General features: G+C 35.9%; 55 protein-coding genes, 1 tRNA gene and 1 pseudogene. 19 read left to right on the forward strand and 38 right to left on the reverse strand.

Features of this window, described 5'->3' with window-relative positions; genetic code table 11:
• Positions 1-615: 615 nt before the first annotated feature.
• The gene (locus H5968_RS15310; RefSeq protein ID WP_187040639.1) at positions 616-1203 is read left to right on the forward strand and encodes a Uma2 family endonuclease; all 588 of its coding nucleotides are present in this window, start codon (positions 616-618) and stop codon (positions 1201-1203) included.
• Here H5968_RS15310 and H5968_RS15315 read toward each other — a convergent pair.
• The gene (locus H5968_RS15315; RefSeq protein WP_187040640.1) at positions 1190-1642 is read right to left on the reverse strand and encodes an HNH endonuclease signature motif containing protein; all 453 of its coding nucleotides are present in this window, start codon (positions 1640-1642) and stop codon (positions 1190-1192) included. The two genes, H5968_RS15310 and H5968_RS15315, sit on opposite strands and share 14 nt — an antisense overlap.
• Positions 1639-2028 carry a hypothetical protein gene (locus H5968_RS15320; RefSeq protein ID WP_187040641.1) on the reverse strand — a complete coding sequence of 130 codons (390 nt, stop codon included), beginning with the start codon at positions 2026-2028 and terminating at the stop codon, positions 1639-1641. The genes H5968_RS15315 and H5968_RS15320 overlap by 4 nt, the downstream gene beginning before the upstream one ends.
• A gap of 450 nt (positions 2029-2478) precedes the next feature.
• Here H5968_RS15320 and H5968_RS15325 point away from each other — a divergent pair, with 450 nt between their 5' ends.
• Positions 2479-5553, forward strand: a complete 3075-nt coding sequence (locus H5968_RS15325) for a type ISP restriction/modification enzyme (protein ID WP_187040642.1) — start codon at positions 2479-2481, stop codon at positions 5551-5553.
• A 208-nt stretch (positions 5554-5761) separates the two neighbouring features.
• Positions 5762-6100 (forward strand): hypothetical protein, encoded by a 339-nt coding sequence (locus tag H5968_RS15330; protein WP_187040643.1) that lies wholly within the window; start codon positions 5762-5764, stop codon positions 6098-6100.
• On the opposite strand, the gene H5968_RS15335 is transcribed toward H5968_RS15330, so the two are convergent.
• Complete coding sequence (locus tag H5968_RS15335) at positions 6068-6301, reverse strand: 2-oxoisovalerate dehydrogenase E1 subunit beta (RefSeq protein ID WP_255427148.1); 234 nt, start codon at positions 6299-6301, stop codon at positions 6068-6070. The two genes, H5968_RS15330 and H5968_RS15335, sit on opposite strands and share 33 nt — an antisense overlap.
• Positions 6302-6399: 98 nt before the next feature.
• Between H5968_RS15335 and H5968_RS15340 the strand changes: the two genes are divergently transcribed.
• Both H5968_RS15340 and H5968_RS15345 read left to right on the forward strand, forming a co-directional pair.
• Positions 6400-6567: a hypothetical protein gene (locus H5968_RS15340; RefSeq protein ID WP_187040644.1), complete on the forward strand. Its 168-nt coding sequence runs from the start codon at positions 6400-6402 to the stop codon at positions 6565-6567.
• Between the two features lie 89 nt (positions 6568-6656).
• Positions 6657-7376: a TerC family protein gene (locus H5968_RS15345; protein WP_187040645.1), complete on the forward strand. Its 720-nt coding sequence runs from the start codon at positions 6657-6659 to the stop codon at positions 7374-7376.
• Between the two features lie 137 nt (positions 7377-7513).
• On the opposite strand, the gene ndk is transcribed toward H5968_RS15345, so the two are convergent.
• Positions 7514-7963 (reverse strand): nucleoside-diphosphate kinase, encoded by a 450-nt coding sequence (ndk, locus tag H5968_RS15350; protein WP_096572562.1) that lies wholly within the window; start codon positions 7961-7963, stop codon positions 7514-7516.
• 331 nt (positions 7964-8294) lie between these two features.
• Here ndk and speA point away from each other — a divergent pair, with 331 nt between their 5' ends.
• Complete coding sequence (speA, locus tag H5968_RS15355; RefSeq protein WP_096565637.1) at positions 8295-10328, forward strand: biosynthetic arginine decarboxylase; 2034 nt, start codon at positions 8295-8297, stop codon at positions 10326-10328.
• Between the two features lie 67 nt (positions 10329-10395).
• Here speA and H5968_RS15360 read toward each other — a convergent pair whose 3' ends face one another.
• The 3 genes from H5968_RS15360 to H5968_RS15370 all read right to left on the reverse strand — a co-directional run bounded on the left by H5968_RS15360 (position 10396) and on the right by H5968_RS15370 (position 13816).
• Positions 10396-11565: a sugar phosphate nucleotidyltransferase gene (locus H5968_RS15360; RefSeq protein ID WP_187040646.1), complete on the reverse strand. Its 1170-nt coding sequence runs from the start codon at positions 11563-11565 to the stop codon at positions 10396-10398.
• Positions 11566-11724: 159 nt separating this feature from the next.
• Complete coding sequence (locus H5968_RS15365; RefSeq protein WP_187040647.1) at positions 11725-12549, reverse strand: segregation/condensation protein A; 825 nt, start codon at positions 12547-12549, stop codon at positions 11725-11727.
• Positions 12550-12742: 193 nt separating this feature from the next.
• On the reverse strand, positions 12743-13816 hold the full coding sequence (locus tag H5968_RS15370; protein WP_187040648.1) for an AI-2E family transporter: 1074 nt from the start codon (positions 13814-13816) through the stop codon (positions 12743-12745).
• A gap of 124 nt (positions 13817-13940) precedes the next feature.
• Here H5968_RS15370 and pdxH point away from each other — a divergent pair, with 124 nt between their 5' ends.
• Positions 13941-14585, forward strand: a complete 645-nt coding sequence (gene pdxH / locus H5968_RS15375) for a pyridoxamine 5'-phosphate oxidase (protein ID WP_187040678.1) — start codon at positions 13941-13943, stop codon at positions 14583-14585.
• A gap of 35 nt (positions 14586-14620) precedes the next feature.
• Here pdxH and H5968_RS15380 read toward each other — a convergent pair whose 3' ends face one another.
• The 8 genes from H5968_RS15380 to H5968_RS15410 all read right to left on the reverse strand — a co-directional run bounded on the left by H5968_RS15380 (position 14621) and on the right by H5968_RS15410 (position 21799).
• Positions 14621-15388, reverse strand: coding sequence for a Uma2 family endonuclease (locus tag H5968_RS15380; RefSeq protein WP_187040649.1), 768 nt, complete (start codon positions 15386-15388; stop codon positions 14621-14623).
• 206 nt (positions 15389-15594) lie between these two features.
• Complete coding sequence (locus H5968_RS15385; protein ID WP_187040650.1) at positions 15595-16158, reverse strand: Uma2 family endonuclease; 564 nt, start codon at positions 16156-16158, stop codon at positions 15595-15597.
• Between the two features lie 74 nt (positions 16159-16232).
• Positions 16233-16355 carry a DUF3368 domain-containing protein gene (locus H5968_RS26155; RefSeq protein ID WP_370569776.1) on the reverse strand — a complete coding sequence of 41 codons (123 nt, stop codon included), beginning with the start codon at positions 16353-16355 and terminating at the stop codon, positions 16233-16235.
• 12 nt (positions 16356-16367) lie between these two features.
• Positions 16368-16688: a hypothetical protein gene (locus H5968_RS15390; RefSeq protein WP_201277627.1), complete on the reverse strand. Its 321-nt coding sequence runs from the start codon at positions 16686-16688 to the stop codon at positions 16368-16370.
• Positions 16681-16932 carry a UPF0175 family protein gene (locus tag H5968_RS15395; RefSeq protein WP_096565625.1) on the reverse strand — a complete coding sequence of 84 codons (252 nt, stop codon included), beginning with the start codon at positions 16930-16932 and terminating at the stop codon, positions 16681-16683. The genes H5968_RS15390 and H5968_RS15395 overlap by 8 nt, the downstream gene beginning before the upstream one ends.
• Positions 16933-17648: 716 nt before the next feature.
• Positions 17649-19565, reverse strand: a complete 1917-nt coding sequence (locus H5968_RS15400; RefSeq protein WP_187040651.1) for a serine/threonine-protein kinase — start codon at positions 19563-19565, stop codon at positions 17649-17651.
• Between the two features lie 785 nt (positions 19566-20350).
• Positions 20351-21211 carry a DUF3153 domain-containing protein gene (locus H5968_RS15405; protein WP_255427149.1) on the reverse strand — a complete coding sequence of 287 codons (861 nt, stop codon included), beginning with the start codon at positions 21209-21211 and terminating at the stop codon, positions 20351-20353.
• Positions 21212-21280: 69 nt separating this feature from the next.
• Entirely contained in the window at positions 21281-21799 is a 519-nt protein-coding gene (locus H5968_RS15410) for a tetratricopeptide repeat protein (protein ID WP_137668104.1), read from the reverse strand.
• Positions 21800-21917: 118 nt separating this feature from the next.
• Between H5968_RS15410 and H5968_RS15415 the strand changes: the two genes are divergently transcribed.
• Positions 21918-22073 (forward strand): hypothetical protein, encoded by a 156-nt coding sequence (locus tag H5968_RS15415; RefSeq protein ID WP_187040652.1) that lies wholly within the window; start codon positions 21918-21920, stop codon positions 22071-22073.
• Here H5968_RS15415 and argB read toward each other — a convergent pair.
• The 5 genes from argB to H5968_RS25780 form a co-directional block, all read right to left on the reverse strand.
• Positions 22061-22951, reverse strand: coding sequence for an acetylglutamate kinase (argB, locus tag H5968_RS15420; protein WP_096565617.1), 891 nt, complete (start codon positions 22949-22951; stop codon positions 22061-22063). The genes H5968_RS15415 and argB overlap by 13 nt on opposite strands.
• A 92-nt stretch (positions 22952-23043) precedes the next feature.
• The gene (locus H5968_RS15425) at positions 23044-23598 is read right to left on the reverse strand and encodes a shikimate kinase (protein WP_096565615.1); all 555 of its coding nucleotides are present in this window, start codon (positions 23596-23598) and stop codon (positions 23044-23046) included.
• A gap of 279 nt (positions 23599-23877) precedes the next feature.
• Positions 23878-23950: transfer RNA gene (locus H5968_RS15430), tRNA-Ala, on the reverse strand.
• Between the two features lie 123 nt (positions 23951-24073).
• Positions 24074-24334, reverse strand: coding sequence for a photosystem I reaction center subunit PsaK (gene psaK / locus H5968_RS15435; RefSeq protein ID WP_187040653.1), 261 nt, complete (start codon positions 24332-24334; stop codon positions 24074-24076).
• An 87-nt stretch (positions 24335-24421) separates the two neighbouring features.
• Complete coding sequence (locus tag H5968_RS25780) at positions 24422-24544, reverse strand: hypothetical protein (RefSeq protein WP_255427150.1); 123 nt, start codon at positions 24542-24544, stop codon at positions 24422-24424.
• A gap of 27 nt (positions 24545-24571) precedes the next feature.
• Here H5968_RS25780 and H5968_RS15440 point away from each other — a divergent pair, with 27 nt between their 5' ends.
• The 6 genes from H5968_RS15440 to H5968_RS15465 all read left to right on the forward strand — a co-directional run bounded on the left by H5968_RS15440 (position 24572) and on the right by H5968_RS15465 (position 29911).
• Complete coding sequence (locus H5968_RS15440; protein WP_187040654.1) at positions 24572-25000, forward strand: SufE family protein; 429 nt, start codon at positions 24572-24574, stop codon at positions 24998-25000.
• Between the two features lie 50 nt (positions 25001-25050).
• Entirely contained in the window at positions 25051-25950 is a 900-nt protein-coding gene (locus H5968_RS15445; RefSeq protein WP_187040655.1) for an alpha/beta fold hydrolase, read from the forward strand.
• A 165-nt stretch (positions 25951-26115) separates the two neighbouring features.
• Entirely contained in the window at positions 26116-27087 is a 972-nt protein-coding gene (locus H5968_RS15450; RefSeq protein WP_096565609.1) for a GTP-binding protein, read from the forward strand.
• Between the two features lie 123 nt (positions 27088-27210).
• A complete protein-coding gene (locus H5968_RS15455) occupies positions 27211-28263 on the forward strand; it encodes a WD40 repeat domain-containing protein (protein ID WP_187040656.1) in 1053 nt (350 codons plus the stop codon).
• Between the two features lie 47 nt (positions 28264-28310).
• Positions 28311-28598, forward strand: a complete 288-nt coding sequence (locus H5968_RS15460) for a hypothetical protein (protein WP_187040657.1) — start codon at positions 28311-28313, stop codon at positions 28596-28598.
• Between the two features lie 314 nt (positions 28599-28912).
• Positions 28913-29911 carry a metal ABC transporter solute-binding protein, Zn/Mn family gene (locus tag H5968_RS15465; protein WP_187040658.1) on the forward strand — a complete coding sequence of 333 codons (999 nt, stop codon included), beginning with the start codon at positions 28913-28915 and terminating at the stop codon, positions 29909-29911.
• A 471-nt stretch (positions 29912-30382) separates the two neighbouring features.
• On the opposite strand, the gene H5968_RS15475 is transcribed toward H5968_RS15465, so the two are convergent.
• The 6 genes from H5968_RS15475 to H5968_RS15500 all read right to left on the reverse strand — a co-directional run bounded on the left by H5968_RS15475 (position 30383) and on the right by H5968_RS15500 (position 34661).
• Entirely contained in the window at positions 30383-31747 is a 1365-nt protein-coding gene (locus H5968_RS15475; protein WP_187040660.1) for a cytochrome P450, read from the reverse strand.
• Between the two features lie 226 nt (positions 31748-31973).
• Positions 31974-33098, reverse strand: coding sequence for a saccharopine dehydrogenase family protein (locus tag H5968_RS15480; RefSeq protein ID WP_187040661.1), 1125 nt, complete (start codon positions 33096-33098; stop codon positions 31974-31976).
• A gap of 297 nt (positions 33099-33395) precedes the next feature.
• On the reverse strand, positions 33396-33797 hold the full coding sequence (locus H5968_RS15485) for a type II toxin-antitoxin system VapC family toxin (protein ID WP_187040662.1): 402 nt from the start codon (positions 33795-33797) through the stop codon (positions 33396-33398).
• Entirely contained in the window at positions 33794-34054 is a 261-nt protein-coding gene (locus tag H5968_RS15490) for a DUF2281 domain-containing protein (RefSeq protein ID WP_187040663.1), read from the reverse strand. The genes H5968_RS15485 and H5968_RS15490 overlap by 4 nt, the downstream gene beginning before the upstream one ends.
• Positions 34055-34223: 169 nt before the next feature.
• On the reverse strand, positions 34224-34442 hold the full coding sequence (locus H5968_RS15495) for a type II toxin-antitoxin system HicA family toxin (RefSeq protein WP_187040664.1): 219 nt from the start codon (positions 34440-34442) through the stop codon (positions 34224-34226).
• On the reverse strand, positions 34443-34661 hold the full coding sequence (locus H5968_RS15500; protein WP_137669294.1) for a type II toxin-antitoxin system HicB family antitoxin: 219 nt from the start codon (positions 34659-34661) through the stop codon (positions 34443-34445). It abuts the gene before it with no gap.
• A 52-nt stretch (positions 34662-34713) separates the two neighbouring features.
• On the opposite strand from H5968_RS15500, the gene H5968_RS15505 reads away from it, so the two are divergent.
• Complete coding sequence (locus tag H5968_RS15505; RefSeq protein WP_187040665.1) at positions 34714-34854, forward strand: hypothetical protein; 141 nt, start codon at positions 34714-34716, stop codon at positions 34852-34854.
• 9 nt (positions 34855-34863) lie between these two features.
• On the opposite strand, the gene H5968_RS15510 is transcribed toward H5968_RS15505, so the two are convergent.
• On the reverse strand, positions 34864-35334 hold the full coding sequence (locus H5968_RS15510; protein WP_187040666.1) for a transposase: 471 nt from the start codon (positions 35332-35334) through the stop codon (positions 34864-34866).
• A gap of 19 nt (positions 35335-35353) precedes the next feature.
• On the opposite strand from H5968_RS15510, the gene H5968_RS15515 reads away from it, so the two are divergent.
• Positions 35354-35695: a type II toxin-antitoxin system PemK/MazF family toxin gene (locus tag H5968_RS15515; RefSeq protein ID WP_187040667.1), complete on the forward strand. Its 342-nt coding sequence runs from the start codon at positions 35354-35356 to the stop codon at positions 35693-35695.
• A gap of 84 nt (positions 35696-35779) precedes the next feature.
• Here H5968_RS15515 and H5968_RS15520 read toward each other — a convergent pair whose 3' ends face one another.
• Entirely contained in the window at positions 35780-36373 is a 594-nt protein-coding gene (locus H5968_RS15520) for a Uma2 family endonuclease (RefSeq protein WP_187040668.1), read from the reverse strand.
• A gap of 197 nt (positions 36374-36570) precedes the next feature.
• Here H5968_RS15520 and H5968_RS15525 point away from each other — a divergent pair, with 197 nt between their 5' ends.
• Positions 36571-36837, forward strand: a complete 267-nt coding sequence (locus H5968_RS15525; RefSeq protein ID WP_187040669.1) for a prevent-host-death family protein — start codon at positions 36571-36573, stop codon at positions 36835-36837.
• Between the two features lie 103 nt (positions 36838-36940).
• On the opposite strand, the gene H5968_RS15530 is transcribed toward H5968_RS15525, so the two are convergent.
• From H5968_RS15530 to H5968_RS15550, 5 genes are all read right to left on the reverse strand, one after another.
• Entirely contained in the window at positions 36941-37288 is a 348-nt protein-coding gene (locus H5968_RS15530; protein ID WP_096565593.1) for a hypothetical protein, read from the reverse strand.
• A gap of 23 nt (positions 37289-37311) precedes the next feature.
• On the reverse strand, positions 37312-37680 hold the full coding sequence (locus H5968_RS15535) for a papain fold toxin domain-containing protein (RefSeq protein WP_137669290.1): 369 nt from the start codon (positions 37678-37680) through the stop codon (positions 37312-37314).
• A 569-nt stretch (positions 37681-38249) separates the two neighbouring features.
• Positions 38250-39011, reverse strand: coding sequence for a hypothetical protein (locus tag H5968_RS15540; RefSeq protein WP_187040670.1), 762 nt, complete (start codon positions 39009-39011; stop codon positions 38250-38252).
• A gap of 22 nt (positions 39012-39033) precedes the next feature.
• Positions 39034-39519 carry a hypothetical protein gene (locus tag H5968_RS15545; protein WP_187040671.1) on the reverse strand — a complete coding sequence of 162 codons (486 nt, stop codon included), beginning with the start codon at positions 39517-39519 and terminating at the stop codon, positions 39034-39036.
• Positions 39520-39873, reverse strand: a complete 354-nt coding sequence (locus H5968_RS15550) for a hypothetical protein (protein ID WP_187040672.1) — start codon at positions 39871-39873, stop codon at positions 39520-39522.
• A gap of 289 nt (positions 39874-40162) precedes the next feature.
• Between H5968_RS15550 and H5968_RS15555 the strand changes: the two genes are divergently transcribed.
• Positions 40163-40552 carry a hypothetical protein gene (locus H5968_RS15555; RefSeq protein WP_187040673.1) on the forward strand — a complete coding sequence of 130 codons (390 nt, stop codon included), beginning with the start codon at positions 40163-40165 and terminating at the stop codon, positions 40550-40552.
• Positions 40553-40572: 20 nt separating this feature from the next.
• On the opposite strand, the gene H5968_RS15560 is transcribed toward H5968_RS15555, so the two are convergent.
• The 5 genes and pseudogenes from H5968_RS15560 to H5968_RS15580 form a co-directional block, all read right to left on the reverse strand.
• Positions 40573-40881, reverse strand: coding sequence for a hypothetical protein (locus tag H5968_RS15560; RefSeq protein WP_187040674.1), 309 nt, complete (start codon positions 40879-40881; stop codon positions 40573-40575).
• Positions 40882-41116: 235 nt separating this feature from the next.
• Positions 41117-41254: pseudogene (locus H5968_RS15565) on the reverse strand (hypothetical protein); the annotation flags it as partial.
• 7 nt (positions 41255-41261) lie between these two features.
• Positions 41262-41609 (reverse strand): type II toxin-antitoxin system PemK/MazF family toxin, encoded by a 348-nt coding sequence (locus H5968_RS15570; RefSeq protein WP_187040675.1) that lies wholly within the window; start codon positions 41607-41609, stop codon positions 41262-41264.
• Positions 41588-41812 (reverse strand): ribbon-helix-helix domain-containing protein, encoded by a 225-nt coding sequence (locus H5968_RS15575; protein WP_137666340.1) that lies wholly within the window; start codon positions 41810-41812, stop codon positions 41588-41590. The genes H5968_RS15570 and H5968_RS15575 overlap by 22 nt, the downstream gene beginning before the upstream one ends.
• A 199-nt stretch (positions 41813-42011) precedes the next feature.
• Positions 42012-42164 carry a hypothetical protein gene (locus H5968_RS15580; RefSeq protein ID WP_162501835.1) on the reverse strand — a complete coding sequence of 51 codons (153 nt, stop codon included), beginning with the start codon at positions 42162-42164 and terminating at the stop codon, positions 42012-42014.
• A 144-nt stretch (positions 42165-42308) separates the two neighbouring features.
• Here H5968_RS15580 and H5968_RS15585 point away from each other — a divergent pair, with 144 nt between their 5' ends.
• A complete protein-coding gene (locus tag H5968_RS15585; protein WP_187040676.1) occupies positions 42309-42497 on the forward strand; it encodes a hypothetical protein in 189 nt (62 codons plus the stop codon).
• Positions 42498-42784: the final 287 nt, after the last annotated feature.

Genomic DNA, 42784 nt, shown 5'->3' on the forward strand with positions numbered 1-42784 from the left:
TAAGTTCCATAATATCTTTTCTGGAGATTGTCATTTTCCCAGAACATATTTTAACCGTAGGGGCGAAGCATTTGGGCGATAATGTAACGGAAAAATCAGACATCTAGATATCGCAAATGCTTCGCCCAGCCCCCATAAATAAGTTCCATAATATCTTTTCTGGAGATTGTCATTTTCCCAGAACATATTTTAACCGTAGGGGCGAAGCATTTGGGCGATAATTTAACGGAAAAATCAGACATCTAGATATCGCAAATGCTTCACCCTGCCCCCATAAATAAGTTCCATAATATCTTTTCTGGAGATTGTCATTTTCCCAGAACATATTTTAATCGTAGGGGCGAAGCATTTGGGCGATAATGTAACGGAAAAATCAGACATCTAGATATCGCAAATGCTTCGCCCTGCCCCCATAAATAAGTTCCATAATTTCTTTTCTGGAGATGTCTATTGATCTGCAATCTGCTTTATTGCTAGAGAGTAAGCTGTTACACAGCTAAATTGTATAATCCTAATATTCTGAACTATTGTTTAACAGGCAAGATGCCTGTTCCACTTATACAAATTAAATGCACAACAGCTTATAATTGATTAAAAATAATAGCGGTTTGTTCTATGACAGTTCCACTTTTAGAACAGGAAACAGAAAAACTGATAACTGTACCTGGTGTTTCTTGGCAACAGTTTAAAACTATTGAAGTCCAGTTAGAAGAAAATCATGCTGTAAAATTGGCATATTTAGCAGGAGTGCTGGAAATAATGTCTCCTATTGGTGATAAACATGAATATGTGAAAAAAACCCTTTCCTATTTATTAGAAGCATACATGAGATATCAGGGGATTCGGTTTTATGGTAGGGGTGGTTTTACTTTAGAAGCAGCGGGTTATGCTTCGGGAACACCAGATGAATCTTATTGTATTGCTACTAATAAAGAAGTTCCTGATATTGTGATTGAAATTATCGTTAGTAGTGGTTCAATTAATAGAACTGAATTATATAAACCTAAGGGAGTTCCTGAAGTTTGGTTTTGGAGAAATCATAAAATTCAAATTTTTAGTTTAAATGCTGTTTTGGAATATGAGGAAGTTAACCGCAGTCGGTTTTTTCCAGATTTGGATCAAGAGTTATTATTGCAGTTTTTAGCTATTCCTGATCAATATGATGCGGTATCGCAATTTATTGATTTTATTAATGAGAAATAATATCTTCCGTATCATTTTCAGGTGGATGCCAACCAGCAGAAACCCACGCTTGTCTAACGGTAACTGCATAAATATTATTGAGTTGTAAAGCTACAACTGTAACACGACCAAAGGCAGTTAATCCCATTATATGTGTACCATTGTTAGTCCAAGCAAAGTGATGTGACCATTTTTGTTGACGAGGATTAAATAGTTTAACTTTCTGGTTAGTAACTGGATCAAATCCCTCTGTTTGAGTACCTTTGTATCCGTTGCATAGTCTACAAGCTAACCATAAGTTTTCTTCATCATCAGTTCCACCTTTAGCTTTGGGGATAATATGATCTATCTCCAAAATTCCTAAAACATACTTTTGTAAACTACGACAATAACCACATTGATTATTTGCTTGGTTTCGTACTCTTGCCCGGACTTCTTCAGAAATTTGACTAGAACTCACGCATTTAACTCTTTTATTAATCCACGTTTTACAGCTTCACTTAATGCAGTAGCTTTTCTCAATAAACCTTCCTGATAAATTTGCATTAATGCTTGTAATTCAGGATGTTCTGATTCTGTGAGAATACCAGCTTGTTGTCTGTCTAGCAACTCAGTCAAACGGCTATCTTCTTCAGGTTTCATTTGTAATTCTGTCAACTCTAAAACTTGTTGATCAGAAAGTTTTGATACAGGTTCAAGGTTTGCTGCTTCTTGGCTAATAGGTGGGATAGAAAACTGGATAGTATCAACTAAGACGCTGGCTAAATCACGGTTTGCTAGACGTGCAAAGTGTTCAGCTTTTTGGTAAATTTCATCTGGTAGAGTAATTGTGATTTGGTTACTCATATTTTTAGATAGTTTTCCTTGATATTTTGATTATAAAGGATTTGACTTTAATTTATTATAAGCTGTTGTGCATTTAATTTGTATAAGTGGAACAGGCATCTTGCCTGTGAAACAAGAGTTCAGAATATTAGGATTATATAATTTAGCTGTGTAACAGCTTATGTAGGACTTACGGAAGATGTGACTGAAAACCTTATTCTTGCCTAGGGGTAATTCATTTAGCTTGCTTCCCGAAGGGTATTACCCCTACTTTCGTTCCATTTTGCGTAAGTCCTGATATCTTAACACTTTAGATTAACTAATATATTGTTTTTGCAATAATTCTTTACTTATTTTCTCTTGTCTTTGCATCAAAAATAACATATAATTATTATAATTAAAATTAAACGCAGATGAACGCCGATTAACGCAGATATAAAAACAGGTTAATTAGTCAGCTTTTAGTAATTTATGTCCAGATTATTAGTCACCCAATATCAAACAGAAGTCCAAAAAATCATCCAGTTTGGTGGTTCAAGAAAGGAAACTTCTATTCGTTTCGCTTTTCAAAATCTGTTAAATGAATATTGCAAACCTCGTGATTTTTTACTTATTCCTGAATTAGATTTTAAATTACCAAATGGTAAAGTCGTTTATCCCGATGGAACAGTTAAAGACGCTTTGCGGTTAGATTGGGGTTACTGGGAAGCTAAAGACGAATATGATAATTTAGATCAGGAAATTGAGAAGAAATTAAATAAAGGTTATCCTGATAGTAATATTTTATTTGAAGATTCCCAAACTGCCGTTTTAATTCAAAGTGGTACAGAAACAATGCGCGTATCTATGCAAGATGCAGACGCGCTAGATGGTATTATTAATAACTTTATAAATTTTGTCCGTCCTGAAGTCCGGGACTTTCGATCAGCGATAGAGATATTTAAACAGGATATTCCCATCATATTAGATTCTCTCAGAAAGTTGATTGATTGTCAAGAGGGGAATAATCAATCTTTTGAAACTGCAAGAAATAAGTTTTGGCAACTTTGTAAAAAGTCCATTAACCCGGAAATTACATTGTTAGATATTCGGGAAATGATGATTCAACATATTTTGACTGAGGATATTTTTATTAATATTTTCAGTGAGTCGCAGTTTCATCAAGAAAATAATGTTGCAAGGGAGTTACAAGGGGTAATTTCTACATTTTTTACTGGAAGTTTAAAGCGGAATACTTTGGGAAGTATTGAAAGATATTATGCGGTGATTAAAAGAACTGCTGCAAATATTGTCAATCATCAAGAAAAACAGAAGTTTCTCAAAGCATTATACGAGAATTTTTATAAAGCATATAATCCCAAAGCTGCGGATAGGTTGGGTATTGTCTATACCCCTAATGAAATAGTTAGGTTTATGATTGAAAGTGTAGATTTTTTAGTACATAAACATTTTGGTAAATTGTTAGCGGATAAAGATGTAGAAATTTTAGATCCTGCGACGGGTACGGGTACGTTTATTACAGAGTTAATTGATTATTTACCTCCCCATAGTTTACAGCATAAATATCAACATGAGATTCATTGTAATGAGGTAGCAATTTTACCTTATTATATAGCAAATTTGAATATTGAATATACTTATAAACAGAAGATGGGGGTTTATGAGGAGTTTGAAAATATTTGTTTTGTGGATACTTTGGATAATACGTTATTTGCAGGTAAGCAAATGGATTTGTTTGCGATGACTTTGGAGAATACGGAGAGGATTAAAAGACAGAATGATCGCACTATTTCGGTAATTATTGGAAATCCTCCTTATAATGCAAAGCAGGAAAATTTTAATGATAATAATGCAAATCGTAGTTATCAAAATATTGATAAGTTGATTAAGGAAAGTTATGTCAAATATAGCAAAGCGCAAAATAACATTGTTCTTTATGATATGTACACTAGATTTATTAGATGGGCTTCTGATAGACTAGGGAAAAATGGGATTATTGCATTTATTACAAATTCATCTTTTATTGATGGTAGAACTTTTGACGGTTTTAGAAAAGCGATAAGTGATGATTTTAATTATATTTATGTGGTTGACTTACATGGTGATGTGAGAAAAAATCCCAAACTTTCAGGAACTACACATAATGTTTTTGGGATTCAAACTGGTGTATCTATTATGTTTTTTGTTAAAAAGCAAAATAGTGATTTTAATAAATGTCAAATATTTTATATTCGTCGTCCAGAGTTTGATACAGCAAGTGAGAAATTAAAGTTTTTATCACAAACAAAATTTAATCAAATTCCTTTTCAACATATTACACCAGATAAGAATTTTAATTGGATAAATCAAGCTGATAATGATTTTGATGATCTTTTACCTTTGGTTGATAAAGATGTGAAAGCAGGAAAAGCAGAAGAAGCTGTTTTTAAGTTGTTTTCTAGGGGTGTAGCAACTCAAAGAGATGAATGGGTTTATGATTTATCAGAGGAATATTTAGCAGATAAAATGAGATTTTTTGTAGAAGTTTATCAAAATCAATTTAATAAAAAAGAAAATGAAGCACTTTCTCAACAAATAAAATGGGATGATGATTTAAAAAGTTATTTTAAAAGAGGAATAAAAAAACAGTTTGATAAATCAAGTATTAAGTCAAGTTGTTACAGACCATTTTACACCGAAAAACTTTATTTAGATAAGCATTTTAATGGTAGAACTTATCAATGGTTTGATATTTTAAATGAAACAGACACAGAAAATAAATATATAGCTTTTTCAGCTTTAGGAAATACTAAACCTTTTCATTGTTTAGGTACTAATTTAATAGTTGATTTACATTTAACAGGTGACTCTCAATGTCTCCCATTATATCGTTACGACAAAGAAGGAAACCGCATTGATAACATAACCGACTGGGGACTAAAACAAATTCAAACCCATTATCAAGATGAAACAATCACCAAAATAGACATCTTCCATTATACTTATGCAGTATTACATAATCCTGAATACCGCAAAAAATACGAACTAAATTTAAAACGAGAATTTCCCCGCTTACCCTATTATGAAAACTTCCAAAAATGGGTAAACTGGGGAAAACAACTGATGGAAATTCATATCAATTATGAAACTGTTACCCCTTATAAATTATCCCGTGTGGATATTCCCTTAAAAGACACCCCTTCGACTACTTCGACTTCGCTCAGTACAAGTTCGCTCACCCCTTCGACTTCGCTCAGGGACCGACAAAAAACCATCAAAGTAAAATTGAAAGCAGATAAAAATAAAAGTGTAATCATCTTAGATGATATTACCACATTAACAGGAGTTCCTGAAATAGCTTGGGAATATATGTTAGGAAATCGTACTGCATTAGAATGGATATTAGATCAATATAAAGAAAAGAAACCCAAAGATCCCACCATTGCGGAAAAGTTTAATACTTATCGGTTTGCAGACTATAAAGAACAGGTAATAGAATTGTTGATGAGAGTGTGTACCGTCAGTGTAGAGACAATGAAAATAATTAAAGAAATGGCAAATTTCTGAATCAGAAAATTACTGTAACCTGTAACCTGTCACCTGTCACCTGTCACCTGTAACCTGTCACCTAACTTTGTCTGAATCAGGATCACCAGGATTAAAAGATTTACAAGATGGAATAATTCGTAATTTTCAAACTTTTGTCACCTGTAACCTTATAATATATGGTATAATAAAATATGACTCACATTAATTTTTTAGTCAATCTAAAATTATGACTGAATCAGTACAATATATAACTAACACCCAAGGAGAAAGAATTGGTGTGTTGTTAAATATGGAAACTTACCAACAGTTAACCAATTTATCAACAGATTCAGAATTATTAATTGGTTTAACTGAGAATGAATTACAAGCGTTAGCAGAAACTTCCTTATCTGTGAAAAGTCAAACTGAATTGAATGATTTATTGATGAAAAATGCTGAAAATAAATTATCTGATGAAGAAATTGAAACTTTAGATAAATTAATAGCGCAGGTTGATCAATTGAATATCCTGAAAACTAGAGCAAGATATACGTTATTTTGTCTGAATCAGGATGTCCAAGATTAAAGGATATACAGGATGAAGTTTATCTTTTTCATCAGGATAATGACAATGAACAGCATCTTTAATTAATTCTCGTAGTTCTGGGAGACTATCAGCTTGAGTAAAAATTGATTGATTAATTGCTTTAGCAATATAACCACCTTCATCATCTTCTTCCACTAGAAAAATAATTTCTTTGATATTATTTTCAGGCATTATTGGCATAATGTGTAATTTTCAATCATGAAATTTTAGGTTATGATTATAATATCATAATTATTGGTATTTTTTCTCTGTGTTTCTGTGGTGCGAGAAAAAAAGAAATGTCTGAATCAGGATGTCCAGAATTAAAAGATTTACAAGATGGAATAATTCGTAATTTTAAAATTACTGTCACCTATCACCTGTCACCAGTCACCTATCACCTATCACCAGTCACCAGTCACCAATCACCAGTCACCAGTCACCTAATTCTGTCAGAATCATGGTAAACTAGAAAAAGTAGCAATTTATTACAGTAGCTATCGTAAAAATATATATTGCTGTTAATTTAAAATTTTCCGTTGTTTGAGAAATTGGAATGCTAGACCAAATATTTGATTACTTACACTTTCATATTAGTGTTGAAGCACTGATAGTATTACTGATCCTAGTTTTTTTAGAAGCGGTACTATCAGCAGATAACGCGATCGCCCTCGCTGCGATCGCCCAAGGACTAGAAAATCAAAAACTAGAACGTCAAGCATTAAACATTGGTTTAGTATTTGCTTATGTTTTAAGAATTACCCTACTGCTAACAGCTACCTGGGTACAAAAATTCTGGCAATTTGAATTATTGGGTGCTGCTTACCTGTTGTGGTTGGTATTCCAACACTTCACATCCCAGGAAGACGAAGATCATCATCATCACGGACCCAAATACAGTTCTTTATGGCAAGTTATACCAGTAATTGCCTTTACAGATTTAGCCTTTTCCTTAGATAGTGTGACAACAGCGATCGCCGTTTCCCAAGAAACCTGGTTAGTCCTCACCGGTACAACCATCGGTATCGTCACCCTGCGATTTATGGCCGGGTTATTTATTCGCTGGTTAGATGAATATGAAAATTTAGCAGACGCAGGTTATATCACTGTAGCGTTTGTGGGTTTACGTCTATTAATCAAAGTCATTAACGAAGCTTTAGTACCACCGCAATGGATCATGGTAAGTGCGATCGCCATAGTCTTAACCTGGGGTTTTTCCAAACGCACAGAAGTAGAAATCAAAACCCAAGAACCAGAAAAAACAGAAGTTAAATAGGGACTGGGGACTGGTGATTGGTGACTGGGGACTGGTGATTGGGGACTGGTGATTGGTGACTGGGGACTGGGGACTGGGGACTGGGTAAGAGTTTTTACCAATTACCCATTACCCATTACCCATTACCAATTACCAAACTATTCTTTCAACCAGGGAGCTAAATGAGGAGTCCAGCTAACCAACTCCTCATCCTTAAACCACAGTTTAATTTCCCGTTGTGCAGTTTCAATCGCATCAGAACCGTGGATCAAGTTCCGACCAATATTAATCCCAAAATCACCGCGAATAGTACCAGGTTCAGAGGTTAAAGGATTGGTAGCACCAATAATTTTTCTTGCAGAAGCAACCACACCTTCACCTTGCCAAACCATTGCCACCACGGGACCGGAGGTAATAAATTCTACTAACCCAGCAAAAAAAGGTCTTTCCCGGTGAACATCATAATGTTGTTCAGCCAACTCTTTACTGACATTAATCAACTTTAAGCCTACCAGGGTAAAGCCTTTAGTTTCAAAACGACGGATAATTTCACCCACCAACCCGCGTTGAACTCCATCAGGCTTGATTGCTAAAAAAGTGCGTTCCAAAGCTGTCTCCAAAAGCATAAAAAAGTTATCTGGGTTAATTGTCAATTGTATGTCCGTCTTTTGTCTAGTATTTACAGGAATAAATAAGAAGTCAGGAGATCAAGGAGTCAGGAGAATGGCTTCGCCACGCTTCGCGAACGAGGAGTCAGGAGTTCAGGAGTTCAGGAGTTCAGGAGTCAGAAGGTAAATATTTCTCCCCAGTCCCCAGTCCCCAATCACCATTCCCTTAACCGATTCTTAACCATAAAAAAATCTTTCTAGGTGCATATCTGTTATTAGACGAATGCGTTAAATTGTTAGTTCGTGGGTGATATACAGAGGTCAGGAAGAAATGGGTGTTGAGTCAACTACTGATGAGATGGTGAAAGTGCCTACCAATGGTCATAAATCAGATAAGTCAGATAAATCAGAAGTGAAAAACCAAAAGCACAAGAAACTGTTACCACCTAGCACCATGTCAGGGGATTTATCTCGGACTTGGAAAATTGAGGATAGTGAGGACTTATACCGCATTGAAGGTTGGGGTAAGCCTTATTTTTCCATTAATGCTGCTGGTCATGTGACAGTTTCTCCCAAGGGCGATCGCGGGGGTTCTCTAGATTTATTTGAATTAGTCAATGCTTTAAAACAACGAAATTTGGGACTGCCGTTGTTAATTCGCTTTTCTGATATTTTGGAAGATCGGATAGAGCGATTAAACGCTTGTTTTGCGAAAGCGATCGCTCGTTATAATTATCCCGGTGTTTATCGTGGTGTTTTCCCTGTCAAATGTAACCAGGAAAGGCACTTAATTGAAGATTTGGTCAGATTTGGCAAACCACACCAATTTGGGCTAGAAGCCGGTTCTAAACCGGAGTTAATGATTGCTCTCGCTATATTGGATACACCAGGAGCATTGTTAGTTTGCAACGGCTACAAAGACCGAGAATACATTGAAACGGCAATGTTAGCCCAAAAACTCGGACAAACACCGATTATCGTTTTAGAACAAATTGAAGAAGTAGATATAGCCATTGCAGCTAGTCATCAGTTAGGTATTAAACCGATTTTAGGTGTACGGGCAAAATTAAGCACCCAAGGCATGGGACGCTGGGGAACATCCACAGGCGATCGCGCTAAGTTTGGCTTAACCATCCCGGAAATTATGGAAGCAGTGGAAAAACTCAAAGAAGCCAATTTACTCGATTCTTTGCAGTTGTTACACTTCCATATCGGTTCGCAAATTTCCGCCATCAATGTGATTAAAGATGCCATTCAAGAAGCCAGTCGCATTTATGTAGAATTAGCGATGTTAGGCGCAGACATGAAATATCTCGATGTCGGTGGTGGTTTAGGTGTAGATTACGACGGTTCACAAACCAACTTCTACGCCTCCAAAAACTACAATATGCAAAACTATGCTAACGATATTGTAGCCGAATTAAAAGATACCTGTTCAGAACGGCAGATTCCCGTACCTACACTGATTAGTGAAAGTGGTAGAGCGATCGCGTCTCATCAGTCAGTTCTCATCTTTGATGTTCTTAGTACCAGTGATGTACCCCGCGATACCCCAGAAGAACCACAAGAAGGAGAATCACCAATTATTAGGTATTTGTGGGAAACCTATCAATCCATCAACAAAGAGAACTATCAAGAATTTTACCACGACGCAGCCCAATTCAAAGAAGAAGCCATCAGCCGTTTTAACTTGGGAATTTTAAGACTCAAAGAACGGGCTAAAGCCGAGCGTTTATACTGGGCTTGTTGCCACAAAATTCTGGAAATTACCAAACAACAAGAATACGTACCCGATGAACTGGAAGACCTAGAAAAAATCATGGCTTCCATCTACTATATCAATCTTTCCGTATTTCAATCAGCGCCTGATTGTTGGGCAATTGATCAACTATTCCCCATCATGCCCATACATAAGCTAGATAAAGAACCTACCCAAAGAGGAATTTTAGCGGACCTCACCTGTGACAGTGATGGTAAAATTGACCGATTTATTGATTTACGAGATGTCAAATCAGTTTTAGAACTGCATAAATTCAAACCTAACGAACCCTATTATCTGGGAATGTTCCTCAACGGCGCTTACCAAGAAATCATGGGTAACTTACATAACCTCTTTGGTGACACAAACGCCGTTCATATCCAACTCACACCCAAAGGCTACCAAATAGAACACGTTGTCAAGGGTGATACCATGAGAGAAGTCGTAAGTTACGTACAATACGACTCAGAAGACATGGTAGAAAACATCCGCCAGCGTTGTGAACAAGCCTTAGAAGAAAACCGCATTACCCTAGCCGAATCTCAAAGACTGCTACAAACTTACGAGCAAAGTCTCATGAGATATACTTACTTGAATAATAGTTAGGACTGGTGGTTGGTAATTGGTAATTGGTAATTGAAAAAACTTGTACCCATTACCTATTACCCATTACCTAAATTATACTTGTCCCTAACAATTCGGCGATCGCTTGGTGTTCTAAAGGAATTTCCGAAGGTGGAGTTTGACGTGCATCTGTAATTAACCAGTCTAAAGCGGCTGCTTGCACATCAATAGCTGCACCGGTCTTATCCACACAATAACGACCAAATACCAGCTTATCAACCAAACGGACTCCCGGACTCAAGCGCGACCATTCAAATATCACACTATTATCTACTGTTGCACCACTACAAATCCAGCAATTAGGCCCAATCATCGCCGGGCCAACAATTTTCGCACCATCTTCAATTCTTGTCATCCCACCAATGTAAACAGGTCCAGTAATATCCACCTTATCCCAATTCACAGCTACATTCAAACCAGTGTAAATACCAGGGGCGACTTCATAACCAGGAATCTGCACATTTTTAATTTCACCCAACAGCACACCGCGAATAGCTCGCCAATAATCAGGTACTTTACCAATATCTACCCATTCAAAATCCATCGGAATGGCATAAAAAGGCGCATTGATTTTTACAAGTTCCGGGAATAATTGACTACCAATATCATACTCAACCCCAGAAGGAATATATTTAAACACCTCTGGTTCAAAAATATAAATACCCGTGTTGATATTTGTGCTGAGTGCTTCCTCTATCGAAGGTTTTTCTTGGAAAGCCTTAATGCGGTTATCATCATCTGTGACAACCACACCATAACTAGAAACTTCTTCCCTGGGAACAGACTTAGTAATAATGGTAGCAATTGAACCTTTAGATTTATGCCACTTTACCGCCGCAGTTAAATCTAAATCAATTAAAGCATCACCACACAAGACCACAAACGTATCATCAAAAAAAGGCGAAAAGTCTTGGATACGGCGCATCCCCCCAGCCGAACCTATGGCTTCCCCGACCAGTTTACCATCATCATCAATTTTCCCTTCAAAAGAATAGGCAATCTGCACACCAAACCGCTGACCATCACGGAAATAATTTTCAATTTCCTCAGCTAAATGGCTAACATTCACCATAATCTCGTTAAAACCATGTTGACGCAATAGCTCTAGCAAAAATTCCATCACTGGCTTTTGCAAGATGGGAATCATTGGTTTGGGAATGGTATATGTAATAGGACGTACACGAGTGCCTTTACCCGCTGCGAGAATCATCGCTTTCATAATTTTTTTCCTTAACTATTCCTCAACTATTCCTCAACCACAAGCCAGTTTACTGTTTTTATCCCGTGATACTTAATCATCACTAAGTTATATTTATCAATGTACTAGGATTCTGGGTTTTGCTCACGAATATTTTAGTTTATAGTCGTTTATGGTCGTTTATGGGGTTGCACGGTTGGCTGAACTAGGTAAACGGATTGTGATCTCCTGATAAAATTCTTCCTGATATAGCTCTACTTTAGATTGTGCAGACAGCAGCAGTAAAGCCCAAAAAACGCTCACCATGTCGCCATTTTCTGATTCATGGTCAGAATCATTTGCATTTGCTGATTTTTTCCCTGCTTGCTTTGTCTGAGTCCACAAATTTAACAGTTGCTCTAGATTCCAACATTGTTCCTGTACATTTAACTCCCTTGCAGAAAGATGCAGCACCTGTTCTAGTTCTGAAGCTACTTCTGTTAAATTTTCTTGGTGAGCTAATTCTAATGCCTCCCGCATCGTTTTCATACTCGGCTGACGCTTAGGACGGATAGGTTTGCTGGTTTTCTCTACCCGTTTTAGCTGGTTAGCCATAATCTGCAATTGCTCAATTAGCTCTTGCAGAGTCACACGACGCTTTGGTGGTGGCATTGCTGCTGGACGACGACGCAACTGTCGCTCTAATTGCAAACGTTGAACATTGTATAATTCACCATCCGCAATATCCAGCATTGCATCATCAGACACATTATCTATAATATTATCTACGGTTGACAATTGCATTAAAGTATTAGCTTTAAATAGTACCAGCATGGATGCTGACAAAAAAGCCTGTCCCGATTGAGACAAATCAGTTTCATAACCTCTAGCGCTGGTTTGTGGTGACATTAGTTCTAGGTAACGGTCAATCACTTCTATCACCTGTACATCCCAAGGGTCTATTTCTCCCTTTTCGGCTTGTTCAATCAAGTGTGTAATCGTTTCTAATAGTTTTTGGGCATCCATTAATTTATCAGGAGTCAGGAGTCAGGAGTCAGGAGTTCAGGAGTTCAGGAGTCAGGAGTTCAGGAGTCAGGAGTCAGGAGTTCAGGAGGAAGAAGGTAAATATTTTTCCCCAGTCACCAGTCACCAGTCCCCAGTCACCAGTCACCAGTCACCAGTCCCCAGTCACCAGTCACCAGTCCCCAGTCCCCAATCACTAATCATCAACAACAGCATAACTATATACAGAATTTCCATTTTTGTTGTTTTTAATAGCGTCGAAAGTGCCTTTGATAGTACCAGCAATGGGTACAGCAACCAGTGTTCCCAACAAACCAGCAATTTCAAATCCCATCAAAATCGCTATAAAAATCCATAGGGGATTGAGTCCGATAAAGTTACCCAGTAACTTGGGAGATAGGATATTATCTTTGATTTGCTGCATGATAATTGCTGCCATTGCTACTGGAAATGCTAACCACCAAGTCTGTAAAAACACTAATAACGTTACCAACCCTATCCCTAATGTAGCGCCGATAAAGGGAATAAGCTCAGAAATACCGATGATAATGGCAAATAATAGGGCAAATGGTACTCTTAAAAATAAGAAAATCGGTGTCAGGGCTACCACCATAAACAGTGCCAGTAATAATTGGCTAAGGAAAAAGTTTTGGAAATTTAATTGTAAAGACCTGCTCAATGGGATGCCAATATAAGATGGCAGGAGATTAATTAAACCATACCACAGGCGATCGCCATATAGCAGCATATAAAAAGCTAGTACAATTACTAACACTATATTCAGCAATGCTGATAATAAAGTTCCCGCAAATCCCACCGCACCAGAAGCTATCTGTTGTAGAATATTCTGCACACCAGTATTAATTTGCTCAGTTACTAAACTTAGGTCAAGTTTTATACGTTTCTGACGTGCTAACATTTGCAAATTTTCCAGGTTGTCTTGACTGGAGGCTAACCAATCAGGAATTTTGTTTAAAAGTTGGATTGTTTGGTCAATTACCATCGGTACAAGGGTAAAACCCAAAATAATCAACAAAGCTAAAGTGAAGATTAAAACTATGATCACTGCTTGAGTCCGAGTAATCCTAGCTTTTTCTAATAATTTCACCGGGTAATTCAGCAAAAACGCCAAAATTGCCGCAATACTCAGAATAGTAATTGGATGCTGGAAATAACGAAACAGCAGAGACAGTAGCCAGACATTGAGAGCGATAATCGGGCCACTCAGACCATAAATTAGCAGAGTTTGTAAAGAGGCTGAACGGCGCATTTGATTTAATCTTAGGGAATAGGGAATAGGGAATAGGTAATAGGTAATAGGGAATGGGGAATAGGTTATAAAATGTATGATAATTACCAATTACCAATTACCCATTACCAATTACCCATTACCAATGGATAAAAATATTGCTGACCTTCGTAAAGACTACACTTTGCAAGATTTGAATGAAACAGAAGTTAACCCTAATCCTTTTATACAATTTAAATTATGGTTTGATCAGGCTCTAGAAGCAAAATTATTAGAACCTAACGCCATGACTCTTGCTACCTGTACCCCTGATGGTAAACCTTCAGCCAGAATGGTCTTATTAAAAGATTTTGATGAAAGGGGCTTTGTTTTATTTACCAACTACAACAGTCACAAAGGACAAGAAATAACTGCCAATCCTCAAGCTGCGTTAGTATTTTGGTGGGCAGAATTAGAACGACAAGTGAGAATTGTGGGATGTGTAGAAAAGATTTCTGCTGAAGAATCGGATGGATATTTTGAAGTACGTCCTCATAATAGTCGTTTGGGCGCGTGGGCTTCTAATCAAAGTGAAGTAATTGCTAGTCGGGAAGTTTTAGAAGTACAATTACAGGATTTCCAGCGTAAATATGAAAATCAGGAAGTTCCTAGACCACCTCACTGGGGAGGTTTTCGGGTAATTCCCCAAGAAATAGAGTTTTGGCAAGGACGTTCTAGCAGGTTACATGATCGGTTGCTGTATTCTCGGTGGGATGATGGAAGTTGGAAAATACAACGTTTGTCACCTTAATTTTTTGTAGCGGGCAAGATGCCCGTACCACAATTTCATGAGATAGTGTTAGGATCAATCCCTAGTTCTCGTAACTTAGCTGCTAATAATTCAGCCCGTTGACGTTCCTGTTCAGCCCGTTGACGTTCCTGTTCAGCCCGTTGATGTTCCTGTTCAGCTTGTTCACTACTCCACAGTAGCAAATTTCCCTCACTATCCCACCACCGCAACCAGTTCATGGTTTGACATAATCTTTCACCTGGCCAAATTCCTAAAAATAGTGAGAGTTCAGGAATCCAAAAACGTCCATTAGGGTCTGCTTTTTGTTTGTTGTATTCTCCATTTTGCAAACAGCGTACTTCTAAACTGGGTTCGTAGGGATCATAAGTGACATAAGTGGGAACTTGGAGAATGTGTTCGTAAAAATACAACTTCCCATAAGGTGGTGTGGAACGTAATGATAATTCTCCACCTTCGGTATCAGAAAGAAATTCCATCACCACAGCTACAGGTTCTCCTTCGAGGTTGGGTGTATAACTGCGACGTACTACATCAGTAGCTACAGGATGCACCTGTGGCACATAAAACCAGTCGGGGGCTTTGACGATGATTTTTTTGTTTAAGGCGGCTACAAGCCCAAAATTAGAGCCAATCAGCATTTGTGGGAGGATGCGTCCTGCTGCACCTAAAGCGTCAGTAAGTGCAGCTGCTAAAGGTGGTTGTTGAATATTTTCCACTGGGTCGTCAGGTAAAATAAAATCGGCGGGAAGTGGTTCCCAGGTGACAATGGGTGTTTTTTGAGTTGGGTGAGTTTGTAGAATCATAGATTTATTTATAATAGGTGATCTGAATTAGGATTTGAGGATGTACAGGATGTTATTTAATGATGGTTGGTTACGCACAAGTTACTAAAGAACGAACCGCAAAGTACGCAAAGGACACAAAGGTAAGAGGTTTTAGAGAGATTTTCTCTTTTCATCCTGTACATCCATAAATGTTAGTTGTCCTGATTCTGACACAAATATCATCATTAACCTATCATTTTCAACCAGGCAAATATTTGATTAACTGTTAATTGTAAATTGATTTCTGCTAAAATTGGTAACGGTTGATCACCTCTGAATAACTCTGGTTGTTGTTGGGGACGAAAAACCAAAATAGAACGATCTTCAGGATCTATTAACCAACCTAACAAACAACCATGATTTAAACAATATAAAATATTATCTATCACGCGAGTTGAATTTTGTTCAGGTGAGAGAATTTCAATAGTCCAATCTGGAGGAATGAAAAAATCATTAGGGACTTCACCTTCAGCAGTAAAGGGAATATTTGACCATTTCAAAACCGCGATATCAGGAACTACGGAACGCACACCAAAACTACAACGCAATTCAGGAAAAGCATAAGCTATTTTTTCGCTTTCTGTGATATCGTTAATACTGTTGCATAGTCTTAATTGTAAGCGGCTATGTTTTCCTTTGGGCATGGGTTTAGTGATAATTTCACCATTGATATATTCCCTGACCGGTTTTGTTTCTGGGAGTTTGAGAAATTCTGTTAAGGTGAGGGATCGATTAATTATTGTGGGCATGATTTTTTGTATTTCTATTTTTAGAAAGATTCTCCAGCTAATCTGAGAACATCATTAATAATGCTATCATTTAACTACATTCCTTGTTGTTTCAACATAGCAATCACAGGAGCAATAGAAGATAAGTAACCTAATTTTTTAGCTTTTACTAAAACACCTAATGTTCCCGTGTATTTTAATTTGTGTATATTAGCAATACGTCGAGCTAATTAATCATCAAAAATTAACAAACTGCCAGGTTTTTCTAAACCTAAACCTAATACTTCTGCTTCACCTTGTCCCAAATCTATAATAGCAGGAATTAAACTAATTGATTTTACCGGAGTAATTAAAATCCAATCAATAGAATGAATGTCTGGTACATTAATTCCTTGCTTTTTACCAACTGCTAATTCTTCAATCACCGCAGGAGGTGTTAAAATCTCACTATACAGCTTTTGTAGTAGCTCTAAATGTCCAACTTGATGAAGATACAACAGAGGTGAAGTATTGACTATGACTGAAGAATTAAGCACTGAATAATTAAGCATTGTTAACATCTTGTTCTAATTGTTCAGCCGTCAAGGAAAATGGTGATACTTGATAACGTCCTAAAATTGTTAAAAATTCTACCCGCGAAATTCCCGCTAATTGTGCTGCTCTCCCTGATGAGAGTTTACCCAGTTCAAAAAGTTTCACTGCGGCTAAAATTGGTAACTCTCTTGATAAATTTTCAGGTGTTTCTTTGAGAGTGATTAATATTTCTTCTGGTATTTCTAAGGATACTATACTCATAATTTGATTTCCTTGTTTTCCTCGTTCCCAGTCTCCAGACTGGAAATGCAGTTTTAGAGTCTCTGATTTGAGTATAACTGTTTTTTGTCTGAATCAGGATGTCCAGGATTACAGGATTTTCAGGATGTTATTTGATGATGGTTGGTTACGCACAAGTCATGGAAGAATGAACCACGAAGAACGCAAAGGACACGAAGGTAAGAGGTTTTAGAGAGATTTTCTGTTTTCATCCTCTACATCCATAAATGTTGGTTATCCTGATTTTCACCATCTGCGTCTATCTGCGTTTATCTGCGTTCATGCCATAATCAGGATGTCAAGGATTTGAGGATTTACAGGATGTTATTTGATGATTGTTGGTTATTCTGAAAGGATTTTTTTGTCTGAATCAGGATGTCCAGGATTACAGGATTTACAGGATGTTATTTGATGATGGTTGATTACGCACAAGTCATGGAAGAATGAACCGCAAAGAACGTAAAGGACACGAAGGTAAGAGGTTTTAGAGAGATTTTCTGTTTTCATCCTGTACATCCCTAAATGTTAGTTGTCCTGATTCTCGCCATCTGCGTCTATCTGCGTTCATCTGCGTTTTTATCCTGTACATCCTAAAATCCTGGTTATCCTGATTCTGACAAAATACAATTTCTGAAAATTTAGATCAATCTTCAAAAACCATCATGTAAATCCTTAAATCCTGAACATCCTGATTCAGATTATTCTAACCGCCAAATTTTGATAGTCTTGTCATCACTTCCACTAACTAAAATCCTACCATTGGGGCTGATAGCTAGGGTACGAACTTTATCAGAATGACCAGTCAGGGTAGATTTTAATTTTCCTGTGGCTAAGTTCCAGATTTGGATAGTCTTGTCACTACTTCCACTAACTAAAGTTTTGCCATCATCGCTGATAGCTACAGACCAAATGGAATCAGTATGTCCTGTGAGTGTAGCTTTTAATTCTTTTGTCTGTAAGTTCCAAATCTTGATAGTCTTGTCCCAACTGCCACTAACAAAAGTGTTAGTATTAGGGTTGATGGCTAGTGACCTAATTCCACTTAAATGCCGTGTGATCGTCAATAGTAATTCTTTTGTTTGCAAATTCCAGATTTTGATAGTTTTGTCTGAGCTACCACTAAATAAAGTGTTAGCATCGGGACTAATAGCTAGGGACAGAACCCAGCCAGAATGACCATTTAGGGTGGATTTTAATTCTCCAGTTAACAAATCCCAAACTTTGATAGTTGTATCATCACTTCCACTCACTAGAGTCTTACCATCAGGACTCATAATTAAGGAATTAATGCCGTTAGAATGACCATTTAAGGTAGATTTTAATTTTCGTGTTTCCAAGTTCCAAATTTTGATAGTTTTATCTCCACTACCACTTGCTAAAATCTTAGCATCAGGACTAATAGCTAGGGAGCTAACCCAGTTAAAATGGCCATTTAGAGTAGATTTTAATTCTCCTGTTTGTAAATTCCAAACCTTGATGGTTTTGTCTCTACTCCCACTAATCAAAGTATTACCATCAGGACTAATAGCTAGGGAAAGAACAGCTTCATAATGACCAGTGAGGGTATTTATTAAAGTAGCATTTAGGTTTCTGTTTTTATTAATAAATATATTTTTTCCTACTATTGCTAGAATAAATCCTAACACTAATAAACCCACACTTTGGATAACAATACGACGGGAATAATATGTTTTTATAGGTGGTGGTTGTGGTGGTTTAGAAGGTGTAGATATAGGTAGTTGTAAAACTTGTAAAACTTCCTCTACTGACTGGTAACGGTTTTGATATTCTAGTTGTAATAACTTATCTATAACTTCTCCTAATTCTAAACTCACAGATTGCTGTAAATGATCACGCCATTTTTCCACCCAACCATAACCTTGTTTTTTCCATAACTCCCAAGGATGCACCCTAGTCATTAAATGAAAACAACTTGCACCCAAACTAAATAAATCACTCGCTGGATACACTTCTCTATCTTCCATTTGTTCCAGGGAAGCATAACCATAACTCCCAATTACTGTACCTGGTCTCATTGTTCCCTGGAATTGTTTAGAAGCACCAAAATCAATTAAAAATAATTTCCCATCACTGCGACGACGCATAATATTTTCTGGTTTAATGTCGCGGTGAATGATTTTATTACTATGGACTATTTGCAAAACTGGTAACATATCCAGTAATAAATTACGGATTTTTCCTTCATCAAAAGTTCCCTGATTTGCTAACTCAATTAATAAATTCTCACCCTCAATAAAATCTTGAATTAAATATAAACAATCATCCTCATCAAAATAAGCTTGTAATTGGGGAATTTGGGGATGTTTCAGGTCTTTTAGTTGTATTGCTTCTTGCTCAAATAATTCCTTAGCTTTTTTTAAAGCGTAGGTATTTTGAGTTTGGGGTGCAAATTGTTTAATAACACACTTCTCATTTAATTTATCAACATCTTCAGCTAAATAAGTCTTCCCAAAACCACCACCACCCAAAGGTTTCACAGGACGATAACGGTTTCTCAGGATAACCAAAGGAACACCACAATTAGGACAAAACTTTGTCGTATCTGGTACGGGTGGATTATGACAGTCTGGGTTCAGACAACATATCTGATTCATTGTTTGGGGTAGATACTTTGATATTTATAATATATACAATAATATACTCGCTAATTTCATAACACTGATGTTTTATTTCTTAGCGTCTTAACGTCAGCACCTTAACAATTTTTAACTTAAAAATCCCAAAAAAGTTTCAACACCCTTTTTTAGCCCAAAATTATTGAGAATGGTTGCGAATGACTTAACGTATTTTCAAGGGTCTTGACTTCTGACAGGGTTGTGTTATGATAGTTTTTAGAATAATCCAAGGGATTGGTATTTTCTAAATCAGGATGTCCAGGATTTGAGGATTTTCAGGATGTTATTTGATGATTGTTGGTTATTCTTGAAGGATTTTTTTGTCTGAATCAGGATGTCCAGGATTTAAGGATTTACAGGATGTTATTTGATGATGGTTGGTTACGCACAAGTCATGGAAGAATGAACCGCAAAGAACGCAAAGGACACAAAGGTAAGAGGTTTTAGAGAGATTTTCTGTTTTCATCCTCTACATCCTTAAATGTTGGTTGTCCTGATTTTCACCATCTGCGTCTATCTGCGTCTATCTGCGTTCCGAAAATCTCAACCCAGGCTGTTAAAAACCTTATATATATTGCGCCCACAGATTTCCACTCATAACATAAGTGTACAACTAACCTTGCAGCTTGTCAAGTCGAAAACTAAAAAATATGCGATTGCACAGAGAGCAGGTAGAGGAGGCGATCGCTCATATCCTGTAAATCCTTTAATCCTGTCAATCCCAATTCAAAAAAACCGCGTTTATCTGCGTTGATCTGCGTTTTTTATGCTGAAAATCCTGATTCTAACAATGTATATCGCACATAATAACCACCCCAAACAAACAGGATAATTATTAATGTACCAATACCCAGGAAGTTAGGAGTCCAAAATACAACTTCTATATGATTTAACTCACCTGCTTTGAGTTTCCATACCAGTTGTTTAGCATTCTTTTCTGGTTGGATGATATTTTCAGTTTGTTGAATATTGTTAACTCCCCAAGGTGTTTGTAAGCTAAAATCTAAATCAATTATTGAACTCGTGACATTTAAGTTGTTTCCTTTACTGGTAAGTGCAGCAAGAGAACGCAAATCTAAATCATAGATTAAATGATTTCTCGATAAAAGTAAAAAGTTATTATCCTGTACAATTAAGTTAGATGCTATATTTGGTAATTCTGAATTATTGCCAATTTTATCATTTTTTGGAGCAGTGGGATAGTTGAAAAAAACACTAAATTTTTCTTGTAGTTCCTTTCCACTGGTAAAGGGTATTTTGACAATAATTTCTTCTGGGGAAATGCGTTTTACTGAACCTGATAGTTTTCTAGCACGACGTTCTAAAGTTTTTGACCATTCGGAAATATAATCACCGCTAAAACTGATGACTGTTTCCGGCAATTTAATATGTTGTACTACTTCGCCGTTGTTGGTATGATTAAAGTTAATTCCTAAATCATATTGTACACATCCAGATAATGTTAAAGATGCCAAAATTAGGAAAACGGAAAATAGTTTTTTGGCGGTTTTTAAATTGATAATGTTTTTAAAAACCAATTTTGCTATTTTTATTAATATTAAATGAAATCTGGTTTTTGGCAAATTATCTATATTCATAATATTCAGAAGATGCAAAATATTCATAAACTTGTTTTTTCTAAATTTACCTTTTTACTGTCACCTGTCACCTGTCACCTTTCACCTGTCACCAACTCACACAGTTAACCAAACTAAATAGGAAATTGTTAAAGCGACTGCAATTAAAGCTACCCAAATAAAACGATTATCTTTTGTATTGACTTGACTGAGATCAATATATTCTGGTTCTGCGGTTTTTTGTTTTGTGGTTTTTTTGGGTTTTGCGGTGATGACTGTTTTAGCTTCGTTTTCCCCAATATTGCCAAAATCAGGAATTTCTGTCATCCATTCTTTTGGGCGTTTGAGTTTGGGTGCTTTTAAAATATATACTAATCTTTTGGCTTGTGATCTGGTTTCATAATGGGGATGACGGGTGAGTTGTTGACAAAGTGCGATCGCATCTTCTGAACGTCCCGCAGCTTCATAAGCATTTACCAACCAAATGTCTACTTCACCTCCAAAGCGTGTATTTTTTGCTAATAAGGAACTAGCTTTTTCTAAGTTTTCCACAGATTCCCGATATTGTCCATTTTCAAAAGCTACTTTTCCAGCAATGTAACGATTTTTAGCAATTTCTAAACTTTCTGTAGTCATTAGTCATTAGTCATTAGTCATTAGTTATTAGTCATGAGTCATTAGTTATTGGTTATTGGTTATTGGTTATTAGTTATTAGTTATTAGTCATGAGTCATTAGTTATGAGTCATTAGTTATTGGTTACTCTTCCCAGTCACCAGTCACCAGTCACCAATTACCAATTGCCAATCACCAATCACCAATCACCAGTCCCCAGTCCCCAGCGATGCACTGAGCTTGTCGAAGTGTCCCCAGTCCCCAGTCCCCAGTCACCAATTTATCATTTAACTTGAGAACCTAAAATCATTGTACCAATTCCCACATCTGTAAAAATTTCTAACAATAATGCGTGAGGAATGCGACCATCAATAATGTGTGCAGCTTTGACTCCTTGAGCGAGCGATCGCACACAACAAGTCACTTTAGGAATCATCCCTCCACTAACTATACCATCGTTAATCAATTGACGCGCTTCAGGAATATCTACTTTAGGAATTAAGGTAGATGGGTCTTTGTAATCGGTTAAAATACCCCGTGTATCCGTCAGCAAAATTAACTTTTCTGCTCCTAAAGCAGCTGCTATTTCTCCCGCTACGGTATCAGCATTAATATTATAAGCTTGTCCGTTATCATCAGCAGCGACGCTAGAAACCACGGGAATATAACCATTACTGGCGAGAGTTTCTAAAATCTTGATGTTAACATTACTGACTTCCCCTACAAAACCAATACCTTCATCACCTTGAGGACGAGCAGTAATTAAATTACCATCTTTACCGCACAGTCCTACGGCCATACCCCCAGCTTGGTTAATCAGAGCCACAATTTCTTTATTGACTCGGCCGACTAACACCATTTCTACCACATCCATTGTTGGTGCATCGGTGACACGCAAACCATTCTTAAATTGTGCTTCAATTCCCAGTTTACCCAACCAACTGTTAATTTCTGGACCACCACCATGTACTAAAATTGGTCGCAAGCCTACACAGGATAAAAATACAATGTCACGGATAACTTTATCTTTGAGGCTACCGTCTTTCATGGCCGCACCTCCGTATTTGACAACAACGGTACGACCTGAGAATTTTTGAATGTAGGGTAGTGCTTCGCTGAGAACTTCGACGCGATTAGCTTCCGCTTGCCTGATATACTCGGTATCGTTAATCATTTTGAGAATTGGCTAATTTTCAATTTTGAGGATGCAGGATTTTTACATGATCAAAACATGAAAATACCCTAGCATCACAAAATATCCTCAGATCAATTTTGATGTTGAACATCTTGAGTTTTGAGAACACTAGGTATTGCTGCTAGTATGGTTGCCACAATTTGTTCTGGGGTTTGCTCCTGGGTGATGGTAATATGTAAGTCAGCTTGGGAGTAAAGCGGTTGACGTTGTTGCAGTAGCGATCGCAATTTACTTTCAGGATTAGAATCTTGTAAAAGTGGCCTTGTAGTGTCTTCTAACAACCTATTAAAAATTGTTTCCACGCTGCAATCTAACCAAACTATCAACCCATGATGTAGATAACTCCAGTTTTCTTGTCGCAAGACAATACCCCCACCAGTAGCTATAGTTAATTTAGTATAAGCACAAACTTGAGCTAACACATCACTTTCCAACTGCCGAAACCCAGTTTCACCTTCATCAGTAAATATATCATTAATGGATTTACCAGCAGCTTTAACTATGACATCATCAGTATCTATAAAACCATAACCCAATTCTTGAGCCAGTAACCGCCCAACTGTGGTTTTACCGACACCCATCATCCCAATTAAATACAGGTTGACTCCTCTTAATAAATTACTCATAACTTACTCACCAGTCTGATTCATTTACGCTGAACATTTCTGAGCATTGATTGACAAAGCTCGAACTTTTGACTCCAATTAATAATTTTTACATTTTATAGGAAATAGGCAAAAACCCCTAACTGGTGATAGTTAGGGGATTATTTTTTGTAATGCAAAAAATTACACATATAACGCTTGACAGATTTGGTAGAAAATTAGTAGAAAGTCCAAATAGAGAGTTTTGCACTTTCTACCACCTGTACCTTAAAAACCAGACACAGTAAGGCTTATAAGCTATGGAGTTAAGCGGAATCGAACCGCTGACCTCTTCAATGCCATTGAAGCGCTCTACCAATTGAGCTATAACCCCGTAGGTTGCACTAGCAATTATGCCAGATTATTTCCATTTAGTCAACTGTGTTCGTAAATAATCCCGACCATTGTAGATGCGGCCGGGATAATCAATCACAAAAGACGAGATGAGATGTAAATCCTAGATTCTACCAATGTTATGCAATCCTAAGATAATACCAGCGCCTAGAATATGACCGAAAGCGGCAGTAGCAAGTATAGCAGGTAAACCAAAACCACCAAAGAATTGAGGTGCGGGTGCTGCGGGTTCAGCACTGGGATATTGAATTGTAAATTTACCAAAGGCGATCGCAATAATATTGGCGATAATCATAATGATGCCAACGGTAGGAGACCATTCTAGGGGTGTAGTTACAGCAGCGATTAGAGTAGAAGTCAACATCCGATTTTCTCCTCAGATTACAGAATTAGGGGCTGATAATCTTCATAATTACTAATAAAATTCAACCAATGTCCCAATTTTGCAGCATTATTTAATATTTTTTTGAATTACTTCATAATTGGTAATTGGGGACTGGGGACTGGGAAAGAAAGGGAAGTTAATAACCCAATCACCAGCGATTAAAGATCGCAGATCATTTACACTCAACATAAGACTGATTTATTTTCTAGATTTACTATGTCCTTGAGTCTTGACTCCTTACCACCTGCTTTAGCCAAGATTGTGCAACGCTTTCAACGTGCTTCTGATCCAAAGCGCCGTTATGAACAATTAATCTGGTATGCTCAAAAATTACCAGAGTTTCCCGAAGCTGATAAAATCCCCGAAAATAAAGTCCCTGGTTGTGTCTCTCAGGTATATGTCACAGCTTCACTCAATGATGGCAAGGTGGTTTTTCATGGAGATTCTGATTCTCAACTGACTAAGGGACTGGTAGCACTTTTAATAGAAGGGTTAAACGGATCATCACCTAATGAAATTGTACAACTAACTCCTGATTTTATTCAATCCACAGGGTTAAATGTCAGCCTCACACCTTCCCGCGCTAATGGGTTTTACAACATTTTTAAAACTATGCAGAAAAAAGCATCGGAAATAGGGGTGTAGGGGAGAAAATAACCAATTACCAATTACCAATTACCAATTACCAATCACCAATGACGACTTTATCTACTACTGGTGTATTTGCTGGTGAAGTTAAAGAATTTCCCTGGAATTGGCAAAATCAGCCGTTGCGGGTGGTTTATGAAACCATAGGGGAGGGTTCACCACTTTTATTACTTCCTGCTTTTAGTAGCGTTTCCACACGGGGAGAAGTGGGAGAACTTGCCAAGTTACTCTCTACCCATTTTCAGGTTACTGCTATTGACTGGCCGGGTTTTGGTGAAAGTTCACGCTTGAGTTTAGATTACAATCCCGCCATATATGAGCAATTTTTAGCAGATTTTGTGAAATCTGTTTTTAATACTCCAATTATTGTGGTTGCTGCTGGTCATGCTACTGGTTATGTCTTAAAGCTGGCAGTTAAACAACCAGAAGCTATTTCTAAAATTGTCTTGTTAGCACCGACTTGGCGCGGACCCTTGCCAACAATGGGGGCAAATGCCAATATAGCTGCTATGGTGCGGGGGATGGTGCGATCGCCTATTTTTGGTCAAGCACTCTACAAGCTAAACACTACCCCATCCTTTTTAAGTTGGATGTATCGCCGTCACGTTTTCACCGATACAACTAAACTTACACCCGAATTTATCGCCGAAAAATGGCAAACCACCCAACAACCAAACGCCAGATTTGCATCTGCGGCCTTTGTCACTGGCAACATTGATACTATTCACAGTCAAGCGGAATTTTTATCCTTGGTTGAGTCCGTAAACGTTCCCATCATTGCATTTATAGGCGCGTCTAGTCCACCAAAATCACGGCAAGAAATGGACGCTTTAGCAAAGTTACCAAAAATTACCAGCGTGATTATTCCTGGTACTTTGGGACTTCATGAGGAATATCCAGCAATTGTTTTTGATGCAATACTGCCATTTTTAACCAATATGTGTTAAACAGAGAATGATTCTCAATGACTGTCAGGAGTCAGGAGTCAGAATATTTGGGTTAACTGCTAGATGGCAAACAAGAATTTTTGACATAAGTGTTAAAAAGCTGACTCCTAACTGTTGATAGCCAACGAACCAATCATCAAATTATCTAAAAATTGCCTTAAAATTATGATGACTTCAGAAATAGCAAATACCGTACCCGTAACCGTTTTAACTGGCTATTTAGGTGCGGGAAAAACTACCCTCCTCAACCATATTCTCACCTACCAACATGGTAAAAAAGTAGCAGTTATCGTCAATGAATTTGGGGAAGTAGGCATTGATAATCAATTAGTAATTGATGCAGATGAAGAAATATTTGAAATGAACAATGGCTGTATTTGTTGTACAGTGCGTGGTGATTTAATCCGCATCATTGGTAATTTGATGAAACGCCGGGATAAATTTGATCATTTAGTAATTGAAACCACCGGATTAGCCGATCCTGCACCTGTGATTCAGACATTCTTTGTTGATGAAGATATGCAGAGTCAACTATCACTAGATGCAGTAGTTACAGTGGTAGATGCCAAACATATTTGGCAACATTGGGAAGCAGACGAAGCCCAAGAACAAATTGCTTTTGCTGATGTGATTTTATTAAATAAAACTGATTTAGTCACACCAGAAATTTTAGAGGAATTAGAAAAACGCATTCGTTCAATGAATGCAATGGCGAAAATTTACCGCACCAGAAATTCTGAATTATCAATGGATGCTTTATTGGGGGTAAATGCCTTTGATTTAGAACGCGCTTTAGAAATTGATCCTAACTTTTTAGGTGAAGATGCCCATGAACATGATGAAAGTGTTTATTCTATAGCTTTAGTAGAATCAGGTGCAATAGATGGGGAAAAATTAAATGCTTGGATGTCAGAACTACTCAGCACCAAAGGAACTGATATTTTCCGCATGAAAGGCATTTTAAACATTGCTGGTGAAGATAACCGCTTTGTTTTCCAAGGTGTACACATGATTTTTGATGGTAAAGCCGATAGACCTTGGAAAGAGAATGAAACCAGAAAAAATGAACTTGTTTTTATTGGACGTAATTTAGATGAAGCCAAGTTAAAACAAGATTTTCTGGCTTGTATTGTTTAGGAAGTCAGGATTTGTAGAAAGTCAGGATTCGTAGGGGTTTAGCAGTGCTAAACCCTGATAATAGAGATGGTGAGAAAAAGACTTTTCCCAATCACCAATCACCAGTCACCAATTACCTAATATATGAACTTCACAATTAACAAACCTCAAGAATTTACAACCTACTATTCAGGTCATCTTGCAGATTATATCACCTCTCTAAATTGGTCATCCACAGGTGAAAAACTGGCTGTAATATCTGCTGCGGGAGAAGTTGTCATCTGGGAAAATTGCGAAATTACTCACTTACAAACAACTACAGGTAAATCAATAGACTGTGTAGCTTTTTCCGCTGATGGTAAATATTTAGCTGTGGGTGGACAAGATGGAAAAGTAAAGATTTGGCGAGAAAATCAATTAATTAAAACCTTAGAAAATGCCCCTGCTTGGGTTGATAAATTGGCTTGGAATCATACTAATAATCTATTAGCTTTTAGTTTAGGGCGTTATGTTCAAGTATGGGATGCAGAAACAGAAAAAATTGTTGTCACTCTTAACTTTGAAAATTCATCAATTTTAGGAATTGATTGGCGTAAAGATGGAAAATATTTAGCTATTGGTGGTTATCAAGGTTTGAAAATTTGGAATAGTGAAGATTGGGATGATGAACCTTATATTTTAGCTATGGGTACAGTTAGTGTAGCAATGGCTTGGTCACCTAATGGTAAATATTTAGCGTCAGGAAATATGGATCGTAGCGTCACCGTTTTAGAATGGGAAAATCCTGATCCTTGGGTCATGCGTGGTTTTCCAGGCAAAATTCGTCAGTTAGCTTGGTCAGAAATTACAACTGCTACAGGTGCACCGCTTTTAGCTTCTTCCAGTGTGGAAGGTGTGGTAGTTTGGGAAAAATCAGCGGATGAATCTTTAGGTTGGGAAGCGCGAATTTTAACCAATCATGTGGATATAATTAATGCGATCGCCTATGCACCCCAAAGTTTAAACCAAAGTTTAATGCTTGCTTCTGCTGGTGCTGATGGGTGGTTATGTTTATGGAACGATAATTTTGAAGTATCGCAAATTCTCACAGGTGTACGTGGTGGTTTTTCTACTTTAGCTTGGCATCCCCAAGGTAAATTTTTAGCTGCAGGTGGGGAACAAGGAGAGCTACTAATTTGGTCAAAAACTAATGACTAATGTTGAATAATTGGTTATGCTGTATCAGCAGCCTTTAAAGGTGAACTATGAACATAACTAAAAACATAACTAAACTGATTTTTCTGGCTTGTCATCTGTTTTTAGCATCTTTGTTTTTGGTAGTAAGTCCAGCACAAGCATCTACTAGATGGAAGACTGTAGCTACTTCTGATCAGATTGTAGCCGCATCTGTACAACCAATTCCCGAATTAACAAAACCCATTTTCAAACAACAAAACCAGCAAATTTTAAATAATATTGGTTGCAGTTGTAGTGCTTGTGTTCAATCTAATTTTCATAAGTTGCAAGGTAAATTACCTGGTGCTGACTTTTAATCAAGTTAGCAATTATCAAACAAACTTCCGGCACAGTATTACTCATGTCTGTGCCTTTACTACTTGATTAATTTAGCTCTTAAAACACCACAATATTTTTTGGAGCATCCCAACTTTGAAAAAATAACCCCAGCAACACTAAAAAATCTCTTAAAATCTCTTAAAATCTCTTACCTTTGTGTCCTTTGCGCCCTTTACGGTTCAATCATATCAGGATATGGGAGTGTTTTATTTCCTTAGATAAACATAAATTTACACATTGGGAATGCTCCCTATTTTTTGATTTAAATTTAATGTAGAAATAGCAGTTATTTATGACAAAAAAAATCATATACAAGAATTTATTAAATATTGCCTTATTGGTGATTTCCCTGGGATTTTCTGGTTGCAACAATCGCAATTTCAATACCAGATATATTCAGTATAATCAGACGCAAAATATTAACAAAAATCTTCCTCAAGTAGTAGCAACTACCAGTATATTATGTGATTTAACTAAACAAGTTGCGGGAGAAACAATAAACTTAACTTGTTTAATTCCTCCTGGTTTAAATCCAAGTATTTATGAACCGATACCAGAAGATATCCAAGCCATTGAACAAGCGAAACTTATTTTATATCATGGTTATAATTTTGAACCTAGTTTAATTAAAACTATTCAAAATGCTCAAAATAATGCACCCAAAATAGCAGTTGCTCAACGTGCTGTCACCACACCTGAAAGATTACGTAAAAATGGTAAAAGTTTCACTGAACCACATATTTGGCATGATGTGAAAAATACTATTAAAATGGCAGAAGTAGTTAATAGTAATTTAAGTAAAATATTACCTCAACATCAAAAAGAATATAGTAGCAATACCAGTAAATTAACCCAAGAATTAAACAAACTAAACAACTGGGTTCAGTCCACACTTGACACTATTCCTGATAAAAATCGCAAATTGCTAACAACCCACGAAGCCATGATTTATTATGTCAAAGCTTATGGTTTTCCCTATAAAGGTAGTTTAGCAGATATTAGGAATGAAGATAATTTAACAGATACAAAAGTGAAAAATTTAGCCCAATATATTCAAAAAACAAAAGCACCAACAGTTTTTGCAGATACAACAATTAATCTTATGTCACTTCAACCTATTACCAGCAAAGCAAATGTGAAACTTTTTGATAGACAACTTTATATTGATGGACTAGGTAAACCTGGTAGTGATGGAGAAACCTATCAAAAAATGATAGATGCAAATACCCGCAGTATTGTTGAAGGTTTGGGAGGTACTTATTTAAAATTTAAGCCGAATATTGGTAAGTAAATTGGTGACTGGTGACTGGTGACTGGTGACTGGTGACTGGTGACTGGTGACTGGTGACTGGTGACTGGTGACTGGTGACTGGTGACTGGATAATCAATTTTATGTTTCCTAATCAACTATCAACTATAACCTTTTTCCCAATCACCAATCACCAATCACTAATCAGGGTTTGCTGATAGCGTAGCGTGGCGTTAGCCATATAAATCCGAAAACTTTACAGGTAAAGAATTTTAGCTATTTTGACTTGTACTGAGCGACTTGTACTGAGCGCAGTCGAAGTAAGTCGAAGTAAGTCGAAGTGCTTTCAAAAAGTGCCAGCTTTTATGAGGTGGCAACTGAAAAACCTTGCACTTAATTCCTACTTAAAGAAAAAGTCGTTCCTATCCAACTCTTGAAACTGTCACCGTGGCGTAGCACCTGTCACCTGTCATCTAGCTTTCACAGATAACTTTTTCAGCAAACCCTAATCACCTAAACTCCCGCAGTAGTTTTTACCCTTTCTCTTTTTCCTTTTGCCACTAACCATTTACCACCAGAAGGGGCTGAAGTGACACCACGACGCACGGGTTTAACAGGAATGTTGTTCACTAATTCAAAATCTAATTGTGAAAGAATTGTGGCTAAAACTAGCTTCATTTCAAATAGTGCAAATGACATTCCTAAACATTTACGATTTCCACCACCAAAGGGTAAATATTCATAGGGTGCAAATTGTTTTTCTAAAAATCTTTCTGGTTTAAATTTCTCTGGTTCGGGATATAAATCTGGGCGGCGATGGGTTGAATATATGCAGCCTACTAACCATGAACCTGGGGGAAATTCATAACCCATGATTTCTATTGGTGATTTAACAATTCTCGGTAAGGTAATCATGGCAATGGGATAAATGCGGAGAGTTTCGTTACAAACTGCCGTTAAATAAGGTAGGCGAAAAATTTCGTTTTTATCTGTATTTTCATCTATGTTATTTAACTCTTGTAACAGGTTTTCTCGCACTTCTGGTAAATGATGAATCCAATATAATGCCCATGTAATTGCGGAAGCTGTGGTTTCATGACCTGCTACTAACAAAGTCATTAATTCATCTCGCAATTCTACATCGGTCATGGCTTCACCATTTTCATCTCGCGCTGACATCATCAAAGAAAGAATATCAGTTCGATTTGGATCAGGATGATCTCTGCGTTCTTGAATTTCTGCATATAATAATTGATCAATTTTTTCCCTTTGTCGTACAAAATAACCCCAGGGACTCCATTCTCCTAAATCTACTTGTAGTGCTGGGAAAAAATTAACGGCTGCTCGTAGGGGAGTATCACCGAAATTCAAAAGTGAACAAAGCAGCTTTTCTAATTCTCTAAATCTTTCACCTTCACAGATACCAAATACTGTATGTAAAATAACTTTTAGAGAAATTTCTTGGATTGATTCTCTGACAGAAAATGGTGTACCTATTTGCCATTTGTTGATCACTTCTTTGGTAATATCAGTGATAGTTTTACCATAGGCTTTCATGCGATCGCCATAAAATGGTGGTGTTAATAATCGCCGTTGACGTTGGTGTTCTGTTCCACTCAGCAACAATAAAGATTTTTCACCCAAAAAAGATTTTAAAAGTTGTGAACCTCTAGCATCTAATTTTTCTAGAGAAGCTGCAAAAAGTTCTTGAATTGCTTGGGGATGACTAATAAATATAATTGGTTCTTTACCAAGAATATATGTCTGGAAAAAATCACCATAATCTTTGGCATTTTTTTCCATAAATCCCCAAGGGTTGAATAACCATTGGAAGCGTTGGATAAATTGGGGAGTTGTCAGAGTAGGTAAGCTGGGCATAATACAAAAGATTAAAAATGATTTCTTACTAGATTAACAAATATAACCATAAATGCCAAATATGTATAAAAAATCTATCTTGAGGTTATTTCCACCTATTTATATTGATGAGTTTGAATAGTTTTAATGTCAGGAGTCAGAATTCAGGATTCAGAAGTTATTAATGTTGACTTTTGACTTAATTTATCTCCCCATCTCCGTCATCTCCTCTGTTACCTGATCCTTCCTATTCTCTCCTATGTATTGTTACCCAATGAGAACCAATTTGTATTTTTCTTTCTTCCATTATTTGTTTAAATAAATCTGTAGTTAATGCTGCTTCTACAGGTAAAACTCCGGGGTGTTTCAATTTACCTTCTAATAATAATTTGGCAATACTACCAGTACCAACACCAGAAGCAATGGCTGTATTTTCATGGAGTAATGTAGAAACATAAGCTGCTGTTTTACTATCTTTTTTTCCTGTGACTTCTGCGCGTACTGCTACACCAATTCCAGTAAAGATATTAGTAAAATCGGTCATGCGATGACTAACATGAGATAAAAATTCAATGGTTTCTTTCTTCTGTATTAACCATTTAGGAAAAATATGGGCGGTTATCCAAGTGAGATGGTTATAAAAATCAGGAACTGAACCAAATTTAGTAATTACAGTTTTGACATTGGGGAAAGAATGGGGTAAGGTGATAGTTTCTGGCATATCAAACCAGTAAACTCCATTGCGTTTGTAGGGTAGGGAAAAATTTATTTCTTCTCTATCAGTATAGGGTTGAATTAACTCCCATTTGCCATTAATCCAAGCATTAAAAGAATGTTGTAAACCTAAAAAAGTGGTTCGCATGACTGTAACACCAGCACCACCAGAACCGGATACTAAATAACTTAAATGTATTTTTTCTGGTAAATCAAATTGTTCGATTCCTTGACGGACTAAACTGTTAGAAATACCGGGGAAAATACCCGTGTTAATAATTGCAGTGACACCAGCATTAACAGCTTTTTCATGTAATTTTAGGGCTTTTTGGGTGTAGGAACGGTGATCACTAACATCAAGATAATTGACACCTTGATCAATGCAAATTTCTAAAACTTGGGTGTCTCGATAGTGAAATGGTCCTGCACAGTGGATGACAAGGTGAGAGTTAGCGATCGCCTCTTGTAATTTTTCCACCTCACTCAAATCTAAAATCAGAAATTGCTCTCTTCCTCCCGAAGACAAGCTGACACCCTTTCCCGTCTCTGGGGAACGTCCAGTGATGGTAATATTTGCCTGGGTGTGGCTGAGAATATCATTAGCAACTGCGCTACCAATGCGTCCCCTTCCACCTAGTATTAATACATGATCTGTCATGATTACAGTTTAGACAACATTATGACAACATTATTTTTATTTCACCAGATTTGTGTCCCCTTTGTCATCAGTTGTAAGTATGATAAGAATATTAGGGTTCAGAAATGCTAAACCCCTAACCCAAGGAAATATTCATGCTTTTCATGAGGTGATTTCCTGAATGTTCTTTTCTATATTATGGTGGGTTTTGTCATTTTCTGCCATTGGTAGAAAAAACTATTCGTGATAGTTGGTGATGGTTGGGTGATGTTGGTTTGCGCTGCAATTAACCCAACCTACTCACTACAGGAATCCTTTTTAAGGAGAAAACCAATTCTCTAATTTTAACTCGGAAATTCGGCTATAATGACGAGTGTTGTTAGTGACTAAAATATAGTTTCTAGTTAATGCAACACTAGCAATTAATAAATCAAAATCGGCTACTTGTTGTCCTATTTTTCTCAGTTCGGCTTTTAATTCACCAAACTTCTTGACTGCATTATTATCTAAAGTTATCACTGCAATATTTTGAATAAAGTTTTCTGCACGAGTTAAATTTTCTGCTACTTTTTGAGAATTGTAAGCACCAAAATATAATTCAGCAACGGTGATGTTACAAATACAAATATTTTCCCATCCTATTGTTTGAATTTTATTTGTAACTGAAGTAATATTTTTTAACCAGTAAATGCAGGTATCTGTATCTAATAAGTAAATCATAAGCTAATATCAGAGTGGGAAATAGTACGACTGTCATAAATTTCTTTAACGATTTCTTCTGCTGTGCGTTCATCTTCCCAAGCACCATATTTTTCTATAAATGTGTTTAATGGATGTGGTTGTGATGTGGTTATATTTTCTGGTTTTGGTTGTGGATAATGTTTTTTTAATATCTGAATAAAATCAAGGAGTAAGATTTGTGCTTCTTCGGGTAAGCTGTTAATTTCTTGAGATATTTCTGCAAGTTTGATATCCATAATTACTACCTGTTTTGAATTGTTTTATTACTATAATACTGCTTACCGGATATCTTCCCGGTCTTGTGCTGTAATTTTTTAACTATATTTATCTTCTAAATAATCAATATAACTCTCTTTTGTATTTTCTTTTCCTTGCGTTAACCCAACCTACTCACTAGATATTAGTCTACTTATATTCTAAAAATTCATCTACGGTAATTCCTGCTTGTCTAATTAAACTTCTCAATAAACCTGGTGCTAGTTCTTTATGGTTAGGAACTGATAAAATAGGTTTTGATTCGTGCCAAAGTATGATATGACTTCCGGTTTGATGGTCTACAACATAGCCCAGTTTTTCAAAGATTTTGACTGCTTGTTTACCGGAGATATTTGATAAACGTCCCATTTATACTAATACTTCTCCTACAAAAGATTGAGATTCTTTTGGTACATAGGGTTTACCATGTTTTTCTAATACATGAAGATAGCCTTTTATAGCATCTTTGATATTTGTAATTGCTTCATCTAAGGTTTTACCTTGACTGACGCAACCAGGAAGTTCTGGTACTTCAGCAATGTAACCTTCGTATTCTGAATCATAGGTGAATATTACTTGAAATTTCATAGCGATTTTTTTGGGAGGGCTTTTTTAAATTTAATTTATAAGTTGGTTTTCCTTGCGTCAACCCAAGCTACATCTTAAATCTACTTTTTTATATTATGGTGGTTTTTGTCATTTTCTGCCATTGGTAGAAAAAACTATTCGTGATGGTTGGGTGGTTTGGGTGATGTTGGGTTTTCGGTTCATCAGTACATAGTATGCTAAACTAATATTTAAACTTCCAAGTAAGCAAACATCTTAATCGGAAATTATCAAAATTTCTAAATCCATAAGCAGAACGTTTAATCAACTTGAGTTTGTTGTTAATACCCTCAACAACACCGCTAGTTGTACGATTATCAAAATAGGCAATAATTTCATCTAACCAACGAACAATAGTGTTATGGCTAGTGGGATAATGTTTTCTAGCTCTCAGCAACCATATACTAAGTTTATATAAACCCTTTAACCCATCCTTAGTTTTATTAAAAATTCCCCGGATTTTCTCCTTTAATTCATACATTATTTTCAGAGATGGTGAAACTCGCTTTACTTGATTGAGCTTGATTTTTTGCTCATCATTTAGGTCTTCACCGTTCTTCAATAACACATATTTACTTTTATTTAACCTCTCTAATATTTTCTTTTTCTCTACTTTCTCTTGTTCATTTTTTGAACTTTTAATGGCATTCTCCACATTTCTTTTCTCTCTTTTTATGGCTATATCTAATTCTTTGTTTATTTGTACCATTATCGGTTCAGAAATCAAAAAAACACGACCTGCTTTAATTTTGGAAAATGATGTTTCTAATCAATATAGTCCTATAACTATTGTTGCTGCTATTACTTCTCAATTTACAGAACCTTTGTATCCTACTGAAGTGCTAATTAAAGCACCAGAAGGAGGTTTGCAAATTGATTCTGTTGCGCTGCTTAATCAAATTCGTTCTATTGATAAACCAAGATTAATTAAATGTTTGGGTGTTCTGGATGCAGTGAAAATAGAAGAGGTAGATAGAGCAATTCAGATTAGTTTGGGTTTAGTAAACCTAACATAAATTAATTCCTCAAATCAACCTATTCACTTAACTTACTTTCCTACTAAAAATGTTGGGTTTCCTTGTATCAACCTAACCTACAGACTACTTTTTAAGACCTTTAATAAATTCTGTTCTCGCATCAATAATGGAAGGTATTAAAACACAAGTTACTAACAAATCTATATCTAAATCTGGCAATAATTCGCTTTTATTAATTTGCTCATAATTACCATTTTTCAGATGATAGAGAAATAATTGATCATTTTCCCAAAACCAAACTTCAGTAATATTAAACCGTTTATATTTTTCCAGTTTATCAATACTACCACTGGTAATATTAACCTCAATTGCTAAATCTGGATTTGCTTTTTTTTCACCTATATAATAAGATTCATCAGGTTCAAAGGAAGCATTATTTTCTTTTGCGCGACGAGTAGCACTACCTACAGGGATAAAGTTTATCCCTTTTTCACAAAAGTATAATTCTAGTAAAAAACCAAGAATGGTTTTAATCATTTCGTGTTGTTCACCAAGTGTCATAAATTCGATGCACCCATCAAGATAAGTTATCCGCAAGTTTCCTGCATCTGCGGTTAAGGTTTCTATGATTTCAAATTCCTTCCAGGTGTAATAACCAGGTAGAAGAAATCGCTGTTCGGAAATTGTGGTGGTTTTGTCTAAGGTTTGGATAGTCATAGTAAATTTATGTTTATGACTTTAATTTTGATTATAACTTATAATTTTGGTGGTTTTTATTATTTTCTGTTATTGGTAAAAAATCTTGTGTCAACCTAACTTACTTACTTTAGTTGTAATAAAAACAATTAACTTATCCATATAAAACATGAAAATAATTGCTATAATAAAAATATCAATCAGATTTATTAACTGTAATGACTATCAAAGAATTACTGTTACAAGAAATTGACAACACACCCAGCGAACTTTTAGAAGATGTGCTTGGTTTTTTGCAATCACTCAAAACAGCACCACAAAAACCCCCAGTTTCCTATCAAGAATTGTTAGAAAGAATAGATTACTTAGAAACAATAGTAGGTATTCGTAAAGGATTAGATGAATTTGAGCGCGGTGAAGGGATTCCTGCGAATCAAGCTTTGGCAACTCTACAACAAAAATATAACATTCCTCCTCGCTCATGAATTATCAAGTTATTATTCAACCTACTGCATTTCAAGAAATTGAAAACTCCTATCGTTGGATGTGTGATAATTTGAGTGCTGAAGTACCAAATAATTGGTATTATCAACTTGAAGATGCTACTTCATTAATTTTTGCTGTTTCATGATTTTTCTGTTGTTGACTAAATTCTTCAAACAAGGTAAAAAATCTATCTACTGCGCTTTTTTCATCGGCTGAATGGAAAAGCAAAATACTTGACCATAATTGACCTGTTTCTACATTAAATTTCTGTCTTATCCATTGTAAAAAATCTTGAAATTCGGTTTCTTCTGCTGTTAAGGGAATACCAATTTCTCGACGAGCAAAATAGTAGCCGTCTAAAAAAGATTGGAGGCTAAAAATAGAGTTTTTACCTAAATACATTGCAGGTCTTTTTTTAATTTTTTGCAGTAATTTGTAGAGATTATCCATATTTAACTCCCTAATTTTCTAGGTTAAAAGTATGTTTCTGTGATTTGAAACTCTAATCCTGCATCTAAAATAGGTGAATAGAGATTCTGTATCCAGTCTAATCGCGTAATTCCTTGATGGTGGATGTTATCAACAACAATTTCCACCCCATTGATCTCAATTATAACACCTTCATGATGACCAGTAGTAGCAATCAATTCTCCAATACTATCATCATAAATTCTGCCATAAATGGGATCTTGAGAATTTGTATCTAGTTTAATATGTTTGCCATGAATACCTTGTCTAATTAAAAATTCTTTGATTGCTCTAGTGCAGGGGATACAATCAAATATTCCGTAACTTCTGGCAATTGCTATAATTTGTTGATAAATTATGTCCTCTTGATGCAAATTTGCTCCCGGTGCTAAATTTTAATAATTCTAGTATAAATTTTATTCTATCCTTGCACTGCTTGACGAATATCTTCCCAATCTTGTGCTGTGATTTCTGTTGCATTTCCTGAGTTTAATCCTTCTAAAAGCAGGGTTTGTAGTTGTTCTTTTGCTGTGGAGTTTTTGGTCTTGTCGCACTAATTCCCGAAAATATTCACGCTTCGCTGCTGTAACCTCCTTGCGCTACTTTTCTATATAATCGCGCATGGTGTCAGGTAAGGAAATATTCATACTTTTCATAATGTGACTTCTTGAATATACTTTTTTATATTATGGCGGTTTTTGTCATTTTCTGCCATTGGTAGAAAAAACTATTCGTGATGGTTGGGTGGTTTGGGTGATGTTGGGTTTATTTGTGTCAAACTAAACTACTACTATTTAATGAACCACGAAGACACGAAGTACACGAAGGAAAAAAAGAAGAGAGGAAGAGATTTGATTTTTATATCATTATTGTTGGGTTTCCTTGTGTCAACCCAACCTACTCACTTACTTTAATGCCTAAACTTTGGAGATAAAAAAGTTATTTAACGTCTACGTTTAATACATTTATTTACTTTGTGAGATGCAAGTTTTGTACGTTTAATTTTAGTACCACAGTAAGGACATTGTACTAGTTTTGAAAAAGAATGAGTTTTTGTTGATGGTGATAATGAAGGAGTAGTTTTAATCTGGGTCTTTTTTTGTGATGATAGTGAAGAAATGCTTTTAATCTTGATTGTTGAAGAAGTAGATGCAGTTGGATTAAAAATCCTGTGAATATTAATTTTTGAAAGAATGAAATTAACAAAATCTTCTGTAGAAATAGATTGAGTACCAAAAATTAAATGATTTCCATCAAAACCTGAATAATATCCTTCATATTCGTCACCTGAGTAATTAGCTACAGACTGTCTCACCTGAATTTTTAGTTCTTGTTTTAATTCTGCTAATGTTGCAAGTTTTCCTGCTTCTGCATTATCTATGAATTTTAACAAACTCGATTGACAACGTAGAATTGCTTTACTAATTAAAAAAATATTACTACCAAATTGTATTCTCCAATCACTTGGGATAAGTTTTGATGTCTCATTTTTACCTAATGCAGCTAACATTGCGTATCTTGTACCAACAGGATCATCAATACGTTTAAAATGATTTGGAGCGTGTACTGGATGTCCAGAAGGATGTTTATACCAATAAGCAGATTTCTTGATGATTTCCTCAGCTAAAGAACGATTTACTGAATTATTTTGTACTAAATTGATGATTTTTTCTCGTTCTTGCATATATAAGTTTTGTTCTTCCATAAACAAATACCTCACTTTATGTTTACTCTTTTATAGTTTTCAGGTTTCTAGCATAAGCTTTTTGTCCGTTACCACCCTTAAAATAAACTATACCGTCTTCACTAATTGAAGAAATAATTAATATTTTCTCAGGGTTATTAATATGAAATACTTTACTTCCATGTTTTAAATTTTCTGTTTCGATAGTGTTAAGATTGAGTATAGTCATAGTTGATTCGATCACTGCATCTACAACAAACCTTTTTTCATAAGATACATCAATGCCGAACTGAGATAAAAAATTAATTTGTTTTTCTGTAGGAAACCGATCATCAAAATTATCAAAAACTAAATCGATATAATTTTGTATAACAATATAAGCTACTCCTTTTGGATAATTTTTAATGTCAATCCCTAAATATTTGGCAAATTCTACCTCTTTATCATCTACACGTGGAATTTTATTAAAGTAGTCAGAACGTAGAAATTCAGCTACACTATCAGATATCTCAAATTTTTTTACAATCATCTATTTGTACCATTTATATACAACACAATTACCTCTAGCTTCAATTTCAACGTTGTTAGTGTTAAAGTTTTGTTTAACATTGTTAACAAATTCTTGAGCAGCTTCCTCAGATTTATAGGCACATACAACTTCTTCTTTGACTATTTTTTTGGAAGTAGATGTAATTTCTGGGCTAACTGGAGAGGATTCGACTTTAGGCTCAACTGGTGTTACATTTTCTGTTGGAGGTTGTACAGGTTCTACAGGTTCTACAGGTTCTACAGATTGATTAGGTGGATTTTGTTGTGAACAAGAAATAGAGATAAAAACAATCAAAATTGATAGTACAAGTAAATTTCCAAGAGTAAGTTTCATATTTACCCTTTTTATAGATATTAAGATAATTACATATATAGCTGAATTTAGAGGTAATAACAACGGCAAATTTACACAATGTGATGCTAATTTACATACGTACATTTACTGTCATAAAACTTAATTACTCATATAAAAATCACCATTATTAGCCTGTGGAGTGCGTTAGTTTTAATTTGCGTTGGAATAAGTAGCTTTTTTGACTATATCCTTAAACAACAATACTGGTGACTACATATAAGAGATATGTTAATTTAAGCAGATTAATTATGTCGCTCTACTGATAAAAATGCTGATTAAATATGTCCAACGTTTTAATCTAATTCTATTACTGTTAATTATTAACTACGGCTGTTCTAATCCAAATTCGGAATTTGATAATAGACTCAATGAACTTTTGAATAGTAGCAAAAGTAATGAAATAAATACAAGACACAAGAAAATTTTTAATGAACTATATGGTTGGGATAAAGCCAGACAAGAAGGTATAGAATACTGCAAATTATTAACTAAAGGCTTAGATAAAGAAGAGATACGGAAAAATCAATCTCTAGCTGGTGTAGAACTAATCACTCAAGGTAAGCTTACAGCTGAACAATCAGCAGATATAGATCTTGTAAATATTAAGATACAACTGGCAGCAGAAAAAGCATATTGTCCAGAACATAAAGACTCTTGAGAAATCATGACATAATAGTATTAATTGTTAGCATTAAATCTTGTTTTATATTCTTGCATTATACGCTTAAAACTATCAGCATTAGCATTTGTTGGATAGTTTATAAAATTACTGAACGCATCAATTAGACTCTCAACTATATCATCAGATATTGTTGTTGGATTTTCCATAATTTTTTGTATAGATTTATGTTTCATATTTTCTCTAACTATATCAGGCGTATTGGCTTGATAACTAATCATTATGTTTTCAATCTCGTGATAACACTTATCAGATGGATCAAGTTTATATAAGTCTATAAGGATCGTAAGTTTTTCAAAGTCGTTCATACAGTTTTCTTGTTTTAAATCATGAATATCTGAATATTAATATTCTAATTATTTTAATTTAAAATATCAAATTTAATAATTAATTTATGTTTAATAATTATTCTATTCCTAATACAAGATTAGCTATTTTTGATTAATCTATTAAGCTAATCATATATATACCTTAATCAAAACTGCAAATGTACGCAATAAACACCAAATCATCCGCGTTCATCTGCGTACATCTGCGTTCTAATTAATGCACCAACTCAATAGCCCGCTTCGTCAACGCTTCCGCAGTCAACCCATTAAACGCCATCAACTCACCCGCACTGGCGGTAGTTTCCCCACGCTTCCAAGCGAAAATATTCCGCTTACTGGTACTGCGTAACATAAAACAATTAATTGTTATTTAAACTCAGATAGCGACGCAAAATATTTTGACCTTGTTCTAGTAATTCTGTTTCTAATTCTCCTAATTTTTGAGTCAAACGAACTTTGTCAAAAGTCATCGGTTCAACACATATCAAAAGACTATCTACAGAAAGTCCGTTTTGTGCTGATGCTGGTACTTCCACTACTGCTGGTGAAATACGGGAGTTATTAAATTTTGCAGAAGTAAAAGGTAAAACTGTGACTTTGGTACGTTGGTTATTAAACAAAGTTCCAGAAATTATCAGTGCTGGCCGAGTTTTTTGAATTTCTGTACCTACCGATGGGTCAAATGTTACGATCCAGATGCTTCCCATTCGGTAATCGCTATGTTTTGCCATTCACTTTCCCAACCTAATTCTAATTCATCAATTACAGCGCAAGCAGCCGCTAGTGCTTCATCTTGTCTTTGTTTTTGCCATTGTTTCAATAGACTTTCAATTAATGCACTACGGTTATCAACTTTTTGGTCAATGTAATTGAGTAAGTCATCTGGCAATGAAATTGAGATTTTAGCCATATCTTACCTCTAGTCATACCATTGGTAGCATAACAGATTTTAATATTTTTAGTCTAGTAATTCTGTCAAAATTTTTCTATTAGGTAATTAATTGGATAACTTGGGAATTTGATTTATTATACTGTTGAGTTTTATAACAGATAAAAACAGCAAATGTACGCAACAAACGCCAAATCATTTGCGTACATCTGCGTTCTAATTAATGCACCAACTCAATAGCCCGCTTCGTCAACGCTTCCGCAGTCAACCCATTAAACGCCATCAACTCACCCGCACTTGCGGTAGTTTCCCCACGCTTCCAAGCGAAAATATCCCGCTTGCTGGTACTGCGTAACATAATAGGTTCTAACATCGCACCAGCACAACCCACCAGTTAACCCATAACTTAAAAAGCTGTTATTCAGTTTAAAAAAATTCTTACCTTGGGGTCGGGAACTCTAAATTGTAAGCAAGCCTATTTATCGTTATTCACGTTTTGCAGACCGCATCCAATTTTATGCTCCAAGGAGTACCCAAGGCTCACACTATATATATTACACCAAATCAGTTTGTAGGATGGGTAGAGCGACAGCGAAACCCATCACAATTTTTAGGATGTTGGGTTAGTTTACGGCAAGTTGATCCACGTCTACATCCCTTAACCCAACCTTACTTACTACTTAATACTTATTTCTTCAAAATTTAAGATTATTTTAATTACAATATTTTCAAATTCTCTATTAATTTGTTCAAGTTTTGGTAAATCTTTCTCTGGTAAATTTCTAAATTTATGAACAATTAAACTTCTGACAGAGTATAAAGCTAAAGGCAAACTATTTTTGTTATCACTATTAAATGCTGTAAGTCAGAAGTGTTGAATGTTAAGAAATCTGTGATAAAAATAGCCCAAAATATATTAAAATTTGAGCAAGCTATATCAAAATATTGATTTGATCATGATTATAAATTCATTTCCCAAGATTGTCAAAGACA

It is taken from the genome of Sphaerospermopsis sp. LEGE 00249, assembly GCF_014299995.1.
GTDB classification, from domain to species: Bacteria; Cyanobacteriota; Cyanobacteriia; order Cyanobacteriales; family Nostocaceae; genus Sphaerospermopsis; species Sphaerospermopsis kisseleviana.

Excerpts from the sequence above, each read along its gene's own strand:
- H5968_RS15440 (WP_187040654.1), top strand. The coding sequence starts at position 24,572 with ATGTCCTTGAGTCTTGACTCCTTACCACCTGCTTTAGCCAAGATTGTG.
- H5968_RS15445 (WP_187040655.1), top strand. The coding sequence starts at position 25,051 with ATGACGACTTTATCTACTACTGGTGTATTTGCTGGTGAAGTTAAAGAA.
- H5968_RS15585 (WP_187040676.1), top strand. The coding sequence starts at position 42,309 with ATGCTCCAAGGAGTACCCAAGGCTCACACTATATATATTACACCAAAT.
- H5968_RS15540 (WP_187040670.1), bottom strand. The coding sequence starts at position 39,011 with ATGGAAGAACAAAACTTATATATGCAAGAACGAGAAAAAATCATCAAT.
- H5968_RS15400 (WP_187040651.1), bottom strand. The coding sequence starts at position 19,565 with ATGAATCAGATATGTTGTCTGAACCCAGACTGTCATAATCCACCCGTA.
- H5968_RS15495 (WP_187040664.1), bottom strand. The coding sequence starts at position 34,442 with ATGGGACGTTTATCAAATATCTCCGGTAAACAAGCAGTCAAAATCTTT.
- H5968_RS15380 (WP_187040649.1), bottom strand. The coding sequence starts at position 15,388 with ATGATTCTACAAACTCACCCAACTCAAAAAACACCCATTGTCACCTGG.
- H5968_RS15330 (WP_187040643.1), top strand. The coding sequence starts at position 5,762 with ATGACTGAATCAGTACAATATATAACTAACACCCAAGGAGAAAGAATT.
- H5968_RS15365 (WP_187040647.1), bottom strand. The coding sequence starts at position 12,549 with ATGGATGCCCAAAAACTATTAGAAACGATTACACACTTGATTGAACAA.
- H5968_RS15335 (WP_255427148.1), bottom strand. The coding sequence starts at position 6,301 with ATGCCAATAATGCCTGAAAATAATATCAAAGAAATTATTTTTCTAGTG.
- H5968_RS15390 (WP_201277627.1), bottom strand. The coding sequence starts at position 16,688 with ATGCTTAATTATTCAGTGCTTAATTCTTCAGTCATAGTCAATACTTCA.
- H5968_RS15545 (WP_187040671.1), bottom strand. The coding sequence starts at position 39,519 with ATGATTGTAAAAAAATTTGAGATATCTGATAGTGTAGCTGAATTTCTA.
- H5968_RS15360 (WP_187040646.1), bottom strand. The coding sequence starts at position 11,565 with ATGAAAGCGATGATTCTCGCAGCGGGTAAAGGCACTCGTGTACGTCCT.
- H5968_RS15460 (WP_187040657.1), top strand. The coding sequence starts at position 28,311 with ATGAACATAACTAAAAACATAACTAAACTGATTTTTCTGGCTTGTCAT.
- H5968_RS15490 (WP_187040663.1), bottom strand. The coding sequence starts at position 34,054 with ATGGATATCAAACTTGCAGAAATATCTCAAGAAATTAACAGCTTACCC.
- H5968_RS15580 (WP_162501835.1), bottom strand. The coding sequence starts at position 42,164 with ATGTTAGAACCTATTATGTTACGCAGTACCAGCAAGCGGGATATTTTC.
- H5968_RS15515 (WP_187040667.1), top strand. The coding sequence starts at position 35,354 with ATGGCTATATCTAATTCTTTGTTTATTTGTACCATTATCGGTTCAGAA.
- H5968_RS15455 (WP_187040656.1), top strand. The coding sequence starts at position 27,211 with ATGAACTTCACAATTAACAAACCTCAAGAATTTACAACCTACTATTCA.
- H5968_RS15370 (WP_187040648.1), bottom strand. The coding sequence starts at position 13,816 with ATGCGCCGTTCAGCCTCTTTACAAACTCTGCTAATTTATGGTCTGAGT.
- H5968_RS15500 (WP_137669294.1), bottom strand. The coding sequence starts at position 34,661 with ATGAAATTTCAAGTAATATTCACCTATGATTCAGAATACGAAGGTTAC.
- H5968_RS25780 (WP_255427150.1), bottom strand. The coding sequence starts at position 24,544 with ATGTTGAGTGTAAATGATCTGCGATCTTTAATCGCTGGTGATTGGGTT.
- H5968_RS15310 (WP_187040639.1), top strand. The coding sequence starts at position 616 with ATGACAGTTCCACTTTTAGAACAGGAAACAGAAAAACTGATAACTGTA.
- H5968_RS15575 (WP_137666340.1), bottom strand. The coding sequence starts at position 41,812 with ATGGCTAAAATCTCAATTTCATTGCCAGATGACTTACTCAATTACATT.
- H5968_RS15550 (WP_187040672.1), bottom strand. The coding sequence starts at position 39,873 with ATGAAACTTACTCTTGGAAATTTACTTGTACTATCAATTTTGATTGTT.
- H5968_RS15425 (WP_096565615.1), bottom strand. The coding sequence starts at position 23,598 with ATGAGTAATTTATTAAGAGGAGTCAACCTGTATTTAATTGGGATGATG.
- H5968_RS15340 (WP_187040644.1), top strand. The coding sequence starts at position 6,400 with ATGTCTGAATCAGGATGTCCAGAATTAAAAGATTTACAAGATGGAATA.
- H5968_RS15410 (WP_137668104.1), bottom strand. The coding sequence starts at position 21,799 with ATGACTACAGAAAGTTTAGAAATTGCTAAAAATCGTTACATTGCTGGA.
- H5968_RS15520 (WP_187040668.1), bottom strand. The coding sequence starts at position 36,373 with ATGACTATCCAAACCTTAGACAAAACCACCACAATTTCCGAACAGCGA.
- H5968_RS15475 (WP_187040660.1), bottom strand. The coding sequence starts at position 31,747 with ATGCCCAGCTTACCTACTCTGACAACTCCCCAATTTATCCAACGCTTC.
- H5968_RS15395 (WP_096565625.1), bottom strand. The coding sequence starts at position 16,932 with ATGAGTATAGTATCCTTAGAAATACCAGAAGAAATATTAATCACTCTC.
- H5968_RS15405 (WP_255427149.1), bottom strand. The coding sequence starts at position 21,211 with ATGAATATTTTGCATCTTCTGAATATTATGAATATAGATAATTTGCCA.
- H5968_RS15320 (WP_187040641.1), bottom strand. The coding sequence starts at position 2,028 with ATGAGTAACCAAATCACAATTACTCTACCAGATGAAATTTACCAAAAA.
- speA (WP_096565637.1), top strand. The coding sequence starts at position 8,295 with ATGGGTGTTGAGTCAACTACTGATGAGATGGTGAAAGTGCCTACCAAT.
- H5968_RS15480 (WP_187040661.1), bottom strand. The coding sequence starts at position 33,098 with ATGACAGATCATGTATTAATACTAGGTGGAAGGGGACGCATTGGTAGC.
- H5968_RS15345 (WP_187040645.1), top strand. The coding sequence starts at position 6,657 with ATGCTAGACCAAATATTTGATTACTTACACTTTCATATTAGTGTTGAA.
- H5968_RS15530 (WP_096565593.1), bottom strand. The coding sequence starts at position 37,288 with ATGGATAATCTCTACAAATTACTGCAAAAAATTAAAAAAAGACCTGCA.
- H5968_RS15450 (WP_096565609.1), top strand. The coding sequence starts at position 26,116 with ATGATGACTTCAGAAATAGCAAATACCGTACCCGTAACCGTTTTAACT.
- H5968_RS15325 (WP_187040642.1), top strand. The coding sequence starts at position 2,479 with ATGTCCAGATTATTAGTCACCCAATATCAAACAGAAGTCCAAAAAATC.
- H5968_RS15570 (WP_187040675.1), bottom strand. The coding sequence starts at position 41,609 with ATGGGAAGCATCTGGATCGTAACATTTGACCCATCGGTAGGTACAGAA.
- pdxH (WP_187040678.1), top strand. The coding sequence starts at position 13,941 with ATGGATAAAAATATTGCTGACCTTCGTAAAGACTACACTTTGCAAGAT.
- H5968_RS15385 (WP_187040650.1), bottom strand. The coding sequence starts at position 16,158 with ATGCCCACAATAATTAATCGATCCCTCACCTTAACAGAATTTCTCAAA.
- H5968_RS15465 (WP_187040658.1), top strand. The coding sequence starts at position 28,913 with ATGACAAAAAAAATCATATACAAGAATTTATTAAATATTGCCTTATTG.
- H5968_RS15555 (WP_187040673.1), top strand. The coding sequence starts at position 40,163 with ATGCTGATTAAATATGTCCAACGTTTTAATCTAATTCTATTACTGTTA.
- H5968_RS15525 (WP_187040669.1), top strand. The coding sequence starts at position 36,571 with ATGACTATCAAAGAATTACTGTTACAAGAAATTGACAACACACCCAGC.
- psaK (WP_187040653.1), bottom strand. The coding sequence starts at position 24,334 with ATGTTGACTTCTACTCTAATCGCTGCTGTAACTACACCCCTAGAATGG.
- H5968_RS15560 (WP_187040674.1), bottom strand. The coding sequence starts at position 40,881 with ATGAACGACTTTGAAAAACTTACGATCCTTATAGACTTATATAAACTT.
- H5968_RS15485 (WP_187040662.1), bottom strand. The coding sequence starts at position 33,797 with ATGATTTACTTATTAGATACAGATACCTGCATTTACTGGTTAAAAAAT.
- argB (WP_096565617.1), bottom strand. The coding sequence starts at position 22,951 with ATGATTAACGATACCGAGTATATCAGGCAAGCGGAAGCTAATCGCGTC.